Below are 41,656 nucleotides of genomic sequence, written 5' to 3'. Positions count from 1 at the left end.
CGCTGGCCCGACGCGGCTGCGCTGTGTGGTGGCTACACCGCATCGGGCCAGCTTACGTCGTGCATGAGGGGGTCATTTTTGGACGCCGATAGGGGGTCATTTTTCGGTGCCGATTGACAGATACTTCCGACGTGACGATAGCGGGCCATTGGAACTCTCCTTTTCTGGCTTTGGGTATTGGGGGTCACAGGAAGCGGGTGACGATGGCCAACCCGCCGAAGATCAAGGCCGTGCCGATAGACGCCCTTGAGATGAAGAACACGAGCGAAGTGCAGATCAGAAACCAGGCCAGGCTGACGAAATCCGCCCAGCCCGCGCCGTAAATCTGATAGGTCGTGCTCTGCACGAAACCGAGGCTGCGCTGATACAGCATCGGTGCGCCGAAAAAGGTCACGACAAGCGCAACCGTATTGGCAAACCCGGTGACGGAGGACATGAAGAGATTGCGCCCCGCCGCCGCGTGGTTCGAGTTTCCAGCCATGTTTAGAGTTCCCTCGTTGGGTGTGGGCTGTGAAGCGATCCGCTGTGAATCGCCTCTGCCCATGTTGTACCCCCGGCTAAGGGGCGCTGCGGGTGATAGGGGGAAATTCGTCCGGCAGGCATGGGCGGAGGGCTTCAACACATAGAAAACACCGCCCGAAGTGGGGCGGTGTTTTTCGTCAGTAAATGCGTTCGTGCGCTGTAGCGGGCGATAACTGCGACTTACTCTGGCGGACGGTTGTTGTTGGCGGCGCGCACGCCCCACAGCATCGCCCGCTCAGGGAAGCGCGCCCGCAGGATCGTCGCCACGATCCGCACCCGCTCCTGCGAGCGCTCCTGCACGCGCGGCGTGACATTCGCGGGACAAGGCGTGCAGCAAAACCGTTCGAACCAATCCTCGATGTAGCGGCGGTCGAACTCTTCCATGTTCAAAAAGACTTCCTCTTTGGAACCATCGGAAATCCAGCCTCGATAATCCTGGTACAGTGCATCCAGATACTCGAGCCAGTTGCCAGGCTCTACGCCGAGCATGTAAGCCAGCGCGCGGACATCCCGCACAAATTCCGGATTGTTCAACTCGTCATCCGTCACGATCTGCGTCACCAGACGCTTGCAATAGCCGTCCAGACGGCAGGCAGGGCATAAGAGCATGATACGTCTCCAAAATACTGAGGTTTTGGTTCAGCGTACGCATGCTCTGTTTATTCGATACCGGATGCCGTGGTAAAACGATCAACGTAAGAAGAGGTCGTCTCATTAAGCGCTCAGGAAGCTGCAAGTGCCTGTATCAAATCAGAAAAACAGACGATATCGAGGGGCTAAGTTTTCGGAATATCGCTTGCAGAAGCTGGTGAGGGCGTTCGCCGAGGACAAGACCGTCAAGCAGGCCGCGCAAGAGACTGGCTTCTCGGAAGTCACCGCACGAAACGTCTTCATGAAGCTGCGAGAGCATCTGTATCGCTACGGATTCATGCGCTTGCCGCCAATACCTGGACGGGCCATGCCAGCACGGATCGTCTTCGCCAAAAAACATCGTGGCGTTCCAGAAAAATACGCACATCTCTACGAAACAGAGTTCCTCCACCGGGTGTACTTCACCAAGAACGGACGCGCCGTGAAGCGCTTCAGCGCGCGCGATCCGAAAGCTATCCCTCGCGTAAAAAAACTACTTGAATACAATAAGGTAACGGAAAAGTATGATGTAATTGAGCAGCTTGAGAGACTCGATCCAGAAACAGGCCAACGAGAGACACGCCCCTTCGATCCAATCGATTTCGAGACCAGCAGCACCATCATCGTCAACGAACTTAACCTGGAGCCATCCGAAGCGTTTTTCCGGTATTTGTGGGGCTTGCTCCTCAAGATTCCGCTCTAATGGCGCCGATTGAGAAGCGCAACTCTTTGATTGAGGCTTCCGTATTGGTATCCATTGATGCAGTAATGAGAGTTTGTATACCGTGAAGGTTTCCGGCTACATTTACATACAAACCGCGAGAACCAAATGCCAACAGAGAACTTTCAAAGCTTTATTTTGCGACACCGGTTTAAACCTCGCGACCTATTTCCTTCACCTGGTTACGGGGCTCCTCGACAACACTATGACCTAATCAGGAAATTTCCCGAGCGACACAGATCGCAATGGCCTCTAGGGGAAAAAGGTGTTGTCGAAATTGGACGAGCATTCGCCCTTGCTGAATATATGTCACATTGCGAGACGGATGAGCCGGAAGGGTTTTCTAGATACGTTTCCAGCATGAGAGAGGATACTTGGATTTTCGCTCTGCGGTTCACTCCTTATTATAAAATAGATACCGCATTAAACAATTTAGAGGTTGTACGTGCCGCCATGATCGAAGCCGTGTTGGCACTCAACGCTGCAAAGGCAGGCATGGAAACAGCCGCCGAGCTTGAAGGATTCAAAACAGATGCCTATGCTCGCGAAAGATCCAGAGCAACTTCAAATTTGCTAAATTTCTCTGCACTTTACGCTTCATATGTTGATGTATGTCGTCGCATCCGCGGATATGCAAAATTGAAGGATGACGCCCCATACCGTCGCGCCCTTTCGCGCTTGATTGGGGGAAACTCCGGAGGACACGAATTCATCAAAGGATTTAGGAACTTTATCCTTCACCATCATTTGCTAGAACCAGAGGTGAAAATAACGTACAGCCAGACGCGGTCAACAAAGTTGTACCTTGACTCAAATGCACTTCTATACTCGGGTTTTAAGTGGACCACCAAAGCTCGCCACTTCATTCAGAAAGATGTAGAGCTTGATGTAACAGATGCGGTGAATGCGGTTATAAGGGATGTCAAGAGGTTAATAATGTTTCATAGAAAAATGATAGAGGCGAGACTTCCGGAAGAAAAGCGCGCATACGAAATATACACATACGAGAGGGAGAGACTCAGGCATCTTCAGAGCGTAGCATCGGATATCGGGGCAGCATTTTTCAAGCGCTCTACGCCAATAGTTTCACGGCTGATTGACAGCAAGACTATTGAGAATGTTTTAAACAGTCTATTATCGGATGAAGAGGTAAGGCTAGTTTTGTGCGCCTTAGCAAATAAGCACAAAAACCTACCACCTATAACGCAAAACTCCGTCGCAACCGGGGTCGACAGGCTGCTCAAGAGTCGAATTAAGTACAAAAATACCGGAGCATATCTTCAAGGGAGACCCTTCAAATAAAGAAAGGAATCTGGGTGCGGGAACCTTGCAGCGCGTTCGTTTTTTTCGTCCATAATTAAGCGCTATTCAGGAAGTTTTTTTACGCAAAGCCGCTCTACAGCGGTGCATCCATCCAGTCCTCGCTATGGTGGCGGACACGGAGGATAAGGACACCGCTGTCTTCCTCGACGTAGACGATCAGATGACTTTCATAGCGGAAGATACGAACGGGCGGATCGATGTCGTATCGTTGGGCGGCAAGCTGCGGCATCGCGGCAAGCCGACGAAAGCTACTATCTAACCCCTCAAGATATTTCCGCCGTTGCACAGCGCCCCAAGTGTCCTGCGTGTAGCGGGCGATGCTGCGCAGATCGGAGGCTGCTTTACGGCTGACACGATACTTGCTCACACACCCTCATCAAATTCTCGTTGCAACGCGCCCATGTCGAAACCCTCTACGATACCGCTCTCCAGCGCTTCGGTGACAAGCCTTTGCATCGACGCAACCTTGGCCGAGCGGTCCTGGTCCTTGCGGATGAGGTCGCGCACATAGTCGCTGGCGTTGGTGTAGCGCCCGCCCCGAGCCTGCGCCTCCACCCATTCTTTCATGGGGTCGGGCAGGGATACATTCATTGTTGCCATGGCGAAATCTCCTTTCCTTCATCATCGCACGCCTTGGCAAATTTTGTCAATTATTGGCTGTTTTTTGGCATGATCTCCGCGCGGCAGGCTCGGGCTCATCGACCCCACATCCAAAACCACACAAAAAAGGCGGTCCGCCGAAGCGATCCGCCAGTATTGTGGATAATACAGGGACTCTAAAAGGGTAGAGTCCATACCGAAGCATAGCATGCAACAGCTTAATAAGGCGTAAATCTGAAGAGCAATACCGCTTCGGTTGCATACAGGGCCGATTTTAGAGCAAAATGATTAATATGAGAGCTGCGAATATTGTGCCTACAGCAAGTCAAAGCGGCATCGCAAAAGTAAAGGCGCAGCAATTGAAGCACACATCCTATAGTTGAATTTAGAGGGTTTAAGAATTCACTCAACTATTACTTCAAATTTTACATATATTTATAATTTTATTAAGACTTCTCCATTACCATAAGTCCATAAAAGCCTCATAAGGGGCAAAAATACACCGCCAAAAATGCAGGTGTGGGGACAGTAACATGGCACATTTAATGCCGGAATTTAACAGGGAGAGTCCCAAGGGGATGAATCGCGCAGTGTTCCAAGCTGTCGTGGACGCGCCTATGGGAAATATCGGAGTAGAGACAAGCTTGTCCCTGCCGCTTGATCCGCGTAGCGATATCGAACGCCGGATGGACGGCGTGACAGATTCCTTGAACAGCAGGGCACTGCTCGATGACGAGGCGTTCAAGCGCAGCGTCCAAATCCTCATGCAAAGCTCGGGTCTACCGTTCACCGCCGTTCTTGCAGGTCTCATGGCACGTTCCGGCGCAGAAGCAACGATGCAAGCCACCGACGAAGCGCAGAAGAAGGCGCAGGAACAGAGTGATGACGTTCTATTCCTCGAGCTACTCGATCGTCTTAATGAGGAGATAGAGGTTATTCGTGGTGAGATCGATGTATTGAACAAACAGATTGCGGCAATCGACGAACTGTTACAGGTTCTTGCAGAACAGGGGGATCTTGATCCAACAAACCCACAACATCAACGATTACTGCAGGCGGCAGGTGTTCCGGTTGATGACTGGGGAATCGTAAACGAAGACTATTTGAACGAACTGCGTGAAGACCGCGTTACCGAAAAAACGCGTAAAGAAGCGCGATTGGATGACTTAAATAGACTCCATGACGACGCTCAGCGAGAAATGGCAGAAGGAACTCTCACTTCTGAGAAGAGACAGGAATATTTGGATAGAGCTGATAGTTACGGCGTGTCAGTAACGAAAAGTTCTTATCAGGAGAAAGGTACGTCTCTTGCCGCTGACGGGGTTGAAAAATCAGTAGATGCCGAAATCGCCAGATCGAGTGTTGAGTTTAATCAGTTAAGCGCATTCTAGTTTAGTTGGGCGTAGCAGCAGGTATGTCTAGGGATGCTAGACCTCTAGACGCCAGATAGTCTTCAATTACGCTGTCAAGTTTTCTGTAAGCATCTGCTGCGGTCATGTTACCTTCAAGATAATCACTCCCCATGCCAATGACGGCTGATGTTGTAGTGAATGATTCACTGTATCCGTAGCAAACAAGCGATGGAACATTTGCATTGTCCAGTTTTCTTTTGAATAAGCCTCCCAGATATTCAGGGGTAATTACGTTTCCTGAACTGGCCTCTTTGCCAAGCAAGTCATCTGCAACGACAACAAGCACTCCGACCCCGCCGCGCTCAGCAAAGTCACCAACGAGTACAACCATATCAGCTGTTTGGGTGCTACTCAAAGAGGAATAATCGTCTGAACGAAATGTTGCATTGGTTGGAAGCACATCTTGCGAATAGACGCAATCACTACCTTTTGCGAACGGTTGAGCTGCTTGGGCGTCATTCGCCGCGAAGAGCCCACCAACAGCCATAGCCGCGCCCGCGACTGCGCCGAATATCTTGTTTGTTTTCGTCATCTGTCTCATGTGTGTCCTCGCAATTCCTTTTGCGTTCGACACACCCTCATCGTATCGCTTGTTATTCTTTTTCGATACGCAGTGAACTATATTATAAACTGAAAATATATGCAAACATTTTGAAATATAATTATTTGTCAATCCATTTTTTGTGCATTTCTGTGCATCAATAATGGCATATCGAAACGCATCGCTACGTTTTAGGATGGATACACCCCAAATAACCGAAGTTTTCCGTGGATAGAATGCCGCGACTCGATGTGCGATATTGCCCGGAATGCCTGCACATGATGCAATCAAAACCGATCGGTTTTGACTATGAACAGAATATGGAAAGACATCGCGCAAAGGTCAAGCGCAGCAACGGAAGATCAACGTGTTACGCGACAGCGTGAACGGGGGAGCATCCTTGGGACACGACCAGCAGAAGGGATGGGTTTTGCCAGCCCCAAATGCACGGAAAGGGCGAGATTATGAACCTGTGGCCAGCTCCCATCGATCCCGGCAGCTACAAGGGGCGTTTGATCGGCTATGCGCGGGTCAGCACGGAGGACCAGCGCCTCGACATGCAGCTCGACGCCTTGCAACGCGCGGGGTGCGAGCAGGTGTTCTATGATCATGGTGTCTCCGGCGCACACACCGCTCGGCCAGGCCTGGATGAGATGCTCGAGTATCTTGCGAGCGGTGACATGCTCGTCGTCTACAAGCTGGACCGTCTGGGGCGATCATCCTTCCACTTGGCTGACCTTCTGACGCGCTTCTCCAATCTCGACGTGCAGTTCCACTCGCTGACAGAAGGGATCAACACGACCAGCTTCGGCGGGCGGCTTGTCTATCACGTCTTCGCGGCTGTGGCCGAGTTTCACCGCGATCTTATCCGCGAGAATACCATGAACGGCCTACGGGCTGCGCGAGAACGCGGCTCGGCGATTGGCAGGCCGCGCAAGCTGACCGAGGCCAAGATCATCGAAGCGCACCGCTACATCCATCAGGACGGTAAGACTTACGCGCAAGCGGCACAGCGCTTCGACGTATCGGAGAGCACGCTTTCGCGGGCGATAAAACGTAAGCGAGGTTTTGAGGCCATTGCTCAGGGGACTTGACGCTGTCGCCGGTCGTCCTCCCCGGAAGGCTTAGACTGCAATGAAGTTTGCAATATTTGGTGCAGTCTTGGGTTTGTCGGAGTGCAGCCTCAGCCCGCGGCGAGGGGCCTGAAGTTCCACGGCATCAGTTCGTCGATCCGCGACTGCGGGTGCCCCTTCGCGATGGCCTCCAGCGTGGCCTTCATCCAGGCGAATGGTTCGACGCCGTTCAACTTGCAGGTGGCGATGACCGAGGCCGCGCAGGCCCAATGACGCCCGCCCTCATCATGACCCGCAAAAAGGCTGTTCTTGCGCTGGAGGGCAATCGGGCGGATCGAATTTTCGACCGGGTTCGAGTCCATCTCGATGCGGCCATCGTCCAGGAAGCGCACCAGCCCGTCCCAGTGCTTCAGGACGTAGCGCAGCGCCTTGCCCATGCGGGACTTCGGCGAGAGGCGCGCCGCCTGCTCGCGCACCCAGGCGCTAAGGTCGGCGACCAGCGGAGCGGAACGTTCGCGTCGGAGGGCCAGGCGCTCTTCGGCGGAACGGCCGTGGATCTCTTTCTCGATGGCGTAGAGCCGGGCGATCCGCGCCAAAGCCTCGGCTGCGATCGGCGAGCCTGTCTTGGGCGTGGCCTTGATCAGCTCCCTGCGCGCATGCGCCCAGCAGTAGGCCAGCGTGATCGGCTTGCCGCCCGTCCGCGCCGCCTTCGTCAGCCGGTTGTAGCCTGCGTATCCGTCGACTTGCAGCACCCCATCGAAGCCCTTGAGGATTTCCTCGGCATGGGTGCCGCCCCGACCGGGCGCATAAGTGAACACGGTGATCGCCGGTCCCGGCCCGGACCATCGTCGATCATCACGTGTCAGGGCCCAGATGAACCCCGTTTTGGTCCGGCCGCGACCCGGATCCAGCACCGGCGCAGTCGTTTCGTCCATGAAGAGCTTGGTCGAGCGCTTCAGGTGCTCCATCATCCGCCGGACGATCGCATCGAGGTGGAACGCCGCCCGCCCCACCCAGTCGGCCAGCGTCGAGCGGTCGATCACCACGCCGGAGCGGGCGAGGATCTGCGAGAGCCGGTAGAGCGGCAGCGCGTCGGCATATTTCGAGACCAGGAGCCAGGCGATGAACGCTTCGGTGGGCAGCCCACCCTCGATCAGCCAGGCGGGCGGCGGCGCCTGGACGATGCCCGCGCGCCCCTTCGGGCAGGCGTAGCGCGGGCGGACGGTCTCGATCACCCGCAGCTGGGCGGGAACGATATCGAGACGTTCCGAGCGGTCCTCGCCGATCTGCACCATCTGGCCGCAGCCGCACGGACAGATCAGGCTGTCGGGCTCGATCCGTTTCTCGATCCGCGGCAGATCCTTCGGCAGTGAACGACGGACGGGGGCCTCTTCCTTCGTCGGCCGCCCGCGGCGCTTGCCGGTCGCAGGCGCCTCTTCGGCTTCCGCGCCGGGCGCGTCCTTTTCCCTGTGCTTCTCCTTCACCGCGGCGACGGCCTGTTCGAGATCCTCGAAGCACAGCTGAAGCTGGTCGGGGTCGAGCTTCTCCGAGCTGGGCGCGAACCGGGCGAGGCGGAGCTGCCGGAGCAGCGGCGCCAGATCTTCCAGAAGCTCCTTCATCCGGGTGTTCTCGGCGGCCATGACCGCCTTTTCCGCCGCCGTCCTCGCAGCACAGGCCTGCAACGCGGCATGCTCGCTTTCCAGATGCTGGCGGTGCGCCCGCTCGGCGGAAAGGGCGAAGGCCTGCGCCTCGAGCACCGCCCGAACCTCGGGAGGCAGGCGGTCCAGGAGCGCAGGATCGAGCGGCGGCGTCATGCCCATGAGTCTATCGCACCGCCCGGAAATCGCAACAAAATAAAGCCAAAGCAATAGGTTGCTTAGGCGGCTGCCCCCGGCTGCACCACCTGTCGTGCGTCCAGGCGCTGCCACTGGAGCCCGTCGAACAAAGCTTCGAACTGAGCTCGGGAAATCCGCGCCACGCCCTCCTGAACCCGCGGCCAGGAGAAGCAACTCGACTCGAGCCGCTTGTAGACGAGCACAAGTCCGCTGCCGTCCCAGACCAGGATCTTCGCCCGGTCCTTCCGCTTCGAACGGAACACCACCATCAGCCCCGAGTGCGGGTCGAGTCCGAGCCGCGTCTGGACAATCGCCGCCAGCGCATCATGACCGCAGCGAAAGTCCACCGGCTGCGTCGCGATCACGATGGCGAGCCGTTGTGCCGGCACGATCATCGCGGCGAGGCCTCCGCCAATGCCCGCACCAGCGCCGACAGTCGCGCGACCGGAACGTCGGCCGGAAGCCGGACCACGACCGCGCCCACCACCACCTCGATCGGCATCTCCATCCGGCTGCCGGCTACGGAAGGCACCGTCGGCGCCTCGGCTGGCGCGGCATCCTCCTCGACGACCAGCGGAACGAAATCCGGCCCGGAAAGCCCGAAGCTCTCCCACGGCAGCGCGAGATGTCCGTCCTTCGCCATCCGCCGCCACGTCGTCAGTTGCGAGGGCAGCACCCCGTTCCGTCGCGCTACTTCCCCTACCCGGACCCCAGGCACAAAACTCTCCGCCACGATCCGCGCCTTGACCTCGTCCGGCCACTGGCGCCGCCCCGTCGGACCCGAGATCACAGAATACCGCAGCGCGCCGCCGTCTCCACCATCCGCCATCGCAAACCTCCATCATGGAAAATGCGATCAGCGTGCTCCCCGCTCGCCCTCGACGGAACACCCGAACCCAATGGGGACAAAATCTCGCTTACGATAAAACGGCTGGAGTTGGAAGAGTTGGTATGAGTTTTAGAAGATTTTAACGGAATTTTGTTATCCTTCCGTTTGGGGTATTTTATGTCATTAAAGGTTTGCATTGCGCCGCAAGCGGCAAAGGATTTTGAGGGGCTTCCGGCAGCAAACAAGGTGCGGGTTGCCGTGGCCTTGCTGTCGATGATGGAAGAAGGGTTCGCCAAGATCGGCCCGAAAATGCTCCGTTGGAGCGCTGAGAACCGTTTTACGCTATACCTGAGCCGCCGCCCCAACCATTTCGATTTACAGCGTGGAAGCGAAATTCACGGCGTATTCGATGAGCGTTTCCCCGGCTCTGTCTTCATCACGCACGTAAAAATGATACAGCGCAAGGTCAAGATTACGTCGGTTAAACCGCATGTAACTTCGCTCACATCACGCAAAGAGAAGGACGTGCATGCCGATTTTCTGGAGAGGTGTGAAGAAATATCACGGGATTGGCTTCAGGAAGTCTTTGACGACCCGTTTAACAAAAGGGCATTGGCGGATCTGAGCAAGCCGGATACCGACATTCCGTTGACGAGACCCATGTACATAATGGGGGCATTCTATAATTCCGTCGATCAAATCCATCTGGACGCCGCGGCGAGAAAAAAGCACGGGATCGGCCCTGGCTGTGCCTTTCTACAAGGCGAATGCGGCGTGAGCCGTATCGAGATCGATGAAACCGTTCCGGATGGCCGAGACATCCTCGCTCGACGGTTGACCTTGCTGGAAAAGCAAGAGGGGGTACTGCTTGGCGTGTCCTTGGTCGATCCGCTTGACCCGCTATCGCTGGCGCAACGTGATCTGGTCCGCTCAGCGATGTTTACAGCCAAGCTACAGTTTCCGGAGACCGACATCGAAGTCATTGAGGTAATCGTGCGGAACTCAGAAGGCGTAGCTATCCACTCTTCGGCAAGGGCCTTTCTGGAGCATGAGGGCTTGCTTCCCCGGCGGAGCGAACAGGCAAAGCATGCAACATTCACCGCATTTTTCAGGAAAGCCCGCTCAGAAAGGTCGGGCAGCCAACGTGCTTTTCCGTTCAGATCGGAGCAGAGATGGTTCGATATTGATATCTTCGAAAACTGCGGTGATGAAACGAAAGGCTATATGGTTGACGCGCAATTTCAGGTCAACTGTTTGCGAGGCATTGGCACAATCCTACGCGCTGCGGGGCTGGCATCGCGGGACAGCGCGATGATCGAAGTTCGCGACCTGAGCCATCTCCCCAAAGATCAGTTTTGGGAAATCATACAGGAGCTCTCGGGATATGGTGCTTTGGTGATTGCACCTGCCGCCGCCTCCCAAGAAGATGTCGAGTTACTCCTGAAAGAATGTGCGAACGCCATGCTTTCCGGCTGGCTTCCTTTCTCGGCGATCATTCTGCACGGCGACGTGGCAGAACATCAAGTGGTCGTGCCGCAGGGCCTCAAAGAGGACGGGCCGATCAACGTGAATTTTCGCGAATCCCCTGGAAAGGTGTTTGACGCCATCAAAACCGCATACGATGTGAATCCGTTTTTGTCAGTACAATGCTCGGGACACATCTCCGCTTGAAGGCATGAAGGTGTCTCTCGGTGGCTGTCGATCATGCGCTCCCCTGCGCATCGTATGACATTTCCTCGAATGTAGCACGGCGCCTACGGTCAGGTCTTCTCAGATAAGAGCTTGCGCAAGATGTGCGCTGTAACACAGCGCATCTTGGCTGCGGGCGGCTACGCCGTCCTCGGCAAGGAGGGCGTGCCGCCCTCCGTTGCATCCTCCCTGAATGCGACATTCTTAAGAAAATGATCCGATATTTGAGCATTGCGCCAATGCTGAGAGTAAAAAGCTTCACTCTGCTACGCATCTGCTACATCATCGCGTTGGCTGTACTTTTCATGCCTGCGATTCTTGCGCCTTGCCGAGGTGAACATTTTGGAAAGGAGAATTATAAGCGCCAGAGCGGCCAATGAGGGAGGAAGAAAAACCACCGTCGCTATTGTGAAGATTGAGTATCCGTCAAGTATTTCGTATATACCGAGGAAAAATTCTGGGTGACATTCATATTTCCGAAAACTGTCATGGTCGTACACACAAAAGTAATGAGAAAATAATTTGGCCAAACTTAACGCAAACATTGGACTCAAAAGCACAAAAAGGTACAGAAAAGAAATAAATCTAAAGACTTTCTTGATCATGTGCAAGCAACCAGCGGGTAGTAAAAATTATGCCTGAAAATATGCCGATATTCTATCACCCATATCTGACGGCGTCAAATATTATCGACTTAGTGCACTTGGCTGGCGCTGCATATGAAAACGCCTACAGCGGTGAAGTTTCAGGATGGGATTCGATTACTACAGAGCTGCTTAGCTACGGATTGCCCGAAGTCTACATCCCAGGGCACTATGCTGGGCTAGATAGCTACTATGCCGAGACAAATGAGGATGCTGACGGATTTACAGCTGTAGCGCGCGCTACAGTTTATCTAAACAACGATGAAAATGCAATCGTAGTAGCTTTCAGGGGAACCGAAGATGAAAGCTATGATTTCCTTGATTGGGTCGAAATTGAAAGGCACGCGAACGCATTTTCGCCCCTGATAGATGCAGTGAAAGAATACGCCCTGAAGAATGGCGTGTCTAAAATTTGGCTCACTGGACATAGCTTAGGAGGTGGAGCTGCGGAGATAATAATCGGGGAGAATGAAGGCGATGAACTGAATGGTTTGTCATTCAGCGCTCTGACAATCGCCTCACCCATTGCTGGATACGATGAAAAAGATGACCGCGTTTTGAATTTTGGGCATGAAAGCGATGTGGTTTACGGCGCGTGGCGGGCTGATTTTAAGGGCGATAATTCTGTATCAAATGTTTACATCGCATTCGATGACAGTGATTGGTGGAAGGATGGCTATCTGAACCTTCTCGACTACAAGCGGCAGCACGACATCAGTTGGGCGTACCCGCATAGCACCGAGACAATTCTAAATAGTCAATTTTATGAAGAAATAAGCCGCGGAACAAAGGTTATCGTTTCTGCGACGAATGACTACATGAATATTTTTGAGCTTGCCAGGGAGTTTATTGGAAGTAAGTCAGCAGTTATTCTTGGGCTGGATCAAGTGGAAATCAATGTTTTCAATTCAGGGTCTCTGCTTTCACCAAACGATATTCTGATTGGTGGTGGAGCGAATGATACTCTTGAAGGGTTTTCTGGAAATGATATTTTTATAGGGGATGCAGCGCTATTTGGAGGTGGTGGCGACGACGTTTATGCGGGAGGCGCTGGAGCGGACGTTTTCGTCGGTACACTGTTGGAACTGGACGGTGATCGGGTTGTCGATCTTGACGCCTCTGACAGGTTTTTCGTTGAAAACGTATCGCTTTCACAAAGTGAAGTCAGTGTTTCTGAGGGGCTGCTAAACATTAGATATGGCGATGCGAATTTTCACATTTACTTAGATGTGCCAGATGAATATTATCCGGTGACGTCCCCAGGAGTGGACTTGAATGGTGAGGCGGGAACTTGGATCACCTTTTCCAAGCCAAGTCATGTATTAAGCGCATCAGGCTCTATAAGCAGCGTGGACGTCAGCATATTTCAAGGGCCGTCCTACCGTGATAGGGAGGAAGCTGAATCGCTGCCTATCCTTAATACCTCCGTTGCCGCCGGGGGGGGATATGCTTATTCATCAGTTAACTTCTTCACTGGAAGTATCAGCGTAGACTTGCAATCTTCAGAGTGGTTGCCGCAAGGCGTGATGGCTAGATCTCATGCTATGGCATTTTTTGGAGACGTTCTATTTTTCGAGAACCCAAATTTAGAAGAAGGGGAAATTTGGAGTGTTACTGTCACGTATGATTCCCATTTCAACTACGAGGCATATCCAGGCCTTAGTCGTGTAATCGCGTCGTTTGGGTCCGCGAGATTCTCTACAGGTCTTCATCAGGGACTATATGCATATCAGGACTTCTTCGGAACTCGTGTCTCTTATAGAGATATAAGTGGAAACGGCCTCACTGATGAGGCGGAGGTCGGTATTTATACTCTTGAATACCAGTTTGATGAGCCTTTTGAGGAAGTCGATGTCTCCTTGGAGGCAAGTCTTTACGCCTGGAACGTCTTAGAGGAGCGTATGTCAATCCAAGCGGGGGCGACAATTTCCATCAGCGGATTACCAGTTGGGGCTAGCTTTACATCCGCATCAGGTTACTTCCTATACGCTGGGCTTCCTCACGCAGAGTTTGATACCTATTCAATACCCAAGGTTCTTGCTTTGGATGAGCAATCGATCGAGGAGGCCGGAACGCTTGAAGGAGGTCCTTATAACAGCAGCCTTCAAGGATCATCTGGAAACGACGTTATGACCGACTTGGGTGGAAATAACGAACTCGACGGCGGTGGCGGGAGCGATCTTCTTCAAACTGGAGAGGGGAACGACGTTCAATATGGCGGCGACGGAAATGATACCCTTAATGGTGGTGGCGGAGACGACCATCTCTTAGGGGGGGATGACGACGACGAGATTAGTGCTGGATCGGGAAGCGACTATTCAAATGGAGGTAGCGGAAGTGACCAGATATATTACGAACAAGGTGCTGATTTAATTATTGGCGGACAGGGTGGAGATTCTGTTACACTTTCTGGCTCAGATCTGCACGGTTCGGGAATTTATGCGTTGAATGTGAGCTCAGATATTCAGGTTGGAACTGGCGTCAGTATACCTCTAGAAGGCTTGGTAAAAAATGAAGCAATAGTTGATGGCGGGGTCGATTTTGACATCATTCTACTTGGCGACACCAATGATGCGTTTTTCTTGCATGATGCTTACTCGAGCTTTCATGGATCAGTCTTGCTTGAGGCAGATTACGCGGGAAACCAAAGCGCTGCCCGATTTTCGGAAATTGAAGCTATTTATGCCATGAGTGGGAATGATATCATTGACCTAACGAGCCCGGATTACAGCCTGAAAGGTGACAGAATTTTAATAAACGGCGGCGCTGGCGATGACGTAATTTGGGGATCTGACGCCGACGAGACAATTCTAGGTGGAGATGGCTCGGACACCATATTTGGAGGCGTCGGTGATGACGTTTTGACAGGCGGATTGGGCGCTGATGTCTTTGAGTTTACATGCACATCAACGAATAGCACGATCACGGACTTCAGCGTCAGTGAGGGCGATATGTTGATTTTCTACAATTCCGAAGGGGTGACATTCGATCCAGATAGTGCTCAGGTGACCCAGAACGCATTTCTCATTTCTTACACGGAAGCCTCTACGGGTAATGTTCATGAAATATTAGTTGAGCACGATATTTCTACGTATGATTATGTTCACGTGAACGCCGATATCCTGAATTATTTTCAGGTTATTTAGGTGTCTCCGCCTGCGGCGGACCGGGTGCTCGTGAACCGAGCCAGTCTGCGCCTGTCTCGGCCATCCGGCGTCGCCCCCTGACGCACCTGCTGCCGCAGGCGTCTCCGTTGGGCCGCGGGCGGCCCGTGCTTGGGGCTTCGCCCCTGGCGCACTTCAGCAAAAACAGATCGAACAGACGCTTGCTTTGACGGTTTCCCGGCTCAGGGATCGCGCATCTTTTTCCGAAAACCGGTTCCCACTTTTCGGGATGCGCTCCCGCCGTGATCCTCCGCCAAAGACAGAGCCTCTTTCGCCGGTTTTTCCTTCCGTTTGCACCCCCACTCTCGGCGAGGGCCAAGGGTTGCAAGCGCAACCCCTTACCCATTGAGAGGAAACAGGAAATGACCGTTACATTACACGCCCAACCTTACGACATCACCGCCACAGGCTTCTATTTCGAGACCGCCGAGGACTTCACCACCAAATCCCGCGCCCTGCGCAACGATTACGGCGAGCCGGTCGAGGAATTCGAGATTCAATTCATCGATGGTGACGCCATCGATTGTGCCCTCGCCAGCGCCTTCGGCCTGCATCAGGGCAATATCGCCCAGTATCTCGAGGCCGTGGAGGCATGGGACACCCATGGCAAGCGCGTGGCGATCCTCGCGCTGCGCGACTGCGGGTTCGACCTCACCCCCGATCTACACCCCGACGAGTTCGACATCGACATCTACGAGCTGAACAGCCTGCGCGAGCTTGCCGAGCTGTTCGTCGAGGACGGGTTTTTCGGGGAACTGCGCGAGCAGCTTCAGGTCTATGTTGATTACGACGCCATCGCCCGTGATCTCGGCATGGATTACGCCGAGGCGACCATTGCCGGAACCCCTCTGGTCTACCGCTGCGGATGAGGAGCGCAGCCCCAAGCCTCTCGCCGCTGAGGGGCTTCAGGGTGCGCTTTTGCACCGCCAACAGAGGAAAGGACCAAAACCATGCACCTCAATCATATCGATATCAATGACTTGACCGTCTCCCCGCAGAACGTGCGCAAATACGGCGCGACCGATTGCGCCGATCTCGTGACCTCCATCCGCGCCCTCGGGGTGCTGCAACCCTTGCTCGTGCGCCCGAGCGGCGCGGGCTTCGAGGTGGTCGCCGGACAGCGGCGGCTCAACGCCTGCCGGATCATTGCAGAGGATTGCGGGATCGACCCGCTGCCCTGCCTGATCATGGAAGCGGGCGACGATGCTGCCGCCATCGAGGCATCACTTGCCGAGAATATCGAGCGTCTGCCCATGGACGAGATCGACCAGTACAAGGCCTTCGCCGCGCTGGTCAAACAAGGCCGCAGCGCCGAGGAGATCGCAGCCCGTTTCGGCATCACGGAGCGCATGGTGGCGCAGCGGCTGGCGCTCGGGCGGCTGCACCCGCCGATCCTCACCGCCTATCGTAAGGGCGAGCTGCACGCCCGCGATCTGCGCAGCCTGACTTTGGCGAGCCCGAAACAGCAAAAGGCGTGGTGGGCGCTGGTGAAGGACGAGGACGCTTATGCGCCCACAGGTCAGCGGCTCAAGGACTGGCTGTTTGGCGGGGCGCATATCCCCGTCTCCAATGCGCGGTTCGATGTGGAGGCCTCCGGCCTTGCCATCGTTGCCGACCTCTTCGGAGAGGAGAGCTATTTTGCCAACAGCGAAGCGTTCTGGGCATTGCAGAACGCGGCGATTGCCGAGCTGGCGGAGCGGCATCGCGCCAAGGGCTGGGCGGAGGTTGCCGTACTGGAGATCGGCGAGCCGTTCTATACGTGGGATCATATCGTTACCGCCAAGGAGGACGGCGGCAAGCTGTTTGTCACCTGCACCCAGCAGGGAGAGGTCGCTGTGCATGAGGGCTATCTCACCCAAACCGAGGCGAAGAGACGTGCCAAGGCAGAGGCGGGCGAGACCGTCGCCGCCAAGCCGGAACTGACCAAACCCGCGCAGAATTACTTTGCGCTGCACCGCCATGCCGCCGTGCGCAACGATCTCCTGACCCGTCCCGACATCGGGCTGCGGCTGATCGTGGTGCATATGCTGACGGGATCGGCACTCTGGACGGTGCATCGGGACGCGCAACGTGCCGCCAAGCCGGAGATCGCGGAGAGCCTTGCCGAGAACAAGGCGCAGCAGGCGTTCGAGACGGAACGCGCGGAGATGATCAAACTTCTGGGCTTGGAAACCGAGAGGGTTCTCCCCGCCGATGACGAGTGGTGGCATGCCCGCCCCGATGCGGCGCAGCTTCTGGCGCATCTCATGACGCTGGACGATGCCGAGATCACCCGCATCCTGACCCTCCTCATGGCGGAAAGCCTCGCAGCCGGATCGCAGATGGTTGAGCATCTTGCAGACCAGCTCGGCACGGATATGGGCGCGGTCTGGTCGCCGGACGAGACCTTCCTCACGCTGATCCGCGACAAGCAGGCGCTGAGCGGCATGGTCGCGGAACTGGCCGGAGACATGGCGGCGAAGGAACATCTCACCGCAACCGCCAAGACCCAGAAATTGGTGATCCGCGCCTGTCTCGACGGGACACGCAAGCCGAAGGTTGCCCACTGGCTGCCGCGCTATATGGCCGTGCCGATGGCCGGATATACCGAGCGCAGCGGGTTTCCCGAGCGGGCGGAGCAGGAAGCACCCGAGATCGCCATCGCGGCGGAATAGCGGCCCAAGAGCTTGCGGGGAGACGATGTCCTTCCCGCAAGTTTATAAATTCATTGGACAAAATCGGAATTTCGTGGCATGGTTAGGAACATATTCCCAGAAATCCGCCCGCAATTTGCACCGCAGCCCGCCCGGCTGCGGCCCGCATCCTTTTGCCCGCGCGGATTTGGTTTTCAAACCCGCAACAAAATTTTGCGCCGCCTCTTCGGCGGCGCTGGAAAGCCTTTCTCATGTCCGCCGATTTCAACAAATATCAACAACCGCGCGCGCGACAAAATCTCTCAGTTTCTTTCCACACCTGACTGAAGCACGGTTCGCAAAAACTTACGTGAAAGTCCCGAGCAAGGCTTGACGTGCTGTTACGTGGCATCTCTGTTGCGGCTCTGCCGCCTGACTTTGCAGAAGGGATTGCCGAGTTTGCGGTTGCAATACCGCATTAAGGACGACCGCACTAATGCCGACAAACCCCAGAAAACGCCAAATGCCCTCCTATAAAAAATATATTTGCTGCGGTTCTATTTTGCAATCAATTGATGCGCCACCAGGTCTCCGAACCCACCAAAGAGAGTTGAAATTACTGTAGAGATGGCTAGAAATATATTTGCTGACCTTTGTCTCCGCGCTTCATTCTCAATATCTTTTTTTAATAGAGTAAATCGGTCCAGGATGTTTTGAAGTTTTTGTTCGATTGACATCTGCAACTGGAGAGCAGAAGCAATCTCTTCTTCGGCGGCGTCAAATTTTTCAATGCCTTTGTAAGTGTTCAAAGAAGAGAAGAATAGATACGCGAACGACATAGCAACGCCAATTGCGCCGCCCCTTCCACCAAGGCTAGCATCATTAAAAAGATAGGCGGCATACAAGCCCGATAACGACACCAGCGTGCAAGAAATCAGCAGGGCGATTTGTAGCTTGAGTCGCATTTCGACAAACCTAAACTAACCTTTTTTTTTGCAGATACGCGAAGTCTAGCGTCCCATCTTCAGCTAGAGCGAATACATATATATATGCGGAAAGCTCCGCCCAAACCTCGTCGGTTCCATTGGGGCCAAGCTTAAGGATGCGCTTCGCCACCTTGCGGTCGCCGCGAATGACTGCCGAGATGTCATCCAAATCGCGGAAGAGCGCCTCATAAGCTCTCTTGAACTCATTGGAGTTCTCTCCTTTATGTTCAAGAAGTAAACGTTTGACTTCAGCTGTGAGCTCTTTCGCAAGCTCGGCACTCGCCGTCGCTGCAAATGCAGCTCCAAGAGCATTACACATTCGATACTTCCTGCCCGGCCCGAGCCTTCAACGGCTCAAGATGCTCGCTTTGAACGATTCGATCGTTTCCAACAAAGATTTGTTGCTAACAGTTCTGTTCGGTCGCTGTTCACGATAATCTGCCATCCGCCTCTTGTGAGCGGCTAGTTGCTCGTCAGACAACTCCACCTGGACATCAGGCACAAAACCGAAGGCGCGCAATGACGCCTGTCGTAATTTTTCGCTAGCCATAGATCTGCCTGCCTCGAATTCTCGCTCTCGAAGCAGTGGGGTGTTATATTCACCCTTTTCCGCTCCAGCAAACTTTAGTATAACATCACTCGCGGCTTCAGACAAGAGGCCGCCCGTTATATATTGATATAAATCTCTATTAGTCGCCCTGTGAAGCCAGAACGCCACAAAAATACTGTTTATGCTCTCATTCGGCCCAATGCTCGTGAGTTTTTCGAAGCTTTGCCGTGCGGAAAAATACTCGGAAACGCCCATTTCTTCCGAAGAGAGCTTGCAGTACACCATACTTCGTAGTGTTACAGGGTGTTTTCGGCTTCGCTTTAGAACGTGAACCATTTGTCTTAATGTTGAGGCATCAGAAAAGTGGGCGCTGCTTATAAGTACATTGGCAAGAAAGCTTTGCGCCCTACCGGAATTTAAGTCCACAACTCTTTCGCGCTGTAGCTTTTCAAATGGTACAGATATCTGCAACGTATCTGATGGATTCAAATATTGCATTAGCCTTGTGCTCAGCCTGCGCTTGTTCCGATTCGATCTTACAAAGATAGGTCAAGCCGTGGGTGCTCGCAACCGGACGGAAATTGCTGCGGAGTGTCATCGGCAAGTAGACTTCATCAACGAGAATGTGTTGAAACGGCTCGGACCTAAGGGTTCCGGCAACATGCGTTGTGCCTTGAAACCGGATCGCCCACAGTAGAGGAACTGGCCGGAGACATGGCGGCGAAGCAGCAGCTTACCGCAACCGCCAAGACCCAGAAAGCCTTGATCCGCGCCTGTCTCGACGGGACGCGCAAGCCGCAAGTCGCCCACTGGCTGCCCCGCTATATGGCTGTGCCGCAGGGCAGCTATCGCGAGGATGTCGAGCCGGATGTGCCGGAGACGAGCGAGGCCGCATAACGCCCCGCACCCCGCCGGAGACCTCCGGCGGGGTGTTTTCCACCCTCCAAAAAACGCCGCGCAGGGGATTACCCCCTGCGCGGCGCTCGCGTTGCGAGATCAGAAAAGAATATCACAGATCAAATGTAGACCCTTCCAATACCCGAGATTGCGTGTTCCCGCCTTTCCGCATAAACCCACGCTGATCGCGCCGGACAATGAGGATATGATGATCGAACTTGATCTGAATGCGATGTCTCGTGAAGAGCTGAAAGCTCTCCAAAAGGACATCGACAAAGCACTTCAATCTTTCGAAGCACGCCAGAAAGCCGCCGCACGGGCGGCTGCCGAAGCGGTTGCCCGTGAAGCCGGGTACTCCCTGCAAGAATTGCTCGACGCACCGAAGCCAGGCAAGCAATCCGCTCCACCGAAATACCGCCACCCTGAAAATCCCGAAGTCACCTGGTCGGGACGCGGACGCAAACCCGGCTGGTTTGTCGCTGCATTGGATAGCGGTAAATCCGAAGATGATTTGCTGATTGGCTGACGTCTGCGCGGTGCATTAACCCAAGCTTGGACCGTCGCGGCTGCGTCCCCGCCTGGGGCGCTCGGAGGAACGTTTCCGCTTTTCCATATAGGCCTCGCGTTTTTCCTCGCGCGAAGGGATAGCGGCTTTGATCCTCTGCGCATCCGCCTGCAATTCCCACTCAATTGCCTGCCGCTTGGCATTTTCCTGCGCTACACGGTGCAATACTGCCGCGCGGTCCGCTTGTTGCTGTGCAGCTTGCCGAACGGTTTCACGGGCATCGCGATCCCGCGCCTGCATCTCCTCCAGCCGGCTCTGTGCTTCGATTTGTTTGCGCTTTCCGGTGATCCAGTCGAGCAAGCCGCGCAGGCCCGTCTTGACCCGTGCAGCGCGCATGGAGGTTTCCGCGTCCCTGCGGGCGTTCTGTGCTTCTGCCAACCGCCGAGTTTCTTCGGCTTGTTGCTGCCGCGCACCACGTTGCTCGGCGCGTAGCAGCTCCATGCGGTTTCTGGCCGCATTTCTTTGTTCCTCACGCAATTCGTCGAGACGATCCGTGATCTGCGTGGCGGCCATGCGATGCGCCGTATCCTTGTTCGGTAGATCGTCAAAAGCCCCCAACCGATCCCGTACTGCCTTTGCCTTGACCCCGGCATAGCGCGAGACGGAATACGCCTCTCCTCGGTAATCCACCGCAACAGCTCCGCGCCGATCACCACGGGCGAGGATAAGCCCGTATCCTTTGAGCGCATTGGCAAAGGCCGCGCGGTTGTCGGAGATTACCCAGGCGTCCTGAACAATTTCCTTCATATGGGCTGGATCACGTTTGGCGCGTTTGCATTGTTGCCATTCAGACAGCGTGAAATTACGCGGATCACGCTCCTCATGGCGGACAAAGCCGCTCGGCATCTGCCATCCGTGCGCCCGATATAGATCGCGCGCCACGGCTTGCAGCTTTGTGCGGGTGAACGAGAGCTGCACCGCGCGCATATGCTCGACATCAATTCGACACCACACCGCATGAGCATGGCGTCGCATCTGACCGTCCGCACCGTGCTTTTCGTGAAAGACGATGGCGCGGGGCTGTCCTGAAAGGCCGAGCGATTCTTCGACCCGGCCAATCGCATCCTCAAAATCGGCAACCGGGACATCGGCGTCCTTGGGCGGATTGAGCGAGAGCGAAAATAAATGCTGCTTGCATTGCGTGCCCCGGCTGATCGCCTGGCTTTCCTGAAAAGCGGAAAGGAGGTCGGTCGAGGCAAAGCCGCGCATGTCATGTACCACTACACGTTCGTTTTCGTCCTTCATCAAGTGCCGCGCCAGATCGCGCGCACCGCCGCGTTGGTTGCCGACAAGTATCATCAGCGGCGCTCCGGTTTCAGCCCGAGTGCGGAAACAAGATCATCGCGCATTGCCGAAACATCTTTGCAGGCCTGGCGGATGGCTTCGGACGTCGCAGGATCGATCTTGACCACCCCGTTTGCCTCCGCCCAGGAAAGCCCCTCGAAACTCTGCGCCAAATCCGAACGCCCTAGTGCCGCCAGCACGCGCGCCAGCGCCTCGTAATCGGCCACGGGGCTCTTCCCCCGCGTCTTGCGCGGCGTCACATCCTGCCCAAAAAGCCTCTCTCGCATATACGCGCTGCGCGACATCCCCGCCGCATCCCGCTCCAGACGGGCTTTCTCATCGGCACTGACGCGCAAGGAAATCGTGAACGTCTGGTACGCGTGTTCCTGGGGCTGCGTTGTCTCCGGCATGTTCTTCGATTCATCCGCCAACCGCCCGAACATTTCTGTGATCCGTCCAAGCCGCGTCATGATCCCGGCTCCAGATCATCAAAAGTCACGCCAGCTTTGGAGAGGTGCTCGTTCCAGTCCGCCAGAACGTCCAATACCTCATAAAGACCCGCCCCATCGGGCAAATCGCCTGGTGGATTGTCCATCGTAACCGCGAAAGCGTCCGCTAGTTTCCGATACCCGCCAGAGTTCGATGTTTCTCCGGCTCGGAGCACCATTTCCCAAAGGTATCCCAAATATCACCCGCCCCCCTTGAAATATCGGGGAACCCGGTGTCGCTCGGCATTCGCCGGCGCGTCGCCGTATAGGCTCGGGCGGCGCCTAGCGGAGACCGGTCCTTTCATAATAATTACAAAGCCTTGAGAAACCCGCATCGCGCGTCATGTGCTGCCGCTTCCAGACTGCGCGCACCCGATTAGCCGGAACAAAATCAAGGCTTCAATAAATCATGTTTTTGCGCGACGCCGTGCTTGCCTAATCATCGGGGTTAACAAGGGCGCCGGGCGGCGCCTGCTGTACGCGGTGATGGAAAGGAAGAGCCGATGGCGAGCAAGAAGGTCGAAACCCTGATCGTGGGTGGCGGACAGGCCGGCGTCGCGATGTGCGAACATCTCGGAAAGCTGGGGATCTCGCATGTCGCGCTCGAACGCTCGCGCATCGCCGAACGCTGGCGCAGCGAGCGCTGGGATTCGCTGGTCGCCAACGGCCCGGCCTGGCACGACCGTTTTCCCGGCCTGGAATTCGAGGGCTTCGGCCAGGACGATTTCGTGCCCAAGGAGGCGGTCGCGGCTTATTTCGAACGCTATGCCGAGATGATCGACGCGCCGATCCGCTGCGGCGTCGAGGTGACCGAGGTGCGCAAAAAGGACGGCGCGCGCGGTTTCGTGGTCGAGACCTCGGACGGCACCTATGAGGCCAACAGCGTGATCGCCGCCACCGGCCCGTTTCAGACGCCAGTGATCCCGCCGGTCATCCCCGCCGAGGCGCCGGTGACGCAGATGCATTCCAGCGCCTATCGCAACCCCGCCCAGCTCGAAGACGGCGCGGTGCTTGTCGTGGGCGCGGGATCGTCCGGTGTGCAGATCGCCGACGAGCTGATGAAATCCGGGCGCAAGGTCTATCTCTCCGTCGGCCCGCACGACCGCCCGCCGCGCAGCTATCGTGGCCGCGATTTCGTCTGGTGGCTCGGCGTGCTGGGTCTCTGGGACGCGCCCGCCATGGAGCCCGGCAAGGAGCATGTGACCATCGCCGTCAGCGGCGCCGAGGGCGGCAAGACCATCGACTTCCGCGAGCTGGCGGCGCAGGGCATGACGCTGGTCGGCCGCACCAACAGCTATAGCGACGGCAAGGTGATGTTCGGCACCGATCTGGTGGCCAATGTCGATGGCGGCGACAAAGATCACCGCGCCCTGCTCGACGCCGCCGATGCCTATATCGCCCGCAACGGGCTGGACCTGCCCGAAGAGCCCTCGGCCCGGGTCAAACGTCCGGATCCCGACTGCATGACCAACCCGCTTTCAGAGCTGGATCTGGAAAAGGCCGGGGTGAAGACGGTGATCTGGTCCACCGGCTTCGGGCAGGATTACGGCTGGCTCAAGGTCGATGCCTTCGACGCGGATGGCAAGCCCGCCCATCAGCGCGGTGTGTCGACCGAGGACGGGGTGTATTTCCTCGGCCTGCCCTGGCTCTCGCGCCGTGGCTCGACCTTTATCTGGGGCGTCTGGCACGATGCCAAATACATCGCCGACCATATCGCGACACGGCTTGCCTATGCCCATTACGAGGGCCCCGAGGCAGAGGACACGCGCAAGGCCGCCAGCGGCTGAAGCGGCTTAGAGACATGCGAACAGCACGCCCCGCCCGGCCCTGCCGGCGGGGCGTTTTGCTTTGGCGCGGGAGCGCCCGCCCTTGCGGCAAAAGCCGCCCCCGACAGAGCGTTTCACACCCGTTTGTCTCGGCAGACATGGGGTCCGGTCTCGAAAAGGCGCCCCACCTGCAAATGTGTGAATTGCCTAAGTTTTCACCGCCACACGCGGGCCTCCGTGAGGGAATAAGATGTAACCCATTATAAAGTTTAACATTAGACATGCCCTAACCAGTGAATTGAATCTTATAAATGGGCTTCGACCCGCCTGCCCTGTCAACAGACAGGCAATGGACAAGGCGAGGTTCCAATGCTCAAAGACAGCTTCGATTACATCATCGTGGGCGCCGGATCGGCGGGGTGCGTGCTGGCCAACCGCCTCTCGAAAGACCCGAACACGCAGGTGTGCATCGTCGAAGCCGGCGGCAAGGACAGCTCGCCGCGCGTGCGGGTGCCCGCCGGGATCCTGTCGCTCTACAACGACCCGAAATACGATTACAGCTATATGAGCGTACCGCAGCCCGAGCTGAAGAACCGCGCGATCCCGCTCAATCGCGGCAAGGCGCTCGGCGGCTCCTCGGCGATCAACTCCATGCTCTACATCCGGGGCGCTGCCTCCGATTACGACGAATGGGCGCAGCTGGGCTGTGCCGGCTGGAGCTGGGACGACGTGCTGCCGGTCTTCAAGGTTCTCGAGAACAACCAGCTCGGACAGGATCCGAAATATCACGGCACAAGCGGCGAGATCTATGTCGACCGGCACCGCGATCCGAACCCGGTGGCGCGGATGTTCATCAAGGCGGGCCGCGCGGCGGATCTCTCCGAGAACACCGATATGAACGCCGAGCGCCAGGACGGGCTCGGCATCTACAACGTCACCCAGCATGACGGCATGCGCTGGTCCTCTTATCGCGCCTTCCTGCATCCGGTGCGCGACCGCGCGAACCTGACGATCCTCAGCGGCACCGACACCAAGCGGGTGATCGTCGAGAACGGCCGCGCCACCGGGATCGAGATCGACGGCCCCGACGGCAAGCGGGTGCTGAAGGCAGCAAAAGAGGTGATCCTCGCGGCGGGCGCCATCAACTCGCCGGAGCTGCTGCTGCGCTCGGGCATCGGCCCGGCGGCGATGCTGAACGCGGCGGGGGTCCGGGTGGCGCATGATCTGCCCGGCGTCGGCCAGAACCTGCGCGACCATGTGGATGGCATGATCACCGTGCGCTCCAGCTCGACCAGGACGCTGGGGCTGTCGCTGCGCAACCTGCCCTCGATGATCGCCGCGCCCTTCCGCTGGCTGGCGCAGCGCAAGGGGATGTTCACCACCAATTATGTCGAGGCCGGCGGCTTCGCGCGCACGAAATACGCCAATGAAAATCCCGACATCCAGTTCCACTTCGTGCCGGGGTACCGCAGCCACCGGGGCCGGGTGATCGAATACGGCCACGGCTACGCGGTGCATACCTGCGTGCTGCGCCCGAAATCCATCGGCGAGATCCGTCTGGGCAAGACCGGCGCGCTGGAGATCGACCCGAAATTCTTCTCCGATCCGCAGGACGCGCAGGTGCTGGTCGAAGGCATCAAGGTGGCACGCAGCATCCTCGCCGACAGCACGTTCGACGAGATCCGGGGCAAGGAGATGCTTCCCGGCAAAGAGGTCGATACCGACGAGCAGATCCTCGATTACCTGCGCGGCGCGGCACTGACCGTGTTCCACCCGGTGGGCACCTGCAAGATGGGCACCGACGAGATGGCAGTCACCGATCCCGCCTCGCTCAAGGTGCGCGGGGTCGAGGGGCTACGCGTCGCCGATGCCTCGGTGATGCCAACGCTGATCGGCGGCAACACCAACGCGCCCACGATGATGATCGGCGAGAAATGCGCCCGCATGATCCTCGCAGACGCTGCCTGAGCCCCCCGCCCGCCTGACACGCCATCGAAGGATGCCCGCATGAGCCGCCCCTCCGCGATCGAAGTCGTGAACGTGTCGAAGCGCTTCGGCGATTACACGGCGCTCGACCATGTCGATTTCAAGATCTTCCAGAACGAGTTCTTCACGCTTCTGGGGCCATCGGGCTGCGGCAAGACCACGTTGCTCAGGATGATCGCCGGGTTCGAGACGCCGAGCGCGGGCACGCTGCTGCTCAACGGGAAAGAGATCGCGCAAATGCCCGCGCATAAGCGGCGGGTGAACACGGTCTTTCAGAACTACGCGCTGTTTCCGCATATGACGCTCAGCCAGAACATCGCGTTCGGGCTGAAAAACCTCGGCTGGGACAAGACGCGCATCACCGAGCGCGTGGGCCGGATGCTGGAAATGGTGCATATGGAGCAATTCGCGGCGCGCAAGCCCGACCAGCTCTCGGGCGGCCAGCGCCAGCGCATCGCGCTTGCCCGCGCGCTGGCGGCGGAGCCCGAGGTGCTGCTGCTCGACGAGCCGCTCTCGGCGCTGGATCTGAAGCTGCGGCAGGCGATGCGCGACGAGCTGCGCACGCTTCAACGCGAAACCGGCATCACCTTTGTCTTTGTGACCCACGATCAGGAAGAGGCGCTCGACATGTCCGACCGCATCGCGGTCATGGGCAACGGGCGGGTGCAACAGATCGGCAGCCCGAAGGAGATCTACGAGGATCCCGGCAACCGCTTTGTCGCGGATTTCATCGGCGACACCAATTTCCTCGACGGCGAGGTGATCGCGGTGGAGGGTGCGCAAGCGACGATCCGCACAGCACTTGGCACCGATATCACCACCAGCCACCAGGGGCTGAGCGGTCCGGGGCCAGCCACCATGTCGATCCGGCCGGAAAAGATCGGCGTGAACGAGCAGGCCGAAGGCGCGCTCTTCGACGCGACGGTGCGGTCGCGCAACTATATGGGCGGGTTCACCCATTACACCGTGCAGGTGGGCGAGGTGACGCTGCGCCTGTCACGCCGCAACGCGCAGTCGCATCAGGACTCGCTGGAGATCGGCAGCACCGTCCGTATCGGCTTTCGCGAACCCAACGCGCGGGTGCTGGGCCAATGAGCCGGACCTTCCGCTTCTGGGGCCTCGTGCCCGCCTGGGCGCTGATGCTGCTGACGCTCATCGTGCCGATCCTGATCGTCGCGGGCGTCAGCGTCGCCGAGCGCGGCGCCTATGGCGGCTTCGACTGGGGCTTCGACATCACTTCCTACCGGCAGATCCTCTTCACCGAAGGCTGGACGGACGAGCTGGAATTCGATCCGAAATACCTGGCCATCATCGCCCGCACGCTGATTTTCGCGGGCGCCGCCACGGCGATCTGCGTGCTTCTCGCGCTGCCCGTCGCCTATTACATCGCACAGCAATCGGCGCGGCTGAAGATCGTGCTTTTGTACCTCGTGACGCTGCCTTTCTGGGTGTCGATGATCGTGCGAGTCTATGCCTGGCTGATCATCCTCGGCAATGACGGGCTCTTGGAGCGCGTCTATCGCCTGTTCGGCGGCGCCGACATCTCGGGCTTTCTCTTTACCCCCGGCGCGATGATCACCGGCATGGTCTACAGCTATATCCCGCTGATGATCCTGCCGGTCTATGCCTCGGTGGAAAAGATCGACCCGGCACTGATCGAGGCCAGCCACGATCTTTATGGCGGGCGTTGGACGGCGCTGCGCCGGGTGATCCTGCCGCTGGCCGCGCCGGGTCTCACCGCCGGCAGCATCCTCGTTTTCGTGCCGAGCCTCGGCACGGTGCTGGAGCCGATGCTGCTGGGCGGCGGCAAGCAGCTGATGATGGGCACGCTGATCCAGACGCAGTTCGGCGGCGCGCGCAACTGGCCCTTCGGCGCGGCCATCGCCATGGTCCTGCTGACCCTCGTGGTGATCGTGCTGCTGCTGAATGCCCGCCGCGCCACCCGTCAGGCGGAGGTTGCGCTATGAGCCAGAACATCCGCACCTATCCCGGCCTGCGCCCGCTCAGCATCCTGTTCTTCCTCTGGCTCTACCTGCCCATCGGCGTCGTGGTGTTTTACTCCTTCAACGACAACCGGCTGGTTTCGGTCTGGACCGGGTTTTCCACCAAATGGTACGCCGCCGCGCTGGAGAACGAAGCGCTGATGGGCGCGCTGGAGATCTCGCTGACCGTGGCGCTGATCTCGACCCTCTGCGCCACGCTCATCGCGCTGCTGGCCGCCATCGTGCTGACCCGCGCCACCGACATGAAATTCCGCCGCGTCTCGGAAACCGTGGTGAACCTGCCGCTGCTGCTGCCCGAGATCGTGCTGGCGGTGGCGGTGCTGATCCTCTTCTCGCAGATCGGGCTGACCAACGGTCTGCTGAAGCTGGTGCTGGCGCATACCGCCTTCTGCACTCCCTTCGCCTTCCTGCCGATCCGTGCCCGGCTTCAGGGCATGTCGCTCGATTTCGAAGAGGCCGCGCGCGACCTCTACGCCGCCCCCTTCACCGCCTTTCGGCTGGTCACGCTGCCGATGATCCTGCCCGGCGTCTTTGCCGGCGCGATGACCGCCTTCGTCATGTCGATGGACGATTTCATCACCTCGAACCTGCTGAACTCCGGCGGCGCGACCACCCTGCCCGTCTACATCTTCAGCCTGATCCGCCAGGGCACCACGCCCGAGCTGAACGCCATTTCCACCCTGCTGATCGCCGCCTCACTGCTGCTGGCCACGCTGGTTCTGATCCTCAACGCCAGAGCGATGCGGCGCAGCTGACTTTCGGCCCTGCCCTTGGGCCACCCCCTCCACGCTAACCAACAAGGGCGCAACAAGGAGAAACGACACATGAAGAAACTGCTTCTCGCAACCACACTGATCCTGCCCGTCGCGCTGCCCGCCGCCGCCGAGGGCGAGCTGAACATCTACGCCTGGGCGGACTCGATCTCGCCCGAGCTGATTGCCAAATTCTCCGAGGAAACCGGCATCGAGGTGAATGTCGACAGCTTTTCCTCGAACGAGGACGCGCTGACCAAGCTTCAGGCGGGCTCTTCGGGCTATGACCTGGTGACCCCCTCGCAGCACTTTGTGAAGATCATGGCCGACGAGGGCCTGCTGGAAGACATCGACGCCTATGAGCTCGATGCCTATGACCAGCTCGATGAGCGCTGGCAGGGCCAGTGGTGGGATCCGGAAAACGACTATTCCATCCCGCTCGCCTATGGCACCGCCGGGTTCTCGGTCAACCGCGACAAATATGACGGCCCTGTCGACAGCTGGTCGGTGCTGTTCGAGCCGACCGATCTGGCGGGCTCCATCGCACTGCTCTCATATCCCGACGAGGTCGTCTCGGCGGCGCAGCTCTATCTCGGTGTCGAATACTGCACCGAGGACAAGGCCGAGATGAAAAAGGTCTACGATCTGCTGATGGCACAGAAACCCGCGGTGGTGGCCTATACCTCGGACAATATCGAGAACCGTCTGGGCTCCGGCGAGGTCGCCGCGCATTTCTGGTGGGACGGCAACACGCTGCGCCTGCGCAACAGCGGCGCGCATGTGGAATATGCGATGCCGAAAGAGGGTCTTGTCGGCTGGCTCGACAGCTTCGTGGTTCCGGCGGGGGCCGCGAATATCGACAACGCCAAGGCCTTTATCGAGTTCATGTCCACTGTCGAGAACGCCACCGAGCAGTATAACTATTACGCGCATTCCGCGCCGGTCGAGATCGACGAGAGCAAGGCGCTCTACACCAAGGAGAACGCGCCCGAGCTGTTCCCCGACGTGCCGGTGGTCTTCGCCCAGGCATGCAGCCCCGCCGCGCAGGATCTGGTGACCAAGGTCTGGACCGACCTGCTGCAATAATCCCCTTCCCCGCTCCGGCGATCCCGGGGCGGGCCCACCCCGGCGGCACGGGCAAAAGATCCGTCCGCCCCAAGGAGACCAAGATGGCCCATACGCGCATCCGCCCCTTCAACACCAAAGAGACCTATCCCGAGCAGAAGCTCGATAACGATCTCTGTCAGGCCGTGGTCACGCAGGGCGGCAAGACGGTCTGGCTGCGCGGCCAGTGCCCGCAGAACCTCGACGACGCCAGGAATATCGAAAGCCACGACCCGGTGGAGCAGACCCACAAGGTGATGCAGAACATTCGGCAGCTCATCGAAGAGGCCGGCGGTTCGATGGAGCATCTGGTGAAGGTGGTGGTCTATATCACCGATGTGCGCCACCGCGAGGCGGTCTACCGCACCATGGGCGAATATATCAAAGGCGTGCATCCGGTCTCGACGGGGCTTGTGGTGAGCGCGCTGGCGCGGCCCGACTGGCTGGTCGAAATCGACGGCACCGCCGTGATCCCCGACGACTACAAGGCCTGATCGCATGACCTTTTCACTCGTCGCCCGCTGCCCCGAGACCGGCATGTTCGGTGTCGCGATCTCCTCCTCCTCCCCCGCCGTGGCCGCGCGCTGCTCCTATGCCCGCGCGGGCGTGGCGGCGGTCGCCTCGCAGAACGTCACCGACCCGACGCTCGGGCCGCGCACGCTCGACCTGATGGCGGGCGGCATGAGCGCCGCCGAGGCGATTGCCGAGATCAAGGCGACGGGCAGCTTTATCGAGTACCGGCAGGTGCTGGCCGTCGATACCGACGGCAACACCGCCATCCATTCCGGCCCCAACTCGCTGGGGATCTGGACAGAGGCGCGGGCGCAGGATGTCGCCTCGGGCGGCAATCTTCTGGCCAATGACACGGTGCCGCAGGCCATCGTCGACGGCTACCTCGCCGCCAGCGGCCATATCGGCGACCGGCTGATCGCCGCGATGCGCGCGGGGCTGGCCGCCGGAGGTGAGGCCGGGCCGGTGCATTCCGCCGGCATGATGATCGTCGACAGGGTCGCTTGGCCGGTCGCCGATCTGCGCTGCGACTGGACCGAAGACTGCCCCATCGAGGCCGTCGCCACCGCCTGGGACATCTACAAACCGCAGCTCGACGCCTATGTGCAGCGCGCCCTCGATCCGCGCGAGGCGCCCTCCTATGGCGTGCCGGGCGACGAATGACGCACAGACCGACAAGAGAGACATCATGGACCTGAGCTTTGCCGACTGGCAGGAGGCCGCCGCCGCCCTCTGCTTCCGCACGAAAGCCTATATCGACGGGCAATTCACCGACGCGGCCTCGGGCAAGACCTTTGCCACGATCAACCCGGCCACGGGCGAAGAGATCGCGCAGATCGCCGAATGCGATGCCGCCGATGTGGACCGCGCGGTCAAGGCCGCCCGCGCCGCCTTTGAGGACGGGCGCTGGTCGCGCATGGATCCGGGCGGTCGCAAGGCGGTGCTGCTGAAGCTCGCCGAGCTCATCCGCGAGAATCTGGTGGAGCTGGCGCTGCTCGACAGTCTCGACATGGGCAAGCCGGTCACGGATGCGGCCACCGTCGACGTGCCGGGCTCGGCGCATTTCTTCCAGTGGTATGCCGAGGCCATCGACAAGCTTTACGACGAGGTCGCCCCCACCGGCAAAGGCGATCTGGCGCTGGTGCGCCGGGTGCCGCTGGGGGTGGTGGGCGCGGTGGTGCCGTGGAACTTCCCGCTCGACATGGCGACGTGGAAATCCGCCGCGGCGCTGGCCGCCGGCAATTCCGTGGTGCTGAAACCCGCCGAGCAATCGCCGCTTTCGGCGCTGCGTCTGGCGGAACTCGCCTCCGAGGCAGGCGTGCCGCCGGGCGTCTTCAACGTGGTGCCCGGCTTTGGCGCCACGGCGGGCAAGGCGCTCGGCCTGCATATGGATGTGGATTGCCTCGCCTTCACCGGCTCCACCGCCGTGGGCAGGAAATTCATGGAATATTCCGGCCAGTCGAACCTGAAAGCGGTCTGGCCCGAGACCGGCGGCAAGAGCCCCAATATCGTCTTTGCCGATTGCGAGGATCTGGAAACCGCCGCCGACATGGCAGCCTTCGGGATCTTCTTCAATGGCGGGCAGGTCTGTTCCGCCAACAGCCGGCTTTATGTGGAGCGCTCGATTCAGGACGAATTCCTCGCGCTGCTGAAAGCCCGCGCCGAGGCGATGGCCCCCGGCAACCCGCTGGACCCTGCCACCAGGCTCGGCGCCATCGTGGACGAGAAACAGACGCAATCCATCATGGCGCGGATCGCGGCGGCGCGGGAAAGCACGCGGCTGGTCTCCGGCGGCGAGCGTGTGACGCTTGCGGGCAAGGGCTGCTTCGTGGCGCCCACGATCTTCGGCGATGTGGCGCAACACGATCCCATCGCCACCGAAGAGGTGTTCGGCCCGGTGCTCGCCGTCATCCCCTTCGACACCGAGGAAGAGGTCATCGCCATGGCCAATGATAGCATCTACGGTCTTGCCGCCTCGGTCTGGACCGACAATCTCAGCCGGGCGATGCGCGTTTCCGACCGGCTGCATGTGGGCACCGTCTCGGTGAACAACGTGGATGCGCTCTCGGCCCAGACGCCTTTTGGCGGCATGAAGCAATCGGGCTTCGGGCGCGATCTCTCGTTGCATTCGCTCGACAAATACACGGCGTTGAAAACCACCTGGATCAAGTACAAACTGTAGGTCGCGACGTGGCCAAGAGGCGCCCAATGATCCGTTACACGCTCCGGCAGCTTGAATATTTCGTGGCGGTCGGAGAGGCGGGCAGCATCACCGTGGCGGCGGGGCGGGTGAATGTCTCGTCGCCATCGATCTCCACCGCGATCTCGCAGCTGGAAACCGAATTCGGCATGCCGCTCTTCGTGCGCCAGCACGCGCAGGGCCTGTCGCTGACGCAGGCGGGCCGGGCGCTGATGGATCAGGCCAGGGCGGTGCTGCGCGAAGCCGACCGGCTGATCGATCTGGCGGGCGATATCTCGGGCCAGGTGCGCGGGCCGATCACGGTGGGCTGTATGCTGACCTTTGCGCAGGTGGTCCTGCCGGCCTTGCGTCGGGATTTCGTAGATGCCTATCCCGACGCCCGCTTCACCCAGTCGGAATACGATGCCAACGATCTGGTCAGCGCCCTGCGCCGGGCCGAGATCGACGTGGCGCTGGCCTATGACCTCGTGGTGCCGCCGGACCTGACCTTCATTCCGCTGATGGCGCTGCCGCCCTTCGTGCTCATCGCCGCCGATCACCCGCTGGCGGCCCGCGACGAGATCGCCGTGGAGGAGCTGCGCGCCCTGCCCATGGTGCTGCTCGACCTGCCGCAGAGCGCCGATTACTTCCTGTCCTTCTTTCAGGAAAAGGGCATCAAGCCCGAGATTGCCGAACGTTCGCGCGATATCGCGGTGGTGCGCAGCCTCGTGGCCAACGGCTTTGGCTATTCCATCGCCAATCTGCGCCCGCTGAACGGGCTCTCGCCCGACGGCAAGGCGCTGAAATTCATCCCGCTCGCCGGGGAACTGCGGGCGCTGAAGATGGGCCTTCTGGTGCCGCCGCAGGCCGAGACCACCCATGTGGTGCGCAGCTTTGTCGAGTTCGCGCAGAGCTGGGTGCATGACGGGTTTTCGCGCGGCGGCGTGCCGCTGGAGGTCAGCGGGCCTCAGGCGCGCCCAGCAGTGGCAGGAACAGCGAAAACAGTTCCGCCTGAGAGCTGATGGCGCAGCGGTGGTAGAGCTGTTTGCGGAACACCTTGACGGTCTGCGGGCTGAGATCGAGCCGCAGCGCGATGGAGGCGGTGGAATGCCCCTTAAGGATCAGAAACGCGGTTTCCGCCTGGCGCGGGGTCAGTTCGATCCCGAGCCTTGCCGCCGCGTTGCGCCGCAGCCTGTCGACCACCGGGTCGCTGTCGGGTGCCGGCGCACCGCCCGGATGGAGCCCTGCCCAGTGTCGCCGCATCAGCGCGAAGCAAACAGGCGCGATGCGCGCGGCCTCGGCCAGATCGCGGCCGGAAAACCGCTTTCCCGACGACGCGTCGCGGCCAAGGCAGACGGTCACGCTCGCCCCTGGCGTGGGCGAGGCGATATAGGCGATCTCGTCGGTCAGCGTCGTGCCCGCGTAGTAGGTCAGGTAATAATCGCCCCGGGTGAAGTGATCGGGCGCGATGTCTTGCAGACGATAGAGCCCGTCCGGTGCCGCATCGAGATGGAGTTGATGGAACGGGTCGAGCAGATAGGCGCCCTCCAGATAGGCGCTGTCGAGCCGCGCATGCACCCGAGGCTCCGCCGCCGCGCGGTAGAGCATCTCGGGCGCCGCGCCGTCGCGATAGGCCAGCGTCGTGACATTGTCGAAGGCGAGCTCCCGGCCCAGCCAGCCAGCCAGCGCCTGCGGAAACGCCTCTGTCCCGAGCGCTTCCAGCGCCGCCGCCAGGGCCGTGGCTCGCGGGTCATCTGTGGCAAGGGCAAGGCTGGGTGTCACGGGATACCTCCTTGGGGGTATATACCCCTCCAATGGCCATACCGTAGTCTTTGGGCGAGTTGAAAGGGGTATCCTTTCAAGCCGTCCCATCCTCAGCCGATCAGAGACCGATATGACCAGCACCGCCGAAATTCTTGCCCAGGACAGCCACCTCATCCAGTCCTTCGCCGACCTGAACGCTCTCAAGGCGAAGGGCGCGCGGACCGTCATCAGCCGCGCCGAGGGCGCCTTTGTCTACGACAATGACGGAAACCGGATGATCGACGGGATCGCCGGGCTCTGGTGCGTGAATATCGGCCACGGGCGACAGGAGATGATCGACGCCATCGCGGAGCAGCTCCGCCAGCTCGACTATTACTCGACCTTCTACAACTTCACCCACCCGACCGCCGCCGCGCTGTCGGAGAAGCTGGCGTCGCTGGCGCCGGGCGACCTGAACGCGGTCTATTTCGGCAATTCCGGCTCGGTCGCCAATGACAGCGCGATCCGCATCCTGCACCATTACAACATCCGCAAGGGGCGCCCGAACAAGCTCAAGGTGCTGTCACGCCTCGGCGCCTATCACGGCTCCACCCATCTCTCGATGGCGATGACGACGCCCGCCTATTCCGAGGGCTGGACCGCCGCCTTGGATCTCGTCCACCACCTGCGCGCGCCGCATTTCTGGCGCGAGGGCGAGGGTATGAGCGAAGCGGAATTCCTCGACGCGCTGGCCGAGGAACTGAGCCAGAGCATCGAGCAGATCGGCGCGGAAAACATCTGCGCCTTTGTCGCCGAGCCGATCCAGGGCGCGGGCGGGGTGATCGCGGCGCCGCAGGGCTATCACCGCCGCATGCAGGAGATTTGCCGCGCGAACGATATCAAATATATCGCCGACGAGGTGGTGACCGCCTTTGGCCGGCTGGGGCATTTCTTTGCCTCCGAGGATGTGTTCGGCACCACGCCCGACATCATCAACACCGCCAAGGGCCTTACCTCGGGCTATCAGCCGATGTCTGCCACGCTGGTCTCCGACGAAATCCACGAGGTGATTTCGGGCCCCGACGGCATGTTCCTGCATGGCATGACCTATTCCGGCCACCCGGCCGCCGCTGCCGCCGCGCTTACCAATATCGCCATCATGGAGCGCGAGGGCATCCCCGAGCGCGTCCGCACAACAGGCGCGTATTTCGAGCGCAGGCTGCGCGGGCTTGCTGATCTCGATCTCGTTGGCGAGGTGCGGGGCAGCCATTTCATGATGGGCATCGAATTCGTCAAGGACCGCGCGACCAAGGAAAGCCACCCCGCCGAGGCGGCTGTCGGGCTCAAGGTCGCCCGCGCCTGCCAAAAACGCGGCCTCGTCGCCCGGCCTCTGGGCAATGTGCTGATCCTGTCGCCGACGCTCATCCTGGATGAGCCGATGATCGACGAGATCGAGGGCATTCTGCGCGAGGCCATCACCGAAATCGCGGCGGGACTCTGACCGTCGCACAGCGCAAGGCATCTCATGGACACGCTCTCCCTTCTCGACCGGCTGATCTCCTTCGACACCACCAGCGCCAGATCCAACCTGCCGCTGATCGGCTTTGTGGAAGATTACCTCAAGGCGCGCGGCTTCCGTGTGACGCGCCTGCCGGACGCGACGGGAGAGAAGGCCGGGCTCTTTGCCGTGCTGGGGCCGGAGGGTCACGGGGTGATGCTGTCTGCGCATACCGATGTGGTGCCGGTCGCGGGGCAGGTCTGGCACCGCGATCCGTTCCGCCTGACCCGCGAGGGGGATCGCCTCTACGGGCGCGGCACCACGGATATGAAGGGCTATCTCGCCAGCATGCTGGCGCTCGCCGACCGCGCGGCGAAGGCGCCGCTGAAGGAACCGCTGAAACTGGCGATTTCCTACGACGAGGAGATCGGCTGCGTCGGTATCCGGTCGATGATCGGCGCGCTGCCCGAGGCGCTCGGCACGCCACGCGTCTGTTTCGTCGGCGAGCCGACCGAGATGCAGGTCGCCATCGGGCACAAGGGCAAGGCGGCCTTCGAGGCGGTGTGTCATGGTGAAAGCGGGCACTCGGCGCTGGCGCCGCGCTTTGTCAACGCACTGCATCTGGCGGCGGAGTTCGTGACCGAGCTGCGCGGCATTCAGGACCACTACGCGCAGAACGGCGCCAGAGATCCGGCCTATGACGTGCCCTATACCACGATCCATGTGGGCACGCTTTCGGGTGGCACCGCGCTGAACATCGTGCCCGACCGGGCCGAGCTGCGCTTTGAATACCGCCACCTCGCCGCCGATCCCGCCGAGGAAATCGCCGCGCGGATCCGAGACGCGGCAGCGCAGGTCACCGCGCGTTTCGCCACGCAGAGCCCGCAGGCGCGGGTCGAGGTGACGCAGGTCAACGCCTATCCGGGGCTCGACCAGCAAGAGGATGCGGAGATCGTCACGCTGGCCAAGGGCCTCGCGCAGAGCAATGCGGTCACCAAAGTGGCCTTTGGCACAGAGGCCGGATACTTTCAGGGGCTGGGCATCCCCACCGTCGTTTGCGGCCCCGGTTCGATGGAAGATCAAGGGCACAAGCCGGACGAATACGTCACCCTGCCCCAGCTCGCCGCCTGCGACGCGATGATGGACCGCATCCTCGTCAGCCTCACCGCCTGACGCCCACGGCCAGTGCAGCACATCTGCTGCGCCCTCCCCACTCTGGCTTGGGAATGGGCCGGGCCTTGCCGAAATTGTTCTGCGCGGCCGCTCTTGACCTGCCCCCTGCTGGAACCCCAGTTCGTAGCTGGACGTTGATGCCAATGATCCGGAGGTTTGCATGGCCCACGCACATAACACGCCTGGCGAGACATCGCAGGGGGCAGCCGACGCGGTGACCCGGGATCCGGTTTGCGGCATGACCGTAGAGCCCGATGCGGACAAGCCCCATTTCGACCATGAGGGGCATCGCTATCATTTCTGCTCCGAGCGCTGCCGCGACAGGTTCCGCGACGACCCGACGGCCTATCTCACCGCCACGGACCCGGTTTGCGGCATGGAGGTGGACCGCTCTACAGCCGCCCACATGCTCAAGCATGGGGGCGAAAAATATTACTTCTGTTCAGAACGCTGCCAGACGAAATTCGAAGACGAGCCAGAGGCCTATCTCAAAGACAGGCCTGCACCGGAGGCGATGCCCGAGGGCACCAAGTATACCTGCCCGATGCATCCCGAGATCGTCCGGGACGCGCCCGGCGACTGCCCGAAATGCGGGATGGCGCTGGAGCCGGTGACCCCTTCGGCAGAGAGCGGCCCAAACCCGGAATATGTCGACTTAAAACGTCGGCTGAAGATCACCGCGCCGCTCGCGGCGCTGGTCTTTGTGCTGGAGATGGGCGCCCATATCGGCATCCCCTTCGCCGAGTGGTTCGGACATGATCTGTTTGCCTGGGCGCAGTTCGCCCTGGCGACCCCGGTGGTGTTGCTCTGCTGGCCCTTCTTCAAGCGTGGCTGGGCCTCGATCGTCAACCGCTCGCCCAATATGTGGACGCTGATCGCGCTCGGCACCGGGGCGGCGTATCTCTTCTCAATCGTCTCGTTGCTGGCGCCGGGGCTGTTCCCGCAGGCGATGCGCGACGACATGGGCATGACGCCGATCTACTTCGAAGCCGCCGCGGTGATCCTCGTGCTGGTGTTGATCGGCCAGGTCATGGAACTGGCCGCGCGCGAGCGCACAGGCGACGCGATCCGCGCGCTTCTCGACCTCGCGCCAAAGACCGCGCGGCGCGTCAGCGACGGCTCCGAGGCAGACGTGCCGCTCGATGAGGTTGCCTCGGGCGACATCCTGCGCGTGCGCCCCGGCGAAAGCGTGCCGGTGGACGGCGTGGTGACCGAAGGGCGCTCCTCTGTCGACGAGAGCATGATCACCGGCGAGCCGGTCCCGGTCGAAAAGACCGAGGGCGAACCGGTAACGGGAGGCACGCTCAACAAATCCGGCAGCTTCCTCATGCGGGCGGAGAATGTGGGCTCTGAGACCACTCTGTCGCGCATCGTCGAGATGGTCTCGAAAGCGCAACGCTCGCGCGCACCGATCCAGGCGATGGCCGATCGGGTCGCGGCTTATTTCGTGCCCGCCGTGGTGGGCGTCGCGGTACTGGCCTTTCTTGCATGGGCGATCTTCGGGCCCTCGCCGGCGCTGTCTTACGCCTTCGTGGCGGCGGTCTCGGTCCTGATCATCGCCTGTCCCTGCGCGCTTGGACTCGCCACCCCGATGTCGATCATGGTCTCCACCGGGCGCGGCGCACAGGCGGGTGTCCTGATCCGCGACGCGAAGGCGCTGGAACGGTTCTCCAGGGTCGACGTTCTCGTCGTGGACAAGACGGGCACACTGACCGAAGGCAAACCGACGCTGACCGATGCCGAGCCCTCGGACGGTATGGAAAAGATCGAGTTGCTGGCGTTTGCAGCCGCTCTGGAGCGTGGCTCCGAACACCCGCTTGCCGAGGCGATCACCGCCGGCGCGAAGGAGGCAGGCGCGCCGGAGCGCGAGGCCTCCGATTTCGACGCGGTCACCGGCAAGGGGGTCACCGGCAGCGTCGACGGCCAGCGTGTCGCGCTCGGCAACGCGGCCCTGATGGCGGACGAGGACGTCGCACTGGGCCCCCTCTCCGACCGCGCCGGCGCATTGCAGGCCGATGGCAAGACCGCGATGTTCGTCGCCGTGGACGGGCGCGCCGCCGGGCTGGTGGCGGTTGCCGACCGCGTAAAGGAGAGTACGCCCGAGGCGATCCGCGCTCTGCATGAGGCGGGGCTGCGCATCGTCATGGCCACTGGCGACGCCAAGGCCACGGCCGAGGCGGTGGCGCGCGCGCTGAAGATCGACGAGGTGCACGCCGAGGTCAGCCCCGAGGACAAGCACGCCCTGATCGAGCGTCTGCGCAAGGAAGGCCGGTCGGTGGCGATGGCGGGTGACGGGGTCAACGACGCGCCGGCGCTGGCCGCCGCCGATGTCGGCATCGCCATGGGCACCGGCGCGGATGTGGCGATGGAGAGCGCGGGCATCACGCTGGTGAAGGGCGATCTCGTCGGCATCGTGCGCGCGCGTCACCTCGCCGAAGCAACCATGCGCAACATCCGCCAAAACCTGTTCTTCGCCTTCGTCTACAATTCGGCGGGTGTGCCGCTGGCGGCGGGCATCCTCTACCCGTTCTTCGGCATCCTGCTCTCGCCCATCGTGGCGGCCGCAGCGATGAGCCTTTCGTCGGTCTCGGTGATCGGCAACGCCCTGCGGCTGCGCGCCGCCAAACTCTGAGCGCGCCGGCCCCCGAAGCGGTGTTCGCCTTGACCGCGACCACCGCTTCGGGGCAATCTCCGCCTGTTCATGACCGGAGCAGCCATGCGCGCACTCCTCCTCCTTTTCCTCGCGGGCTTCCTCGCCCTTGCCGCTCTGCCGCAGAGCGGCATGGCAATGAGCGTCTCCGGGAAAGGCATCGCGGCGCATCATGCGCATGACTGTGACGGCTGTCAGGGCGGCGCGGCGGAGCATATGGCTGGGTCTGCCTGTCTCCATATGGCCGGCTGCGCCACCGCGACGCTCCCCGGGACCGGCATCGCGGGTCTTGCCATTCGGACAGTCGCCGGTGGCTTTCCACTGCCTGCTGCCGAAATCCGAGCCGCCACGGCACCGCCCTGCGACTTGCCGCCTCCGCGCCTCTGACCGGCTTTCCTCGGGAAACCTTCCCGCCGCTCCGGCGGGGTATCCAGACATCACAGGAACATCCGCAGGCGGCGCAGCCCCCCGTGCGGTCAAGGATATTGAAATGAACAAAACACTTATCGCCGGCGCGGTCGTTCTGATCGCGGCCATCGGCGCAGCGATCGCGATCACCTGGAAGGCCGGAGAGGAACCGCCCAAAGAGGCGCAGGCACCGGTCGAGGGCGCACCCATCGTTTCCGTCACGCTCCCCGAGAGCCTGTCGACCGAGGCGCAGATCGGCAAGCGCGCCTTCGATGCCGTCTGCGCCGCCTGCCACGGCGAAAACGCGGCGGGCAGACAGGGCTTTGGTCCGCCCTTCGTGCACAGGATCTACGAACCTTCGCACCACGGCGACATGGCGTTTTTCGTCGCCGCCCAACGCGGAGTACAGGCCCATCACTGGACCTTCGGCAACATGCCTCCGCAGCAGGGGCTGACCCGCGCCGACATTGCCGGGATCGTCACCTATGTGCGTGAATTGCAGCGCGCCAACGGGATCGACTGAAAGGGCTGGCGCCCAAGCGGCGCGATGTCCAATCGGAGGCCGCGTCGCATGACCGCCAAGGGTTTCGACCGACCACGCTCGCAGGTCTTTCTGGCCTGCTGCCGGTTTCGTGGACACCGAGATAAGGTGTTTATGAAACCGGAGAAACTACATGACGAGAAGAGCATTCAGCCGCGAGTTCAAGCAGGAAGCGGTGGAACTGATCACGAAGCGTGGGGTCAGCACTGCGCAAGCTTCACGGGATCTTGGCATACATGCGACTGTGCTCCGCCGGTGGGTGCGGGCATCTGAGGCAGACGGGTCGGCTGCGTTTCCCGGTCACGGCAAGCTGACGCCGGAACAAGAGGAACTGAGGAAGCTGCGGCGCGAAGTGTCAAAACTGAAGGCGGAGCGCGACATCTTAAAAAAAGCGGCCGCCTACTTCGCCAAGGACCAACTGTGATGTTTGGGTTTGTAGCGAAGCACCGAGGGGTCTGGCCCGTAAGTTGGATGTGTGATGCGCTCGGTGTGTCACGAAGCGGCTTCCATGCCTGGCTGACGCGAGCACGCAGCGACCGGTCGATCCGCGATGAAGAGCTCTCGGCGGCGATCCGAGCGAGCTTTTTGCGTTCCGATCGAACCTATGGGGCCCGGCGTATCTGGCGTGATCTTCTCGAAGATGGCTATTCCTGCGGGTTGCATTGCGTTGAACGTCTGATGCGGCAGCAAGCATTCAGAGCGCGTCCCAGGCGTTGGCACCCACCGAAGGACCAGGGCACGAGGTCGATCATAGCTGCCAATGTGCTCGAGCGAGAGTTCGATGCGGACGGCCCGAACCAGAAATGGGTGGCAGACTTCACCTATATCTGGACGGCGGAGGGTTGGCTCTACGTTGCGGCCGTCATTGATCTGTTCTCGCGGCGTGTCGTCGGTTGGTCCATGAGCGATCAGATGACGTCCCAGATGGTGACCGATGCCCTGATCATGGCGGTTTGGCGCCGCGGCCGACCGAAGGAA

The 41,656-nt window shown here is 59.7% G+C and carries 40 protein-coding genes and 1 pseudogene; 27 read left to right on the top strand and 14 right to left on the bottom strand.

What is annotated here, in order from left to right:
• Positions 1 to 184 precede the first annotated feature (184 nt).
• Both I6N89_RS22935 and I6N89_RS22930 read right to left on the bottom strand, forming a co-directional pair.
• A complete protein-coding gene (locus I6N89_RS22935) occupies positions 185 to 481 on the bottom strand; it encodes a hypothetical protein (RefSeq protein WP_207020680.1) in 297 nt (98 codons plus the stop codon).
• A 221-nt stretch (positions 482 to 702) separates the two neighbouring features.
• The gene (locus I6N89_RS22930; protein WP_207020679.1) at positions 703 to 1,131 is read right to left on the bottom strand and encodes a hypothetical protein; all 429 of its coding nucleotides are present in this window, start codon (positions 1,129 to 1,131) and stop codon (positions 703 to 705) included.
• A gap of 187 nt (positions 1,132 to 1,318) precedes the next feature.
• Here I6N89_RS22930 and I6N89_RS22925 point away from each other — a divergent pair, with 187 nt between their 5' ends.
• Together I6N89_RS22925 and I6N89_RS22920 are read left to right on the top strand one after the other, a co-directional pair.
• Complete coding sequence (locus I6N89_RS22925; RefSeq protein WP_207020678.1) at positions 1,319 to 1,855, top strand: hypothetical protein; 537 nt, start codon at positions 1,319 to 1,321, stop codon at positions 1,853 to 1,855.
• A gap of 378 nt (positions 1,856 to 2,233) precedes the next feature.
• Complete coding sequence (locus I6N89_RS22920) at positions 2,234 to 3,175, top strand: hypothetical protein (protein ID WP_207020677.1); 942 nt, start codon at positions 2,234 to 2,236, stop codon at positions 3,173 to 3,175.
• A gap of 94 nt (positions 3,176 to 3,269) precedes the next feature.
• On the opposite strand, the gene I6N89_RS22915 is transcribed toward I6N89_RS22920, so the two are convergent.
• The gene (locus tag I6N89_RS22915) at positions 3,270 to 3,563 is read right to left on the bottom strand and encodes a type II toxin-antitoxin system RelE/ParE family toxin (protein WP_207020676.1); all 294 of its coding nucleotides are present in this window, start codon (positions 3,561 to 3,563) and stop codon (positions 3,270 to 3,272) included.
• Positions 3,560 to 3,796, bottom strand: a complete 237-nt coding sequence (locus I6N89_RS22910) for a type II toxin-antitoxin system ParD family antitoxin (RefSeq protein ID WP_207020675.1) — start codon at positions 3,794 to 3,796, stop codon at positions 3,560 to 3,562. The genes I6N89_RS22915 and I6N89_RS22910 overlap by 4 nt, the downstream gene beginning before the upstream one ends.
• Before the next feature lie 533 nt (positions 3,797 to 4,329).
• Between I6N89_RS22910 and I6N89_RS22905 the strand changes: the two genes are divergently transcribed.
• A complete protein-coding gene (locus tag I6N89_RS22905) occupies positions 4,330 to 5,187 on the top strand; it encodes a hypothetical protein (protein ID WP_207020674.1) in 858 nt (285 codons plus the stop codon).
• Between the two features lies 1 nt (position 5,188).
• Here I6N89_RS22905 and I6N89_RS22900 read toward each other — a convergent pair whose 3' ends face one another.
• Positions 5,189 to 5,749, bottom strand: a complete 561-nt coding sequence (locus I6N89_RS22900) for a hypothetical protein (protein ID WP_207020673.1) — start codon at positions 5,747 to 5,749, stop codon at positions 5,189 to 5,191.
• 464 nt (positions 5,750 to 6,213) lie between these two features.
• Between I6N89_RS22900 and I6N89_RS22895 the strand changes: the two genes are divergently transcribed.
• On the top strand, positions 6,214 to 6,843 hold the full coding sequence (locus I6N89_RS22895) for a recombinase family protein (protein WP_207020672.1): 630 nt from the start codon (positions 6,214 to 6,216) through the stop codon (positions 6,841 to 6,843).
• A gap of 89 nt (positions 6,844 to 6,932) precedes the next feature.
• Here I6N89_RS22895 and tnpC read toward each other — a convergent pair whose 3' ends face one another.
• From tnpC to tnpA, 3 genes are all read right to left on the bottom strand, one after another.
• A complete protein-coding gene (gene tnpC / locus I6N89_RS22890; protein ID WP_207020684.1) occupies positions 6,933 to 8,636 on the bottom strand; it encodes an IS66 family transposase in 1,704 nt (567 codons plus the stop codon).
• A gap of 62 nt (positions 8,637 to 8,698) precedes the next feature.
• Positions 8,699 to 9,052, bottom strand: a complete 354-nt coding sequence (tnpB, locus tag I6N89_RS22885; RefSeq protein ID WP_207020671.1) for an IS66 family insertion sequence element accessory protein TnpB — start codon at positions 9,050 to 9,052, stop codon at positions 8,699 to 8,701.
• Positions 9,049 to 9,486 (bottom strand): IS66-like element accessory protein TnpA, encoded by a 438-nt coding sequence (gene tnpA, locus I6N89_RS22880; protein WP_207020670.1) that lies wholly within the window; start codon positions 9,484 to 9,486, stop codon positions 9,049 to 9,051. Before tnpA ends, tnpB begins: the two co-directional genes overlap by 4 nt.
• Positions 9,487 to 9,663: 177 nt before the next feature.
• Here tnpA and I6N89_RS22875 point away from each other — a divergent pair, with 177 nt between their 5' ends.
• The 5 genes from I6N89_RS22875 to I6N89_RS22855 all read left to right on the top strand — a co-directional run bounded on the left by I6N89_RS22875 (position 9,664) and on the right by I6N89_RS22855 (position 17,989).
• The gene (locus I6N89_RS22875) at positions 9,664 to 11,157 is read left to right on the top strand and encodes a hypothetical protein (protein ID WP_207020669.1); all 1,494 of its coding nucleotides are present in this window, start codon (positions 9,664 to 9,666) and stop codon (positions 11,155 to 11,157) included.
• Positions 11,158 to 11,809: 652 nt separating this feature from the next.
• Positions 11,810 to 14,965 (top strand): hypothetical protein, encoded by a 3,156-nt coding sequence (locus tag I6N89_RS22870; RefSeq protein WP_207020668.1) that lies wholly within the window; start codon positions 11,810 to 11,812, stop codon positions 14,963 to 14,965.
• A 380-nt stretch (positions 14,966 to 15,345) separates the two neighbouring features.
• A complete protein-coding gene (locus I6N89_RS22865) occupies positions 15,346 to 15,852 on the top strand; it encodes an antirestriction protein ArdA (protein ID WP_207020667.1) in 507 nt (168 codons plus the stop codon).
• An 81-nt stretch (positions 15,853 to 15,933) separates the two neighbouring features.
• Entirely contained in the window at positions 15,934 to 17,637 is a 1,704-nt protein-coding gene (locus I6N89_RS22860; RefSeq protein WP_207020666.1) for a ParB/RepB/Spo0J family partition protein, read from the top strand.
• Positions 17,638 to 17,662: 25 nt separating this feature from the next.
• A complete protein-coding gene (locus tag I6N89_RS22855) occupies positions 17,663 to 17,989 on the top strand; it encodes a hypothetical protein (protein ID WP_207020665.1) in 327 nt (108 codons plus the stop codon).
• A 163-nt stretch (positions 17,990 to 18,152) separates the two neighbouring features.
• Here I6N89_RS22855 and I6N89_RS22850 read toward each other — a convergent pair whose 3' ends face one another.
• The 3 genes from I6N89_RS22850 to I6N89_RS22840 are packed head-to-tail and all read right to left on the bottom strand — an operon-like array spanning position 18,153 to position 19,629.
• Entirely contained in the window at positions 18,153 to 18,560 is a 408-nt protein-coding gene (locus I6N89_RS22850; RefSeq protein ID WP_207020664.1) for a hypothetical protein, read from the bottom strand.
• 10 nt (positions 18,561 to 18,570) lie between these two features.
• Positions 18,571 to 18,900, bottom strand: a complete 330-nt coding sequence (locus tag I6N89_RS22845) for a hypothetical protein (RefSeq protein ID WP_207020663.1) — start codon at positions 18,898 to 18,900, stop codon at positions 18,571 to 18,573.
• A gap of 27 nt (positions 18,901 to 18,927) precedes the next feature.
• Positions 18,928 to 19,629 carry a hypothetical protein gene (locus I6N89_RS22840; protein ID WP_207020662.1) on the bottom strand — a complete coding sequence of 234 codons (702 nt, stop codon included), beginning with the start codon at positions 19,627 to 19,629 and terminating at the stop codon, positions 18,928 to 18,930.
• A 216-nt stretch (positions 19,630 to 19,845) separates the two neighbouring features.
• Here I6N89_RS22840 and I6N89_RS22835 point away from each other — a divergent pair, with 216 nt between their 5' ends.
• Positions 19,846 to 20,028 carry a hypothetical protein gene (locus tag I6N89_RS22835; protein ID WP_207020661.1) on the top strand — a complete coding sequence of 61 codons (183 nt, stop codon included), beginning with the start codon at positions 19,846 to 19,848 and terminating at the stop codon, positions 20,026 to 20,028.
• 208 nt (positions 20,029 to 20,236) lie between these two features.
• A complete protein-coding gene (locus I6N89_RS22830; protein ID WP_207020683.1) occupies positions 20,237 to 20,554 on the top strand; it encodes an H-NS family nucleoid-associated regulatory protein in 318 nt (105 codons plus the stop codon).
• A 15-nt stretch (positions 20,555 to 20,569) separates the two neighbouring features.
• Here I6N89_RS22830 and I6N89_RS22825 read toward each other — a convergent pair whose 3' ends face one another.
• Together I6N89_RS22825 and I6N89_RS22820 are read right to left on the bottom strand one after the other, a co-directional pair.
• Positions 20,570 to 21,892, bottom strand: coding sequence for a relaxase/mobilization nuclease domain-containing protein (locus tag I6N89_RS22825; protein ID WP_207020660.1), 1,323 nt, complete (start codon positions 21,890 to 21,892; stop codon positions 20,570 to 20,572).
• Entirely contained in the window at positions 21,892 to 22,347 is a 456-nt protein-coding gene (locus tag I6N89_RS22820) for a plasmid mobilization protein (RefSeq protein WP_236016793.1), read from the bottom strand. Before I6N89_RS22820 ends, I6N89_RS22825 begins: the two co-directional genes overlap by 1 nt.
• Positions 22,348 to 22,868: 521 nt before the next feature.
• On the opposite strand from I6N89_RS22820, the gene I6N89_RS22815 reads away from it, so the two are divergent.
• The 10 genes from I6N89_RS22815 (at position 22,869) to I6N89_RS22770 (ending at position 33,687) form a co-directional block, all read left to right on the top strand.
• Entirely contained in the window at positions 22,869 to 24,152 is a 1,284-nt protein-coding gene (locus tag I6N89_RS22815) for a flavin-containing monooxygenase (RefSeq protein ID WP_207020659.1), read from the top strand.
• 348 nt (positions 24,153 to 24,500) lie between these two features.
• Entirely contained in the window at positions 24,501 to 26,099 is a 1,599-nt protein-coding gene (locus I6N89_RS22810) for a GMC family oxidoreductase (protein ID WP_207020658.1), read from the top strand.
• Between the two features lie 39 nt (positions 26,100 to 26,138).
• Positions 26,139 to 27,212 (top strand): ABC transporter ATP-binding protein, encoded by a 1,074-nt coding sequence (locus I6N89_RS22805; RefSeq protein WP_207020657.1) that lies wholly within the window; start codon positions 26,139 to 26,141, stop codon positions 27,210 to 27,212.
• Positions 27,209 to 28,084 (top strand): ABC transporter permease, encoded by an 876-nt coding sequence (locus I6N89_RS22800; protein WP_207020656.1) that lies wholly within the window; start codon positions 27,209 to 27,211, stop codon positions 28,082 to 28,084. The genes I6N89_RS22805 and I6N89_RS22800 overlap by 4 nt, the downstream gene beginning before the upstream one ends.
• A complete protein-coding gene (locus I6N89_RS22795) occupies positions 28,081 to 28,875 on the top strand; it encodes an ABC transporter permease (RefSeq protein WP_207020655.1) in 795 nt (264 codons plus the stop codon). The genes I6N89_RS22800 and I6N89_RS22795 overlap by 4 nt, the downstream gene beginning before the upstream one ends.
• 69 nt (positions 28,876 to 28,944) lie before the next feature.
• Positions 28,945 to 29,958 carry an extracellular solute-binding protein gene (locus tag I6N89_RS22790; protein ID WP_207020654.1) on the top strand — a complete coding sequence of 338 codons (1,014 nt, stop codon included), beginning with the start codon at positions 28,945 to 28,947 and terminating at the stop codon, positions 29,956 to 29,958.
• A gap of 83 nt (positions 29,959 to 30,041) precedes the next feature.
• The gene (locus I6N89_RS22785) at positions 30,042 to 30,470 is read left to right on the top strand and encodes a RidA family protein (RefSeq protein WP_076694004.1); all 429 of its coding nucleotides are present in this window, start codon (positions 30,042 to 30,044) and stop codon (positions 30,468 to 30,470) included.
• 4 nt (positions 30,471 to 30,474) lie between these two features.
• On the top strand, positions 30,475 to 31,149 hold the full coding sequence (locus tag I6N89_RS22780; RefSeq protein ID WP_207020653.1) for a DUF1028 domain-containing protein: 675 nt from the start codon (positions 30,475 to 30,477) through the stop codon (positions 31,147 to 31,149).
• A gap of 25 nt (positions 31,150 to 31,174) precedes the next feature.
• Entirely contained in the window at positions 31,175 to 32,668 is a 1,494-nt protein-coding gene (locus I6N89_RS22775) for an aldehyde dehydrogenase (protein ID WP_236016792.1), read from the top strand.
• A 26-nt stretch (positions 32,669 to 32,694) separates the two neighbouring features.
• The gene (locus tag I6N89_RS22770) at positions 32,695 to 33,687 is read left to right on the top strand and encodes a LysR family transcriptional regulator (protein ID WP_207020652.1); all 993 of its coding nucleotides are present in this window, start codon (positions 32,695 to 32,697) and stop codon (positions 33,685 to 33,687) included.
• Here the strand turns inward: I6N89_RS22770 and I6N89_RS22765 are convergent.
• Complete coding sequence (locus I6N89_RS22765; RefSeq protein WP_328805919.1) at positions 33,623 to 34,447, bottom strand: helix-turn-helix transcriptional regulator; 825 nt, start codon at positions 34,445 to 34,447, stop codon at positions 33,623 to 33,625. The genes I6N89_RS22770 and I6N89_RS22765 overlap by 65 nt on opposite strands.
• A 112-nt stretch (positions 34,448 to 34,559) precedes the next feature.
• Between I6N89_RS22765 and I6N89_RS22760 the strand changes: the two genes are divergently transcribed.
• The 6 genes and pseudogenes from I6N89_RS22760 to I6N89_RS22735 all read left to right on the top strand — a co-directional run.
• On the top strand, positions 34,560 to 35,909 hold the full coding sequence (locus tag I6N89_RS22760) for an aminotransferase class III-fold pyridoxal phosphate-dependent enzyme (RefSeq protein ID WP_207020650.1): 1,350 nt from the start codon (positions 34,560 to 34,562) through the stop codon (positions 35,907 to 35,909).
• A gap of 24 nt (positions 35,910 to 35,933) precedes the next feature.
• The gene (gene argE / locus I6N89_RS22755; RefSeq protein ID WP_207020649.1) at positions 35,934 to 37,079 is read left to right on the top strand and encodes an acetylornithine deacetylase; all 1,146 of its coding nucleotides are present in this window, start codon (positions 35,934 to 35,936) and stop codon (positions 37,077 to 37,079) included.
• Between the two features lie 160 nt (positions 37,080 to 37,239).
• Positions 37,240 to 39,711, top strand: a complete 2,472-nt coding sequence (locus I6N89_RS22750) for a heavy metal translocating P-type ATPase (RefSeq protein WP_207020648.1) — start codon at positions 37,240 to 37,242, stop codon at positions 39,709 to 39,711.
• Between the two features lie 84 nt (positions 39,712 to 39,795).
• Positions 39,796 to 40,116, top strand: a complete 321-nt coding sequence (locus I6N89_RS22745; RefSeq protein WP_207020647.1) for a hypothetical protein — start codon at positions 39,796 to 39,798, stop codon at positions 40,114 to 40,116.
• A 103-nt stretch (positions 40,117 to 40,219) separates the two neighbouring features.
• A complete protein-coding gene (locus tag I6N89_RS22740; RefSeq protein ID WP_207020646.1) occupies positions 40,220 to 40,660 on the top strand; it encodes a c-type cytochrome in 441 nt (146 codons plus the stop codon).
• Positions 40,661 to 40,811: 151 nt separating this feature from the next.
• Positions 40,812 to 41,656, top strand: a pseudogene (locus I6N89_RS22735) (IS3 family transposase); the annotation flags it as partial.

This window comes from Salipiger abyssi, from assembly GCF_017311415.1.
GTDB lineage: Bacteria > Pseudomonadota > Alphaproteobacteria > Rhodobacterales > Rhodobacteraceae > Salipiger > Salipiger abyssi_A.
The sequence above is the reverse complement of the archived record's forward strand: the minus strand, read 5'-3'. Positions and strand labels throughout refer to the sequence as shown.

Excerpts from the sequence above, each read along its gene's own strand:
- I6N89_RS22845 (WP_207020663.1), bottom strand. The coding sequence starts at position 18,900 with ATGTGTAATGCTCTTGGAGCTGCATTTGCAGCGACGGCGAGTGCCGAG.
- I6N89_RS22900 (WP_207020673.1), bottom strand. The coding sequence starts at position 5,749 with ATGAGACAGATGACGAAAACAAACAAGATATTCGGCGCAGTCGCGGGC.
- tnpC (WP_207020684.1), bottom strand. The coding sequence starts at position 8,636 with ATGACGCCGCCGCTCGATCCTGCGCTCCTGGACCGCCTGCCTCCCGAG.
- I6N89_RS22740 (WP_207020646.1), top strand. The coding sequence starts at position 40,220 with ATGAACAAAACACTTATCGCCGGCGCGGTCGTTCTGATCGCGGCCATC.
- I6N89_RS22785 (WP_076694004.1), top strand. The coding sequence starts at position 30,042 with ATGGCCCATACGCGCATCCGCCCCTTCAACACCAAAGAGACCTATCCC.
- I6N89_RS22780 (WP_207020653.1), top strand. The coding sequence starts at position 30,475 with ATGACCTTTTCACTCGTCGCCCGCTGCCCCGAGACCGGCATGTTCGGT.
- I6N89_RS22760 (WP_207020650.1), top strand. The coding sequence starts at position 34,560 with ATGACCAGCACCGCCGAAATTCTTGCCCAGGACAGCCACCTCATCCAG.
- I6N89_RS22800 (WP_207020656.1), top strand. The coding sequence starts at position 27,209 with ATGAGCCGGACCTTCCGCTTCTGGGGCCTCGTGCCCGCCTGGGCGCTG.
- I6N89_RS22770 (WP_207020652.1), top strand. The coding sequence starts at position 32,695 with ATGATCCGTTACACGCTCCGGCAGCTTGAATATTTCGTGGCGGTCGGA.
- I6N89_RS22905 (WP_207020674.1), top strand. The coding sequence starts at position 4,330 with ATGGCACATTTAATGCCGGAATTTAACAGGGAGAGTCCCAAGGGGATG.
- I6N89_RS22805 (WP_207020657.1), top strand. The coding sequence starts at position 26,139 with ATGAGCCGCCCCTCCGCGATCGAAGTCGTGAACGTGTCGAAGCGCTTC.
- I6N89_RS22810 (WP_207020658.1), top strand. The coding sequence starts at position 24,501 with ATGCTCAAAGACAGCTTCGATTACATCATCGTGGGCGCCGGATCGGCG.
- I6N89_RS22875 (WP_207020669.1), top strand. The coding sequence starts at position 9,664 with ATGTCATTAAAGGTTTGCATTGCGCCGCAAGCGGCAAAGGATTTTGAG.
- I6N89_RS22930 (WP_207020679.1), bottom strand. The coding sequence starts at position 1,131 with ATGCTCTTATGCCCTGCCTGCCGTCTGGACGGCTATTGCAAGCGTCTG.
- tnpB (WP_207020671.1), bottom strand. The coding sequence starts at position 9,052 with ATGATCGTGCCGGCACAACGGCTCGCCATCGTGATCGCGACGCAGCCG.
- argE (WP_207020649.1), top strand. The coding sequence starts at position 35,934 with ATGGACACGCTCTCCCTTCTCGACCGGCTGATCTCCTTCGACACCACC.
- I6N89_RS22935 (WP_207020680.1), bottom strand. The coding sequence starts at position 481 with ATGGCTGGAAACTCGAACCACGCGGCGGCGGGGCGCAATCTCTTCATG.
- I6N89_RS22895 (WP_207020672.1), top strand. The coding sequence starts at position 6,214 with ATGAACCTGTGGCCAGCTCCCATCGATCCCGGCAGCTACAAGGGGCGT.
- I6N89_RS22860 (WP_207020666.1), top strand. The coding sequence starts at position 15,934 with ATGCACCTCAATCATATCGATATCAATGACTTGACCGTCTCCCCGCAG.
- I6N89_RS22835 (WP_207020661.1), top strand. The coding sequence starts at position 19,846 with ATGGCGGCGAAGCAGCAGCTTACCGCAACCGCCAAGACCCAGAAAGCC.
- I6N89_RS22840 (WP_207020662.1), bottom strand. The coding sequence starts at position 19,629 with ATGCAATATTTGAATCCATCAGATACGTTGCAGATATCTGTACCATTT.
- I6N89_RS22920 (WP_207020677.1), top strand. The coding sequence starts at position 2,234 with ATGAGAGAGGATACTTGGATTTTCGCTCTGCGGTTCACTCCTTATTAT.
- I6N89_RS22815 (WP_207020659.1), top strand. The coding sequence starts at position 22,869 with ATGGCGAGCAAGAAGGTCGAAACCCTGATCGTGGGTGGCGGACAGGCC.
- I6N89_RS22750 (WP_207020648.1), top strand. The coding sequence starts at position 37,240 with ATGGCCCACGCACATAACACGCCTGGCGAGACATCGCAGGGGGCAGCC.
- I6N89_RS22870 (WP_207020668.1), top strand. The coding sequence starts at position 11,810 with ATGCCTGAAAATATGCCGATATTCTATCACCCATATCTGACGGCGTCA.
- I6N89_RS22865 (WP_207020667.1), top strand. The coding sequence starts at position 15,346 with ATGACCGTTACATTACACGCCCAACCTTACGACATCACCGCCACAGGC.
- I6N89_RS22825 (WP_207020660.1), bottom strand. The coding sequence starts at position 21,892 with ATGATACTTGTCGGCAACCAACGCGGCGGTGCGCGCGATCTGGCGCGG.
- I6N89_RS22910 (WP_207020675.1), bottom strand. The coding sequence starts at position 3,796 with ATGGCAACAATGAATGTATCCCTGCCCGACCCCATGAAAGAATGGGTG.
- I6N89_RS22855 (WP_207020665.1), top strand. The coding sequence starts at position 17,663 with ATGTCCTTCCCGCAAGTTTATAAATTCATTGGACAAAATCGGAATTTC.
- I6N89_RS22850 (WP_207020664.1), bottom strand. The coding sequence starts at position 18,560 with ATGCGACTCAAGCTACAAATCGCCCTGCTGATTTCTTGCACGCTGGTG.
- I6N89_RS22795 (WP_207020655.1), top strand. The coding sequence starts at position 28,081 with ATGAGCCAGAACATCCGCACCTATCCCGGCCTGCGCCCGCTCAGCATC.
- I6N89_RS22790 (WP_207020654.1), top strand. The coding sequence starts at position 28,945 with ATGAAGAAACTGCTTCTCGCAACCACACTGATCCTGCCCGTCGCGCTG.
- I6N89_RS22745 (WP_207020647.1), top strand. The coding sequence starts at position 39,796 with ATGCGCGCACTCCTCCTCCTTTTCCTCGCGGGCTTCCTCGCCCTTGCC.
- I6N89_RS22775 (WP_236016792.1), top strand. The coding sequence starts at position 31,175 with ATGGACCTGAGCTTTGCCGACTGGCAGGAGGCCGCCGCCGCCCTCTGC.
- I6N89_RS22820 (WP_236016793.1), bottom strand. The coding sequence starts at position 22,347 with ATGACGCGGCTTGGACGGATCACAGAAATGTTCGGGCGGTTGGCGGAT.
- tnpA (WP_207020670.1), bottom strand. The coding sequence starts at position 9,486 with ATGGCGGATGGTGGAGACGGCGGCGCGCTGCGGTATTCTGTGATCTCG.
- I6N89_RS22830 (WP_207020683.1), top strand. The coding sequence starts at position 20,237 with ATGATCGAACTTGATCTGAATGCGATGTCTCGTGAAGAGCTGAAAGCT.